44 protein-coding genes and 1 pseudogene (1 of these 45 only partly in view) are annotated in these 57,549 nt (G+C 67.4%); 30 read left to right on the forward strand and 15 right to left on the reverse strand.

What is annotated here, in order from left to right; genetic code table 11:
- Positions 1-52: 52 nt before the first annotated feature.
- Positions 53-1,099 carry an FUSC family protein gene (locus ACP2WS_RS09810; RefSeq protein WP_426460644.1) on the reverse strand — a complete coding sequence of 349 codons (1,047 nt, stop codon included), beginning with the start codon at positions 1,097-1,099 and terminating at the stop codon, positions 53-55.
- A gap of 678 nt (positions 1,100-1,777) precedes the next feature.
- Here ACP2WS_RS09810 and ACP2WS_RS09815 point away from each other — a divergent pair.
- The 5 genes from ACP2WS_RS09815 to ACP2WS_RS09835 all read left to right on the forward strand — a co-directional run bounded on the left by ACP2WS_RS09815 (position 1,778) and on the right by ACP2WS_RS09835 (position 6,818).
- Positions 1,778-3,325: a chloride channel protein gene (locus ACP2WS_RS09815; protein ID WP_426460645.1), complete on the forward strand. Its 1,548-nt coding sequence runs from the start codon at positions 1,778-1,780 to the stop codon at positions 3,323-3,325.
- Positions 3,326-3,376: 51 nt separating this feature from the next.
- Complete coding sequence (locus ACP2WS_RS09820) at positions 3,377-4,054, forward strand: O-methyltransferase (protein ID WP_426460646.1); 678 nt, start codon at positions 3,377-3,379, stop codon at positions 4,052-4,054.
- Positions 4,051-5,193, forward strand: a complete 1,143-nt coding sequence (gene ribD, locus ACP2WS_RS09825) for a bifunctional diaminohydroxyphosphoribosylaminopyrimidine deaminase/5-amino-6-(5-phosphoribosylamino)uracil reductase RibD (protein ID WP_426460647.1) — start codon at positions 4,051-4,053, stop codon at positions 5,191-5,193. The genes ACP2WS_RS09820 and ribD overlap by 4 nt, the downstream gene beginning before the upstream one ends.
- A gap of 258 nt (positions 5,194-5,451) precedes the next feature.
- Complete coding sequence (locus ACP2WS_RS09830) at positions 5,452-6,018, forward strand: hypothetical protein (protein WP_426460648.1); 567 nt, start codon at positions 5,452-5,454, stop codon at positions 6,016-6,018.
- 143 nt (positions 6,019-6,161) lie between these two features.
- Positions 6,162-6,818 carry a potassium channel family protein gene (locus tag ACP2WS_RS09835; RefSeq protein WP_426460650.1) on the forward strand — a complete coding sequence of 219 codons (657 nt, stop codon included), beginning with the start codon at positions 6,162-6,164 and terminating at the stop codon, positions 6,816-6,818.
- A gap of 128 nt (positions 6,819-6,946) precedes the next feature.
- Here the strand turns inward: ACP2WS_RS09835 and ACP2WS_RS09840 are convergent, their stop codons facing one another.
- Positions 6,947-7,804 carry a 3-hydroxybutyryl-CoA dehydrogenase gene (locus ACP2WS_RS09840; RefSeq protein ID WP_374493486.1) on the reverse strand — a complete coding sequence of 286 codons (858 nt, stop codon included), beginning with the start codon at positions 7,802-7,804 and terminating at the stop codon, positions 6,947-6,949.
- Between the two features lie 160 nt (positions 7,805-7,964).
- Between ACP2WS_RS09840 and recG the strand changes: the two genes are divergently transcribed.
- On the forward strand, positions 7,965-10,145 hold the full coding sequence (gene recG, locus ACP2WS_RS09845) for an ATP-dependent DNA helicase RecG (RefSeq protein WP_426460651.1): 2,181 nt from the start codon (positions 7,965-7,967) through the stop codon (positions 10,143-10,145).
- Between the two features lie 64 nt (positions 10,146-10,209).
- Here the strand turns inward: recG and ACP2WS_RS09850 are convergent, their stop codons facing one another.
- From ACP2WS_RS09850 to ACP2WS_RS09870, 5 genes and pseudogenes are all read right to left on the reverse strand, one after another.
- The gene (locus tag ACP2WS_RS09850) at positions 10,210-11,664 is read right to left on the reverse strand and encodes a surface lipoprotein assembly modifier (RefSeq protein ID WP_426460652.1); all 1,455 of its coding nucleotides are present in this window, start codon (positions 11,662-11,664) and stop codon (positions 10,210-10,212) included.
- Between the two features lie 90 nt (positions 11,665-11,754).
- Complete coding sequence (locus ACP2WS_RS09855; protein WP_426460653.1) at positions 11,755-12,663, reverse strand: transferrin-binding protein-like solute binding protein; 909 nt, start codon at positions 12,661-12,663, stop codon at positions 11,755-11,757.
- 331 nt (positions 12,664-12,994) lie between these two features.
- Positions 12,995-13,588 carry a cold shock domain-containing protein gene (locus tag ACP2WS_RS09860; RefSeq protein ID WP_426460654.1) on the reverse strand — a complete coding sequence of 198 codons (594 nt, stop codon included), beginning with the start codon at positions 13,586-13,588 and terminating at the stop codon, positions 12,995-12,997.
- Positions 13,589-13,737: 149 nt separating this feature from the next.
- Positions 13,738-14,388: a LysE family translocator gene (locus ACP2WS_RS09865; protein ID WP_374493384.1), complete on the reverse strand. Its 651-nt coding sequence runs from the start codon at positions 14,386-14,388 to the stop codon at positions 13,738-13,740.
- 206 nt (positions 14,389-14,594) lie between these two features.
- A pseudogene (locus ACP2WS_RS09870) lies at positions 14,595-15,239 on the reverse strand (GntR family transcriptional regulator); the annotation flags it as partial.
- A 349-nt stretch (positions 15,240-15,588) separates the two neighbouring features.
- On the opposite strand from ACP2WS_RS09870, the gene ACP2WS_RS09875 reads away from it, so the two are divergent.
- The 6 genes from ACP2WS_RS09875 (at position 15,589) to ACP2WS_RS09900 (ending at position 22,711) form a co-directional block, all read left to right on the forward strand.
- On the forward strand, positions 15,589-16,836 hold the full coding sequence (locus ACP2WS_RS09875) for an NRAMP family divalent metal transporter (RefSeq protein ID WP_426460655.1): 1,248 nt from the start codon (positions 15,589-15,591) through the stop codon (positions 16,834-16,836).
- Positions 16,837-16,850: 14 nt separating this feature from the next.
- Complete coding sequence (locus ACP2WS_RS09880; RefSeq protein ID WP_426460657.1) at positions 16,851-17,687, forward strand: LamB/YcsF family protein; 837 nt, start codon at positions 16,851-16,853, stop codon at positions 17,685-17,687.
- 11 nt (positions 17,688-17,698) lie between these two features.
- Positions 17,699-18,520, forward strand: a complete 822-nt coding sequence (locus ACP2WS_RS09885; RefSeq protein ID WP_426460658.1) for a putative hydro-lyase — start codon at positions 17,699-17,701, stop codon at positions 18,518-18,520.
- 61 nt (positions 18,521-18,581) lie between these two features.
- On the forward strand, positions 18,582-20,252 hold the full coding sequence (locus ACP2WS_RS09890) for a 5-oxoprolinase subunit B/C family protein (protein ID WP_426460659.1): 1,671 nt from the start codon (positions 18,582-18,584) through the stop codon (positions 20,250-20,252).
- A 70-nt stretch (positions 20,253-20,322) separates the two neighbouring features.
- Positions 20,323-22,083 carry an acetyl/propionyl/methylcrotonyl-CoA carboxylase subunit alpha gene (locus ACP2WS_RS09895; RefSeq protein WP_426460661.1) on the forward strand — a complete coding sequence of 587 codons (1,761 nt, stop codon included), beginning with the start codon at positions 20,323-20,325 and terminating at the stop codon, positions 22,081-22,083.
- A 118-nt stretch (positions 22,084-22,201) separates the two neighbouring features.
- Positions 22,202-22,711, forward strand: a complete 510-nt coding sequence (locus tag ACP2WS_RS09900; RefSeq protein WP_374493394.1) for an NUDIX hydrolase — start codon at positions 22,202-22,204, stop codon at positions 22,709-22,711.
- Between the two features lie 45 nt (positions 22,712-22,756).
- Here ACP2WS_RS09900 and ACP2WS_RS09905 read toward each other — a convergent pair whose 3' ends face one another.
- From ACP2WS_RS09905 to hemL, 4 genes are all read right to left on the reverse strand, one after another.
- Entirely contained in the window at positions 22,757-24,115 is a 1,359-nt protein-coding gene (locus ACP2WS_RS09905; RefSeq protein WP_426460663.1) for an NnrS family protein, read from the reverse strand.
- Between the two features lie 84 nt (positions 24,116-24,199).
- On the reverse strand, positions 24,200-25,441 hold the full coding sequence (locus ACP2WS_RS09910; RefSeq protein WP_374493398.1) for an MFS transporter: 1,242 nt from the start codon (positions 25,439-25,441) through the stop codon (positions 24,200-24,202).
- A gap of 243 nt (positions 25,442-25,684) precedes the next feature.
- The gene (locus tag ACP2WS_RS09915; RefSeq protein ID WP_426460665.1) at positions 25,685-26,554 is read right to left on the reverse strand and encodes an acyltransferase; all 870 of its coding nucleotides are present in this window, start codon (positions 26,552-26,554) and stop codon (positions 25,685-25,687) included.
- A gap of 181 nt (positions 26,555-26,735) precedes the next feature.
- The gene (gene hemL / locus ACP2WS_RS09920) at positions 26,736-28,043 is read right to left on the reverse strand and encodes a glutamate-1-semialdehyde 2,1-aminomutase (RefSeq protein WP_374493400.1); all 1,308 of its coding nucleotides are present in this window, start codon (positions 28,041-28,043) and stop codon (positions 26,736-26,738) included.
- A gap of 391 nt (positions 28,044-28,434) precedes the next feature.
- Between hemL and ACP2WS_RS09925 the strand changes: the two genes are divergently transcribed.
- The 6 genes from ACP2WS_RS09925 (at position 28,435) to ACP2WS_RS09950 (ending at position 39,508) form a co-directional block, all read left to right on the forward strand.
- Positions 28,435-28,587 carry a rubredoxin gene (locus ACP2WS_RS09925; protein WP_374493489.1) on the forward strand — a complete coding sequence of 51 codons (153 nt, stop codon included), beginning with the start codon at positions 28,435-28,437 and terminating at the stop codon, positions 28,585-28,587.
- 64 nt (positions 28,588-28,651) lie between these two features.
- Positions 28,652-29,008 carry a response regulator gene (locus ACP2WS_RS09930; RefSeq protein ID WP_374493402.1) on the forward strand — a complete coding sequence of 119 codons (357 nt, stop codon included), beginning with the start codon at positions 28,652-28,654 and terminating at the stop codon, positions 29,006-29,008.
- Positions 29,009-29,033: 25 nt separating this feature from the next.
- Entirely contained in the window at positions 29,034-29,399 is a 366-nt protein-coding gene (locus tag ACP2WS_RS09935; protein ID WP_426460666.1) for a response regulator, read from the forward strand.
- Between the two features lie 67 nt (positions 29,400-29,466).
- Positions 29,467-30,039, forward strand: coding sequence for a chemotaxis protein CheW (locus ACP2WS_RS09940; RefSeq protein WP_426460667.1), 573 nt, complete (start codon positions 29,467-29,469; stop codon positions 30,037-30,039).
- A 30-nt stretch (positions 30,040-30,069) separates the two neighbouring features.
- A complete protein-coding gene (locus ACP2WS_RS09945; RefSeq protein WP_426460668.1) occupies positions 30,070-32,262 on the forward strand; it encodes a methyl-accepting chemotaxis protein in 2,193 nt (730 codons plus the stop codon).
- A gap of 43 nt (positions 32,263-32,305) precedes the next feature.
- On the forward strand, positions 32,306-39,508 hold the full coding sequence (locus ACP2WS_RS09950; protein ID WP_426460669.1) for a hybrid sensor histidine kinase/response regulator: 7,203 nt from the start codon (positions 32,306-32,308) through the stop codon (positions 39,506-39,508).
- Positions 39,509-39,629: 121 nt separating this feature from the next.
- Here the strand turns inward: ACP2WS_RS09950 and ACP2WS_RS09955 are convergent, their stop codons facing one another.
- Complete coding sequence (locus ACP2WS_RS09955; protein WP_426460670.1) at positions 39,630-41,192, reverse strand: cryptochrome/photolyase family protein; 1,563 nt, start codon at positions 41,190-41,192, stop codon at positions 39,630-39,632.
- A 106-nt stretch (positions 41,193-41,298) separates the two neighbouring features.
- Between ACP2WS_RS09955 and ACP2WS_RS09960 the strand changes: the two genes are divergently transcribed.
- The 7 genes from ACP2WS_RS09960 to ACP2WS_RS09990 all read left to right on the forward strand — a co-directional run bounded on the left by ACP2WS_RS09960 (position 41,299) and on the right by ACP2WS_RS09990 (position 46,599).
- On the forward strand, positions 41,299-41,895 hold the full coding sequence (locus ACP2WS_RS09960) for a YqgE/AlgH family protein (protein ID WP_426460671.1): 597 nt from the start codon (positions 41,299-41,301) through the stop codon (positions 41,893-41,895).
- A 5-nt stretch (positions 41,896-41,900) separates the two neighbouring features.
- Positions 41,901-42,407: a Holliday junction resolvase RuvX gene (gene ruvX, locus ACP2WS_RS09965; protein WP_426460673.1), complete on the forward strand. Its 507-nt coding sequence runs from the start codon at positions 41,901-41,903 to the stop codon at positions 42,405-42,407.
- Positions 42,404-42,928, forward strand: coding sequence for a bifunctional pyr operon transcriptional regulator/uracil phosphoribosyltransferase PyrR (gene pyrR / locus ACP2WS_RS09970; RefSeq protein WP_374493416.1), 525 nt, complete (start codon positions 42,404-42,406; stop codon positions 42,926-42,928). The genes ruvX and pyrR overlap by 4 nt, the downstream gene beginning before the upstream one ends.
- A 51-nt stretch (positions 42,929-42,979) precedes the next feature.
- A complete protein-coding gene (locus tag ACP2WS_RS09975; RefSeq protein ID WP_374493418.1) occupies positions 42,980-43,942 on the forward strand; it encodes an aspartate carbamoyltransferase catalytic subunit in 963 nt (320 codons plus the stop codon).
- Positions 43,943-44,009: 67 nt separating this feature from the next.
- A complete protein-coding gene (locus ACP2WS_RS09980; protein WP_426460675.1) occupies positions 44,010-44,450 on the forward strand; it encodes a hypothetical protein in 441 nt (146 codons plus the stop codon).
- A gap of 44 nt (positions 44,451-44,494) precedes the next feature.
- Positions 44,495-45,841: a dihydroorotase gene (locus tag ACP2WS_RS09985; protein ID WP_426460676.1), complete on the forward strand. Its 1,347-nt coding sequence runs from the start codon at positions 44,495-44,497 to the stop codon at positions 45,839-45,841.
- A complete protein-coding gene (locus ACP2WS_RS09990) occupies positions 45,838-46,599 on the forward strand; it encodes a lysophospholipid acyltransferase family protein (RefSeq protein WP_374493424.1) in 762 nt (253 codons plus the stop codon). The genes ACP2WS_RS09985 and ACP2WS_RS09990 overlap by 4 nt, the downstream gene beginning before the upstream one ends.
- Positions 46,600-46,641: 42 nt before the next feature.
- On the opposite strand, the gene ACP2WS_RS09995 is transcribed toward ACP2WS_RS09990, so the two are convergent.
- The gene (locus ACP2WS_RS09995; protein WP_426460678.1) at positions 46,642-47,307 is read right to left on the reverse strand and encodes a flavin reductase family protein; all 666 of its coding nucleotides are present in this window, start codon (positions 47,305-47,307) and stop codon (positions 46,642-46,644) included.
- 278 nt (positions 47,308-47,585) lie between these two features.
- Here ACP2WS_RS09995 and ACP2WS_RS10000 point away from each other — a divergent pair, with 278 nt between their 5' ends.
- The 3 genes from ACP2WS_RS10000 (at position 47,586) to ACP2WS_RS10010 (ending at position 55,053) form a co-directional block, all read left to right on the forward strand.
- On the forward strand, positions 47,586-48,293 hold the full coding sequence (locus ACP2WS_RS10000) for a transposase (RefSeq protein ID WP_426460679.1): 708 nt from the start codon (positions 47,586-47,588) through the stop codon (positions 48,291-48,293).
- 371 nt (positions 48,294-48,664) lie between these two features.
- Positions 48,665-53,536, forward strand: coding sequence for a glutamate synthase-related protein (locus tag ACP2WS_RS10005; protein ID WP_426460681.1), 4,872 nt, complete (start codon positions 48,665-48,667; stop codon positions 53,534-53,536).
- A gap of 29 nt (positions 53,537-53,565) precedes the next feature.
- On the forward strand, positions 53,566-55,053 hold the full coding sequence (locus ACP2WS_RS10010) for a glutamate synthase subunit beta (protein ID WP_374493432.1): 1,488 nt from the start codon (positions 53,566-53,568) through the stop codon (positions 55,051-55,053).
- A gap of 84 nt (positions 55,054-55,137) precedes the next feature.
- On the opposite strand, the gene ACP2WS_RS10015 is transcribed toward ACP2WS_RS10010, so the two are convergent.
- Positions 55,138-55,296: a hypothetical protein gene (locus tag ACP2WS_RS10015; RefSeq protein WP_426460682.1), complete on the reverse strand. Its 159-nt coding sequence runs from the start codon at positions 55,294-55,296 to the stop codon at positions 55,138-55,140.
- A 266-nt stretch (positions 55,297-55,562) separates the two neighbouring features.
- On the opposite strand from ACP2WS_RS10015, the gene ACP2WS_RS10020 reads away from it, so the two are divergent.
- Positions 55,563-56,075: a hypothetical protein gene (locus ACP2WS_RS10020; RefSeq protein ID WP_374493434.1), complete on the forward strand. Its 513-nt coding sequence runs from the start codon at positions 55,563-55,565 to the stop codon at positions 56,073-56,075.
- 206 nt (positions 56,076-56,281) lie between these two features.
- On the opposite strand, the gene ACP2WS_RS10025 is transcribed toward ACP2WS_RS10020, so the two are convergent.
- On the reverse strand, positions 56,282-56,791 hold the full coding sequence (locus ACP2WS_RS10025; RefSeq protein ID WP_426460684.1) for an acyl-CoA thioesterase: 510 nt from the start codon (positions 56,789-56,791) through the stop codon (positions 56,282-56,284).
- Between the two features lie 369 nt (positions 56,792-57,160).
- Here ACP2WS_RS10025 and ACP2WS_RS10030 point away from each other — a divergent pair, with 369 nt between their 5' ends.
- Positions 57,161-57,549, forward strand: partial view of an ABCB family ABC transporter ATP-binding protein/permease gene (locus ACP2WS_RS10030; protein ID WP_426460685.1) — the 5' portion only. The gene runs 1,426 nt beyond the window's last position; the window shows 389 of its 1,815 coding nt (coding positions 1-389); it begins with the start codon at positions 57,161-57,163; the stop codon falls past the right edge of the window.

Here is a 57,549-nt window from a genome sequence, read left to right on the forward strand (position 1 = left end):
GAAGACAGGAGTCAGTCACATGGCGCAGTTCGTGCTGCTCATGCCTTTCCCCTCACCCCCGCATCACATGCAGCCGGTGCGAGAGCCAGTGGCGCAGGCCCAGCTGGTGCAGGCAGTAGCCGCCGAGCAGGCCCATGGCGCTGCCGAGCAGGGTGTCCCACAGGCGGGCGGCGATGACTTCGTTGACCATGCCGGGGTTGCCGGCTTCGGCGAGGAAGATGGTGAGCGGGGTGATGAAGACCACGGCAAAGGCGTAGTGCCGGACCACGACGAATTCGATGAGGGTGCTCAGGGTCATCATGGTCAGGCACATGTACCAGACGTTCATGTGCAGCGACAGCAGCCCCCAGGCCAGCACCACGCCCAGGGCGGTGCCGGTGATGCGGTGCAGCTGCTTGCTCCACACGGCGCGGAAGTTGATGCCCTGCAGCACGGCGATGCAGCTCACCGGCACCCAGTAGGGGCGGGGCATGTCGAGGATCTGCGCAAGCAGCAGGGAGGCGCCCACGAACAGGGCGACGATGACGGAGTCGCTGACGACGAGTTCCATGTCCTGCTCGACGGGCATGATGGGCTGCTCCGGCACGCCGCGTGCCATGAGGTACAGGGTGTAGAACAGGCCCAGGATGCAGGCCATGAGGGCGCCCATGAACAGCAGGCCCACCTGATAGGGAATGTGGTCGACGGGCAGGGGCATGTAGGCCGCGATCATGGCCGCCATGAGAAAGAACAGGTTGCCGGGTGGGGCGATGCGGAAGTAGCGGCTCATGAGGGTGAGCGCAAAGGTCAGGACCGTGATGAGCGGCACCATGAGGTGCGGAAAATGGTGTGCGACGAGCCCGAACAGGAAGCTGGTGGTCATGCACGAGGCGGCGCACAGCATGAACACGATGCGGTGCGCGAGCTTGGTGTGCGGCATGTACAGAAACGTCATGCCGCCGAGGCTCGACACCAGACCGTATTCCACGTGCTGGAAGTACGCGCCGATGAACAGGGGCACGCCCGAGGCCATGGCGGCCACGAAGGGCATTTCCCAGCGCCGCTTGGCAGGGTTGAGTTTCCAGAAGTCGTCCCATTGCTGCATCAGCAAGGATTTCATGCGGGCTCCCTTGAGGTGAGAGGAATACAAAAACAAAGAAAGGTCAGGCAGGTCAAGGCGACACATCCCGGAGCTGGGCGATCGGCAGTGCCGGGGCCGAGGCAGACCGCCCTGTCATGAGACGCGCGGCGTGCTCCGGCCTCTGTCCGCCGGCCACGCGGGGGCGGCTGCATGGGTGTCCCTCTTCACGGCGCGCTGTGGATCGGCCGCCACTGGCTGGCAGACTGCCGCTGTGACGGTGACTGCGGCAGCGTTCCGGCCGGAGCCGGAAATGGTGCCGCGAGAAGGAGTGGCGCGGCGTCCTCCTGCCGGAGAGAATGCTTGCTGCCGACTGGCAGTCGTGGGCGCCGGATGGTGAGCAGAGAGGTGCGCTGAAGGTACAGCGCACGACTCCGCCGGGGGTAACCGCACCCGACTCCGTGCGCATGCCTGAGCCACTTCCGCGAGGAGGGGCATGGGCATGGGCATGATTCTGCCCCAAAGCCAGAACCCGAGAAGGGCGCCGCGCTGTGCGCCACGGACGGTGTGCTTCGGTGCGGGGCAATGGTAAGCTGCCCGCTGCCCGCTGCCCGCTGCCCGCTGCCCGCTGCCCGCTGCCCGCTGCCCGCTGCCCGCTGCCCGCTGCGGCGGGTCGGGGTTTCTTCTGTCGTTCTTCTGCATTCTGGTCTGGTCGTGTCCGTGTTTTCGTCTTCTTCCCTGCCTTCCGATGTGGCAGGCCGCCGTCGGTTCGATCCGATGGTGGCCATGCTGCCGCTGGCGGCGTTGCTGGGTGTGCTGGGGGCGTGCACGGTGCAGGGGTTCCGCTGGGCGCTCGATGCGCTCATGGGGCTGTATTCCAGCCAGCACCATCTGGTGGCGGCCGCTGCGGCACTGGCGCCCTGGCAGCGGGTGCTGGTGCCCTGCGTGGCGGCCACGGCGGCCGGGCTGGTGGTGTGGGCGGGGCAGCGGCTGCTGCGCGGTGCTCCGGGGCCCGCCTACATGGAGGCCGTGCGCGTGGGCGACGGCCGTCTGCCGGTGGCGCCCAATGTGGTGCGCGCAGGGGCGTCGCTGCTGGCGGTGAGCGGCGGCATCACGATCGGGCGGGAGGGGTCGATGATCCAGCTTGCGGCGGTGATGGCCTCGCTCGTGGGGCGGCTCTCGCGCATGGACGAGGCGCACCGGCGGCTGATCGTGGCATGTGGTGCGGCAGCGGGCTTTGCCGCGGCCTACCATGCGCCGATCGCGGGGACGCTGTTCGTGGCAGAGATCATTCTGGGCGGGCTGCACCTGCGCGTGATGGCGGCCTTGCTGGTGGCTGCCATGATGGGGGAGCTGACGACGCAGACGCTGTTTGCCGCCGGGCCGCTGTACCTGACCCGGGCGGTGCCGCCGATCAACTTTGCCGATCTGGTCGATGCCTGCCTGCTGGGGGTGCTGGCGGGGCTGGTGGGGCCTGCCTTTCTGTGGCTGCTGGAGCGCACGCGGCAGGGGTTCGAGCGCCGGGTGCCGTGGGTGCCGCTGCGCTTCGGGCTGGCGGGGCTGGTGATCGGGGGGCTGTCGGTGATCCGGCCCGAGGTGTGGGGCAACGGCTTCAGCACGGTGCAGGCTTTTCTGACCGATCCGTGGACGCTGTCGGCGCTGGTGCTTGTGACGGCGCTGCGGCTGATGGCCGTGACGGTGGCGAGTGCGGCCGGGGTGCCGGGCGGGGTGCTCACGCCCACGCTGGCGCTCGGTGGGGCGCTGGGGCTCATGGTGGCGCAGGGCGTGCAGGTGCCCGGTGGCCATGCCGATCAGGCGCTGTGGGCACTGGCGGGCATGAGCAGTCTGCTGGCGGCCATTACCCATGCGCCGGCCATGTCGGCGCTGATGGTGTTCGAGAGCACGCGCAGCTACAACGTGGTGCTGGCCGCCATGCCCGCGTGCGTGCTGGCGTCGGTGCTGTCGAGCATGCTGCGCCCGCGGTCGGTGTACAGCAAGGCGCTGGGGGCGCCGGTGGCTCCCGCAGGCTGGGCCGCCCTGCCGCCTCCTGAGACACGGGGAGACAGGGAGGAAGACGGGAAATCGGGCGACGAGGCGGCAGCCGCTACCGCCGCCGCCGCCGCCGCCGCACCACAGGGCGACGAGGATCTGCCCCCGGTTGTCGCGGAGTCTGCTGCACCCGAAGACGCCGGCGTATCCCCAGATGCTGGGGCTGGTGCTGGGGTAGCCGTCCGCACGGCAGGGCGCGGGCCGCAGGGGGGACAATGACGGGTGCTGCCGTGTGTGCGTGTGCTGCTGTCGTTGCCGTTGTGTTCTGCCATGTCGTCGTCTTCTTCGTCCTTGTTCCCGGGGCTGACTGAGCCCCCGTCCCCGTCTTCTGCCACTGCCGTGCTGCCTGCGGAGCTGCGGGCGATCCAGTCGGCCACGCGCCGGCATCAGGCGGCACACGGGTGCAGCGCCCATACCTTCGAGGACGGGGAGGGGCTCTGGCGGCTGGTGGCAGCGCTCGCGCCCCGGCGCGTGCTGGAGTTCGGGACCGGGCTGGGTTACACGGCCTGCCTGATGGCCTGGGCCAGTCCGCAGGCACAGGTCGACACGCTCGAAGGCGATGCCGCCCATGCGGCGCTGGCGCGGCAGCACATTGCGCAGTGCGGTCTGGCCGGGCGGGTGCGGCTGCACGAGGGCTCGTTTTCCGTCACTTTCCCGGCGCTGGACTGTGCGCCGGGCAGTGTGGACATGGTGTTCTTCGATGGCCATGTGCCGCCCCATGCCCTGCTTGACGCATGGCACCGGCTGCTGCGGCCCGGGGGCTGGCTGGTGTGCGCCAACCTGGAGCTCAACGGCCCGCAGGGCTGTCGCAGGGCCAAGGCCGATCTGCGCGACGGGGCACGCTGGCAGCTGCAGCCTCCCCTGGAGGGCGGCCAGACCTGGGTGGCCTGCCGGGTGGAGGGGCCACGGCAGCAGGCCCTGGTGCACCCGCCGATAATGCGGGGATGAATGTCTTTCAGCGCGCACTCGATCTGGCCGCCCAGGCCCTGACCCTCAGCAATCCCAATCCCCGCGTGGGCTGTGTCATCGTGGATGACGTCGGCCGCGTGCTGGGCGAGGGCCACACCCAGCGCCGGGGCGGCCCGCATGCCGAGGTCATGGCCCTGCGCGACGCCGCACGGCGCGGGCACGACGTGGCCGGCGCCACTGTGTACGTCACGCTGGAGCCCTGTGCCCACCATGGCCGCACGCCTCCCTGCTGCGATGCGCTCATCACGGCCCGGGTGGGCACGGTGTGGGTGGCCCTGCGCGACCCCAATCCGCTGGTGGCAGGGCAGGGCATTGCGCGCCTGCAGGCGGCGGGCATTGCGGTGCACATGGCACCCGACGCCGTGGCCCATGCCGCGCGCGAGCTCAATCTGGGTTTTCTGCGCCGCATGGAGCAGGGGCTGCCGTGGGTGCGGCTCAAGACGGCTTCGTCGCTCGATGGCATCACGGCGCTGGCCGACGGGGATTCGCGCTGGATCACCGACGAGCCGGCGCGCGCCGACGTGCAGCACTGGCGCGCGCGGGCCTGTGCCGTGCTCACCGGCGTGGGCACCGTGCTGGCCGATGATCCGCTGCTCAACGTCCGCCTGCCGGATACCTCCCGCCAGCCGCATCTGGTGGTGGTGGATGGCGCGCTGCGCACCCCGCCGCAGGCCCGGCTGCTGGCCGTGCCGGAGCGGCAGGTGTGGATCTACGGCGTGCCGCCTGCGGAGCCGGCCGCGCGCGCAGCGTGGGAGGCGCGGCGCGAGGCCCTGTGTGCGGCCGGGGCACAGGTCGAGGCCTGGGGCGCCGATGCGGCCGGGCGCGTCGATCTGGTCAGCCTCATGCCCGAGCTGGCGCGGCGCGAGGTCAATGAACTGCACGTCGAGGCCGGGGCCACGCTGGTGGGGGCGCTGCTCGATGCCGGGTTGGCCGACGAATGGCTGGCCTATGTGGCGCCGCTGGCCCTGGGGCCGGGCAGACCGCTGGCTGCGCTGCCGCCGCTGGCCCGCGTGGTCGATGCGGTGCGCTGGCACTGGCACGAGGTGACAAGCGTGGGGGACGACCTGCGCCTGCGCCTGCGGCGGCAGTCCCCGCAAGATGCCGCGCCCTGCGCATAAGGCGGCGCAGCGCCTCCTGCTCCTGTCGGCACGCGTCTGCCGTGCATCCGTCACACTTTGCGCACATGTGTGCGGAACTCCGGGCAGCGCAGGGGAGTCCGAACGGCAGAGGCCCGCTATGGTGCATGGTCGCGGATGGGATGCAGCCCAGCCTGAGAAGGTCGAGTGGCTGCTTGTCCTGATTGCCGTGTGTGGGTGTTCCGTTCCGTTTTCATCCCTTCCATCGGGGCCTCGGGGGCCCTGCCGAGGAGTTCTGTCATGTCCTTTGCTGTTTCCACTGCCGCGCGTACCGTGCGTTTGCTGCCTTGCCTGTTGCGTTGCGCCTGTGGGATGGGCGTGCTGATGGGGGCCTCTGGGCTCGCGGGATGCTCCGTGGGAGTGGGGGTGGGTGTGCCGATCTTTCCGGGCGTGTCGGTGGGGGTGGGGCTGGGGACGGGGGGTGCCGGGGCGGGAGTGTCCGTGCATTCCGGGCCCTTTGGCGTGGGGCTGGGTGTCGGGTCGCATGGCCAGGTCACTGCCGGCGCAGGCGCAGGGGTAGGGCTGGGCGGCCCGGTCGGTGTGGGCGTGGGAGCCGGCACGGTGGTGGGCACCTTGGGGAGTCCGACCCCGCAGCCGAATCCCACGGCTCCGGCCGGCGCGGCTGCACCGGCCACGGCGTTTCCGGCACCGGCATCGCGGGCTGGAGGCATGCCACCTGCCACCTCAGCGCCGGCGACGCCGGCTGCCCACGGAGGTGGGCAGGGGCTGGCGGCCTTCCGTGACTGGCCGTGGGGCGTGGAGGCGGTGCGGGCACCGAATCCCGCTGCGGCCGCCCCCGCGCCGTGACGTGACGTCCCCTCACGTGCCCTGCGCTCCGTGGCAGCCATCCGGGCAAGGGCCGTGTCTCTGCGGGAATGTCCTGTCATGCAGGCGTCACAAAGCCGCGACACCCGGGGCGGGAAGCCGGGACGCGCGCAGATAATGAGGGCATGAGCAACACCCCCTCGGCAACCCCTCCGTGGAAACGGCGCAAGGAGCGCATGCGGCTGCGGCACCACCGGCTGGTGCGGCGCGGGCTCATGTATTCGCTGGCGCTGGCCGCGGTCATCCTGCTGCTGGGCGGGGTGGGGTTCTGGCTGCTCGACCCCACCGTCTACACCTTCTCGGACGGGCTGTGGCTGGCGTTCACCACGGCAGCCACCGTGGGCTATGGCGACGTGGTGCCTTCGACCCATGCCTCGCGCATGTTCGCGGTGGTGGTGGTGCTGCTGGGGCTGGCCGTGCTGTCGATGGTCACGGCCTCGCTGGCCGCGATCTTCGTCGAGCAGGAGGTGGAGGTCGAGGACAAGCACAGCGAGCTGGAAATGCTGGCCGAGCTGCGGATTCTGAGGCACGAGCTGCATGTGGTGCGCCTCACGCTGGAGCAGCTCCAGGCACAGCGTGGCATCACGCAGGAGTCGTGCTACCAGAATGCGGCGTCCCCCTCCCTGTCACTGGCCTCGGTGGCCGATGCCCCAACTCCGTCGGCGGCAGAAGGCAGCGCCCCGATCGCTGCCGCAGCCCAGACAGCCCCCGAAGGCAACGGAGCCGCCGCTGCTGCGGCCCACCGCGAACCGGAACAGGCCGTCGCCCGCGAAGCGGCCTGATGCGCGGCAGCCCGGTGTTTCCGGCACGAGTCCACAGGCGAGCGTGAACCGCCATGGAGCAGACATGAAAAAGGGACGCACACGGCGTCCCTTGTCGTTGCGCAGGGGCCCGTAGAGGGCCCGCAGGCTTACTTGGCGGTGTAGTCGTACACGCCACGGCCGGTCTTGCGGCCCAGGCGGCCAGCGGCCACGTATTCGCGCAGCAGGTAGCAGGGACGGTACTTGCTGTCGTTGAACTGCTCGACGTACACCTCCATCACGGCCAGGCACACGTCCAGACCGATCATGTCGGCCAGCGCCAGCGGGCCAATGGGGTGGTTGCAGCCGAGCTTCATGCCGGCGTCGATGTCCTCGGGCGTGGCCACGCCTTCGGACAGCACGAAGAAGGCTTCGTTGATCATGGGCACCAGGATGCGGTTGACCACGAACCCGGGGCTGTTCTTGACGGTGATGGGGGTCTTGCCCAGCTTTTCGGCCAGTTCCTTGACGGTGTCATGGGTGGCGTCGCTGGTCTGCAGGCCGCGGATGAGCTCGACGAGCGCCATCATGGGCACGGGGTTGAAGAAGTGCATGCCGATGAACTTGTCGGCACGCTGGGTCTGGGCAGCCAGCTCGGTGATGGAGATGGAGGAGGTGTTGCTGGCGATGATGGCATCGGCCGGCAGCATGCTGTCGAGCTGCTGCAGGATCTTGTTCTTGATCGTGGGGTTCTCGGTGGCGGCCTCGATCACCAGGTGGCAGTCCTTGAGGTCGTCGTAGCTGGTGCTGCCCTTGATGCGGGACAGGGCAGCAGCCTTGTCGGCTTCGGTGATCTTTTCCTTCTTGATCAGGCGGTCCAGGCTGGCCGTGACGGTGGCGATGCCCTTCTGGACGGCGGGTTCGGCGATGTCCACCATCACCACGTCGATGCCGCTGGTGGCGCAGGCCTGTGCAATGCCGTTGCCCATGGTTCCGGCGCCGATGATGCCGACCTTCTGAATGCTGATGCTCATAGAATGCTCCGCAGTTGGTTGATGATTCAATGGATTATCTTAACCCGTGTCGGTGGCATTATGCTGCACTGCACAGCGGCAAGCCCTGTCCAATCCGGCCCTTTGTGAAAGATGGCACTTCCCGTGCCGGCTTTCGGGAGAGCGCCTCCGTTCCATGTCCGATTCCCCTGCCGATTCCGCCTCTTCCCCTGCGCAGCCCGCTGCGCGCACGCCGTCTGCCCGGGCCGGGCGCCCGCTCTCGCCCCAGCAGAAGGCCCTGCGCAAGCTCGGGCTCGTGCGGCCCATGGACTTTGCTCTCCATGTGCCCCTGCGCTACGAGGACGAGACCCGCATCACCCGCCTGAGCGATGCGGCGCCCGGCGCGACGGTGCAGATCGAGGGCGTGGTCACTTCCTGCGAGGTGAGCTGGGGCGGGCGCCGCCAGCTCGTGGTGACGGTCGATGACGGCACCGACGTGGTCACGGCGCGCTTCTTTCACTTCTACCCCGGTCAGCAGAAGGCGCTGGCCGAGGGGCAACGTGTGGTGCTGCGCGGCGAGGTCAAGATCGGCTTCATGGGCTGCACCATGCTGCATCCGGCCTTTCGGGCCGCCGGTGGCGAGCTGCCCGATGCGCTCACGCCGGTGTACCCCTCCTCCGGCAGCCTGCCGCAGGCCTATCTGCGCCGGGCCGTGGTGCAGGGGCTGCAGCGGGCGCAGACCACCGGCCTGCTCGCCGAAACCGTGCCCCCCGAGGCGCTGCGCGATCTGGCGGCGCGTCTGCACCAGCCGCCCTGGCCCCTGGCGCAGGCACTGGCCTATCTGCACCATCCTGCGCCCGATGTGTCCATGGCCGCGCTGGAAGACCGCACCCATCCGGCCTGGCTGCGGCTCAAGGCCGAGGAACTCCTCGCCCAGCAGCTCTCGCAGGCCCAGTCGCGGGCCGAGCGCGACCGGCTGCATGCGCCGCGTCTGCCCGTGCGTGCAGGCGGCCTGCACGAGCGGCTGCTGGCGGTGCTGCCCTTTTCGCTCACCGAGGCCCAGCGCCGCGTGGCCGAGGAAATCGCCCGTGACCTGCAGACCGGCCGCCCCATGCACCGCCTCCTGCAGGGCGATGTGGGATCGGGCAAGACCGTGGTGGCCGCCCTGGCGGCAGCCATCTGCATCGATGCCGGCTGGCAGTGCGTGCTCATGGCGCCGACGGAAATCCTCGCGGCCCAGCACTTCCGCAAGCTGCTCGACTGGCTCACCCCGCTGGAGGTGGGAGTCGCCTGGCTCACCGGGAGCCAGAAGCCGCGCGAGCGCCGCGAGATGCTCGCCCGCATCGCCAGCGGCGAGGCCGCCCTGGTGGTCGGTACCCATGCGGTGATCCAGGAGCGTGTGACCTTTCATCGTCTGGCGCTGGCCATCATCGACGAGCAGCACCGCTTTGGCGTGGCGCAGCGGCTTGCGCTGCGCGACAAGATGGCCCCGCCCGAAGTCCCCGGTGGGCCCGTGGCCGAACCCCATCTGCTCATGATGACGGCCACGCCCATTCCGCGCACCCTCGCCATGAGCTACTACGCCGACCTGCAGGTCAGCACCATCGACGAGCTGCCGCCGGGCCGTACCCCCGTGCTCACCAAGATCATCAGCCAGCACCGGCGCGATGAAATCGTCGAGCGCATCGGCCGCCAGCTTGCCGAGGGCCGGCAGGTCTACTGGGTCTGCCCCCTCATCGAGGAAAGCGAGACGCTCGACCTGCAGAACGCCACCCGCACCTGGGAGGAACTGCAGGAGGCCCTGCAGACCGCCCACACCCCCGATGGCCGGCCCGTGGCCGTGGCGCTGCTGCACTCCCGGCTGCCCGTGGCTGAGAAAAAGGCCGTGATGGAAGCCTTTGTGCAGGGGCATACGCAGGTGCTGGTGAGCACCACCGTGATCGAGGTGGGCGTGGACGTGCCCAATGCCAGCCTCATGGTCATCGAGCATGCCGAACGCTTCGGCCTGTCGCAGCTGCACCAGCTGCGGGGGCGGGTGGGACGCGGTGCGGCCGCCAGCGTGTGTGTGCTTCTCTACGCCACCAACGAGGCCGGCCGCGTGAGCGACACCGCCAAGGCGCGGCTGCAGGCCATGGTGGAAACCGGGGATGGCTTCGAGATTGCGCGACGCGACCTCGCCATCCGGGGCCCCGGCGAGCTGCTGGGTGCCCGTCAGAGCGGTACCCCTTTGCTGCGCTTTGCCGATCTCGATACCGATACCGAACTCATCGAGTGGGCCCGCCACTGGGCCCCTCACATGCTCGCCCACCATCCCCGCGAGGCCACCCGCCACCTCGACCGCTGGATCGGGGGGCGGGAGGACTACCTCAAGGCCTGAGAGCCGAGGCCCCAGGCGAATCGAACCGAATCGGCCGGAACCGGAACCCGTGTGCGGCCTGTTCTCAGAACGAGCGCGACAGCTCGATGAACGCCTGATTCTTGCGGGTGCGGTAGTAGAAGTGGTTGCTGTCGAGGCGATCCCCCTGCAGCGTCAGGCGCGGCGTGAGCCCCAGCCACTGCCAGTCCCGCCGCCACACCGACAGCCGTGCCACATACTCGGAATCCCGGCGCAGGATGTCGAAGAAATCCGGCCCCTGATACCAGCGCCGGATCGCGCTCACCTGCATCGACGTGGACAGCCCGTGCTCCCACTCCTGATCCCAGCCCAGCCGCACATCGGCCAGATGGTAGGCATTGCTCGCATCGCGGGCATGCTGGCCCCCTCCATCCACCCCGATCGTCCACATCTGCCGGGCCGACGGGCGATAGGCCAGCGTCACCGACGCCATGGACGTGTGTCCGTCCAGGAAGGAGCGGCTGCCGTAGACCAGCCGGCCATACTCCAGCGCCCCGAACACCTGCCATTGCGGACTCAGCGCATAGGTCTCCTGCACCCGTAGGCCCGGGCCATGGGAATACGGCGCCGTACCGAACCAGCGGTAGGCAAAGAAAGGCAGCACCCCCACCTCATGCCGGCCATTGCGGTACAGCATGCCCCCATAGAGCCGCGTCTGCACATCGTCATAGGCATGGTTGTCCCAGTAGGTCTTGCCCTCCACCGTTCCCAGAAGCCGCGCATACAGATGCGCATCGAGCTCCCAGTCCTTCACGGCCGATGCACTGTAGCCCAGCCCATGCCCGGCCTGCGGCCCCGGAAAGGTCCATACCCCGCTGGACGTGGCCAGCGAACGCTGCTGCGGGGCATTGTTGACATTGTCGTCCTGCAGATAGCGCACCCCCAGCGACACATTCCACTGCGTCTGGCGGTCGAGCGCCTGGATGTACTGCTCCACCAGACCCTGCACCGGAGCCGGCAGGGCGGCATCGCCCTGCGCCTTGCGGAACTGATCGCGCGCCGCCTCGGACTGCCGGTCCAGAAACAGCGTCATGGCCAGCTGCACACGCACCGGAGTCAGCTCGGGCCGGACCGCCAGAATGTGCCGGTATTCGTCGATCGCCGTGGCATACCGGCCCTCGGCACGCGCCACGAACGCACGGGCGAACCGCACCAGAATCTCATCGCGGTGGGGCAGCGAGGCATACAGCGGGAGCAGAAACCGCACCCCCTTGACATCCTGCCGCTGCACGGCAGAGTCCAGCGCCTTCTGCAGCAGCGCGGGACGCTGGACCAGCTCCTTGGCAGACAGCGTCAGCGTGGAGTTCGAAGAAGCGGGAGCTGCCTGCAGAGGCACCGGCGTGCGCGCCTCCTCGGCATGCATCCAGCCGGAGGTGATGTCGAAATTCGAGGACGGCAGGGTGTCTGGCACGCCGGGCGAGGCGGCGTGGGCCACAGACAGGGTTCCCATGACCGAGCAGAGGCTGCCGCACAGCCAGCGCAGGAGATCGGGAGTTTTCATGAAGGAAGGACAGGCGTGAACGGACGATAAAAAACCCCCGCCGGGGCGGGGGCCTGCGCCATGACCGCCCGCAGGCGGTGCAGGGGTGCGTCATTGCTTCCTGGCGCCGAAGGCTCCAATGAAGGGCTGACCCAGCGGGCTGGCGCCCGTGGTATTGCCGTTGTAGAACTGCCCGGCCAGCTCCGCCGCCTGCGGACCAAAGAACTTGCCGGTGGTCACGGTGCCGGTAGCCGTGTTGGTGCCCGAGAATGCGTTGCCGTTGAGGGCCGCCGTCAGATAGATGCTGGAGGCAGGCAGCTGGGCGCTCGAATCCAGATTTTGGGTGGCAGTCAGGGTCCCATTCAGGGTGTGGTTGAGGAAATCCACGCTGAAGTTTGAAGTGCCGGTAGCATTGATATAAGAATTCTGATTGCCGCCTTGTATGTAGAAGGTGCCCGCGTAGGTGGCTGTGCCCGTCACGGGCATGTCGCTTGGGGAAGTGACTTGGCCCTGATAGAACACATATCCGGATCTGTCTGTTTGTATGTCCGTATCCACAATACCATAGCTCGCATAGCTCGTGACATCGTAGTTGGCACCCCAGTGGACCGTGCCGGAGCCATCGCTCCTGGAAGCCGTGCCGGAATTGTTGGTGAAGGTGAAGGTATATCCATCCACCTTGAGCGTAGTCAGGGCTTCGGTCAGCGAGGAGGGAGCGATGTAGCTGGGGGCATCGCTCACGCTGGCCGTAGTGCCCGTCGAATCCGTGGGCGACCCAATGATGGCATACCCTTCGAGCGTGGTGGTGCCAGTGGTGGTGCCAGTGGTGGTGCCAGTGGTGGTGCCAGTGGTGGTGCCAGTGGTGGTGCCAGTGGTGGTGCCAGTGGTGGTGCCAGTGGTGGTGCCGATCGTGGTTCCAGTGGTGAGACCGGTACCGCTGCCACCGCTGGATGAACAGCCTCCCAGTGCCAGAACCACAGCGCCTGCCAGGCAAGTCAAATGCCAAGAATGCATTTTCATGTCTACTCCCTTTGTTTTGGTACAACTTTCTCTCTGCTTATGTTTCCTGCATCAAGAGGCAATTACAGAGAGTGTCAAAACTGTAGCATGAACGCACGATATATATAACGAGAAACATTAAATTAATTTAATATGGAACATGGCTTGTGAAGTGCATTATCGATGCACTGTTAAATAATAATGGAAATGATTGTCAATGCGGATTCCGTGCAGGAGTGCATGGTGCGATCTCAGAGAGGATGTGCCACACGGTGTGGGCCTGGCCGACAGATCCGTCCATCTGCTGGCCAGGCCTTGAGGCACGAGAAGACAGGCCTGCGGTGACAGCAGATCAGAACTTGCTTCGGCAGAGCTGTTCCTCGCAGGGGATGCCGTCTCCGTCGCCATCCATTTTCACGTTCGGGCAGTGCTGGAGAAAATAACGGGCTTCCTCGCAGGACTGCATCTGCGAGCAGTGCTGTCGGCCGTCGCAATGAAAGGGGGAGGGGGAGTCGAGCTGTGCGGACTCACTGGGTTGCGCCGTGACCGGAGCCACTTCCGCCACTTCGGCAGGGCGGGAGGCGTGCCGAGAGACATGGGAGCCGTAGAGGGCGGCCATGATGCTGAAGGCGATGGCACCCGAGGCAAGCGCGCTTCGTCGACGCCGTGGAGATCGAGGGGAATGAGGGCGCTGGGCAGGTGCCGAAGTGGAGGCCGTGTGCAGTTGGGAGGGCTGGGGGCGTTGCACCTTGATGGCGCGCTTCTTGCCATCCTTGCGCTGGGTCACTTCGAAGAGGAGGGTTTCCCCCTTGCGCGGTGGTCCCCCTGCCTGTGGAAAATCGGAGATATGCACAAAGATGTCCTGCCCACCCAGATGGGGAGTGATGAAGCCGAATCCCTTGGCTTCATGCCAGATGGAGAGGGTGCCAACGAGTTGCAGTGCCATGGTCGCGGAAAACACTGCGGAGCAATGCGCAGGTCAGGGGTGAATGATGCGATCGATGGTACTACACGGTAGTTCTTAATGGCATATATGCCGGGTCATCCTGCACCCACGCAGAAGGCGGCGGGAGGCAGGGGGTGGGAGCGGCACGCTCACGCCGCCTGGGGGCGACGCACCAGGGCGAGGAGGATGCCGAAGGCGATCATCATGGTGCCGCTGGCGCGGTTGAGCCACTGCATCATGCGGCCGCGGTTGGCCATGTGGGCCATGTAGCGTCCCACGCCACCGTAGATGCCGACGGTGACGATTTCCAGCAGCAGGAAGGTGGCGCCGACTTCGGTGTAGCTCACGGCGTAGTGCTCGGGCACCACGAACTGGGGCAGGAAGGCGGTGAAGATGAGGATGGCCTTGGGGTTGCTGATGGCGGTGGTGAATTCCTGTCGGGCGAGCACGCCGAGGTGGGGGCCGTGGTCCTGTCCGGCTGTGTCGGCGGCGAGGTCGGCGATGCCGTCGGCCGGCACATGGGCGCGCAGGATGCGGATGCCCATCCAGATCAGGTAGGCAGCCCCGCAGAACTTGACGATGGCAAAGCCCACCTCGGAGGCCAGCAGCAGCGCGCCCATGCCCACGCCGGAGATGGCGATCATGATGGCGAAGGCCACGATGCGGCCCAGTCCGGCGGTGACGGCCACGCGCACGCCGTGGCGGGTGCCGTTGAGCACCGACAGCAGGTTGTTGGGCCCGAAGGCCAAGTTGAGGGCAAAGCAGGCCGGGAGAAAGAGCAGGTATTCGTGCAGGGACATGGCGGAACGATGCGGTGAAAAGGCAGGGACAGGGAAATGAAAATGGAGGAAGCCACGGACGGGGCCGTGCGTGCAGAGCGGAACGGCCGGGCCCCCTAGACCAGCGGCTTGCGGGCACTGGGGGCAGCAGTCCGGGGTGCGGTGGGGGGGCTGAGGGAGGTGTCGGGCGCGTCGGCGGCCGTGCCGGCTGCAGCCGGCTGGGGCATGCGGGCGTATTCGGCGAGTACGCCGCGCTCGGAATGGACGAGATAGGCTTCCATGGCCTGGGCGGCTTCGTCGTGCTGGCCGGCGATGAACAGGCTCAGGATGTGCCGGTTCATGTCGATGTAGGGGGCGTGCAGGAATTCGGGGTTCTGCAGCATGCCAAACACCAGCCGCAGCTCGGTGAGCACGTGCGAGAAGAGGGTCTGGAGGCGTTCGCTGTCGGTCAGCGAGACGATGGCGCGGTGGAAGGCCATGTTGGCCGTGCCGACGCCACGCCAGTCGCCCGCATCGCGGCAGCGCAGCGCGTCGGCAATGGCGGCTTCCAGCTGCTGGCGGGCCGGATGCCAGGGGTGGGCCTGTGCCAGCGCCTGGCATTCGAGCATGCGGCGCACGCGGTAGATGTCGATGATGGCGGCGAGCGTGGGCACCGTGACCGACACACCGCGGTTGGGCTCGTGGCACAGCAGGCCTTCCTGCGTGAGGATGCGGAAAGCCTCGCGCAGGGTGTTGCGCGAGATGCCGAGGAGCTCGGCCATGGCGGCTTCCGACAGGCGCTGGCCCGGCGCGCAGGCTCCGGCCAACAGCTTCTGCCGGATGTCTTCGGCCGTGCGATGGGCCAGGTTCTGGATGTCGGCGGTACGTGTCATGGCGGTCGGGGTGGCGTGGTGCACACCACCGCGAGCGGGACGCAGTGGGTGGGCCAGGGCTCCCAGTGTAGCGGCATCGGGCTGCAGGCGCAGTGGTGCCAGGGGCCCGGCCGGTGCGGCGGAGGCCGCTTTGCGGTGCATGAAACGCCACCTGCATGCCCCGGCATGAGGCGCAAAGAACCACCGAGGATCCGAATGTGCCCCACATTGGTGAATCTCCTGATGAAAATTCAACGTCATTTTGTTGAACAATATGTGTCTTATGAGTGATGTGACGATATGCATTGCTCAACGCTGGCACGGCTTTTGCATGGAGATGCGGGCCATTCCATCTTTACGGGAGAGTTTCATGAGTGAAGCACAGCACATGCCGGCACCGTCCGGCGACTTTGTGAAGGCGCGGCGTTCGTCGCTTGTGGCCGCCATCTTTCTGATGGCCACATCGGCCATCGGGCCGGGGTTCATCACCCAGACGGCGACGTTCACGGCCACCATGGGGGCGGCCTTCGCCTTCGGCATTCTGGCGTCGGTGCTGATCGACTTCGTCGTGCAGCTCAATGTGTGGCGCATGGTGTCGCTCACGGGCATGCGGGCCTCGGATCTGGCCAATGCGGCCATTCCCGGCAGCGGCTATGTGCTGGCCGTGCTGGTGATCTTCGGGGGGCTGGTGTTCAACGTGGGCAACATTGCGGGGGCGGCCCTGGGGCTCAACGCCATGATGGGGCTCGACATCAAGTGGGGCGGGCTGCTGAGTGCGGTGATCGCCATCGGGCTGTTTCTGTCCAAGCGGGCCGGCCGTGCGGTGGACCGGCTGATCGTGGTGCTGGGCATCGTGATGATCGGGCTGACGGTGTTCGTGGCGTTTGCGTCCCATCCGCCGCTCGGGGAGGCGCTGCGCCAGACCATGTGGCCCGACCGGATCAATTTCGCCACCATCACCACCATCGTCGGTGGCACGGTGGGGGGCTACATCACCTACGCGGGGGCGCACCGGCTGCTCGATACGGGGGTGACTGGGGTGGACAACCTGCCTGCCGTGACGCGCGGGGCGCTCAACGGCGTGATCGTGACGGGCGTGATGCGCTATGTGCTCTTTCTGGCCGTGCTGGGTGTGGTGGCCAGCGGCGTGGTGATCGACATCTCGGGCAAGAGTGCCAATCCGGCGGCCCAGGCGTTCCAGGCGGCCGCCGGGCAGATGGGGTTGCGGGTGTTCGGCGTCATTCTGTGGGCGGCGGCGCTCACGAGCGTGATCGGGGCGGCCTATACGTCGATTTCCTTCGTGACGGTGTTCCGTCCGGGGCTGACCGAGCCGGCGCGCAACCGGGCCACGGTGGTGTTCATCGTGGTGTCGCTTGCGGTGTTCCTGCTGCTCGGCACGGCACCGGCTGCGCTGCTGGTGTTCGCAGGCGGCTTCAACGGGCTGATTCTGCCGCTCGGGCTGACCCTGTTCATGTATGTGGGGTGGATGCGGCGTGACCTGATGGGGGGCTATCCGTATTCGCGTGCGCTGCTGGCGCTGGGCACGCTGGCCTGCGTGCTGACCTGGTGGATGGCACTGCAGTCCATCGGCCCGATTTTCCGGTTCCTGTCGATGTGAGCGAGGAGAGCGAGATGACCGTGATCGATCTGAACAGCGACCTGGGCGAGAGCCTGGGCGCCTGGAAGATGGGAGATGATGCCGCGATGCTCGACATCGTCACCAGTGCCAATGTGGCCTGTGGCTTCCATGCCGGCGATGCGGCGGGCATTCTGGCCACGCTGCGTGCGGCGGCGGCACGCGGGGTGGCGGTGGGGGCGCATGTCGGCTACCGCGATCTGGCGGGGTTCGGGCGGCGCAATATGGACGTGGCCAGTGCCGATCTGGTGGCCGACGTGATCTACCAGATCGGGGCGTTGCAGGGGCTCGCCCGTGCCGCAGGCACGACGGTGCGCTACGTCAAGCCGCACGGGGCGCTCTACAACACCATTGCACACGACGAGCGGCAGGCACGGGACGTGATCGCGGCGATTCGGGCAGCCGATCCGTCGCTGGTGCTCGTGGCACTGGCGGGATCTGCGCTGGTGGGCTGGGCACGCGCCGAGGGGCTGACCGTGGTGGCCGAGGCGTTTGCCGACCGGGCCTATACGGCGCAGGGTACCCTGGTATCGCGCCGGGAGCCGGGGGCGGTGCTGCACGATGCGCAGGCCGTGGCGCGCCGCATGGTGCGTCTGGTGCGCGAGGGGGTGGTGGAGGCCATCGACGGCCGCGTCACCCGCGTCGAGGCCGATTCGATCTGCGTGCATGGCGACAGTCCCGGTGCGGTCCAGATGGCGCGTGCCGTGCGTGAGGCGCTGACCCGCGACGGGGTGACGCTGCGCGCCTTCACGGCCCGCAGCGAGTTGCAGGGTCAGCGTGCCGGTTCGGGCGCGGCCTGCGGATGTGCGTGCACCTGTTCCACCACCGACTGAGGAGGATTCCCATGACACAGGCTTCCACCGGGGAGTTCTACCCCGCCTCTCCTGCCGCCCTGGCTGCAGGCCGTGCCGCGCGTGCGGCTTACCGGGCTGGCAAGGTCGCTCCCACGGCTGGGGTGGCACCCGGCATGACCCAGGCCAACATGATCGCCTTGCCGCGAGACTGGGCGTGGGACTTTCTGCTCTACGCCCAGCGCAATCCCAAGCCCTGTCCGGTGCTGGACGTGATCGAGGCCGGAGCCCACCACACGGTGCTGGCCGAGGGCGCCGATCTGCGCACCGACATTCCGCTGTACCGGGTGTGGCGCCACGGCCGCCTCGAAGCCGAGGTGGGCGATGCGACCGCACTGTGGGCCGAGCATCCCGATCTGGTGACTTTTCTCATCGGCTGCAGCTTCACCTTCGAGACGCCGTTGCAGGAGGCGGGCATCGAGGTGCGGCACATCACCGACGGGGTCAACGTGCCCATGTACCGCACCTCGCGTGCCTGTCGTCCCGCCGGGCGGCTGCATGGGGAGATGGTGGTGTCGATGCGGCCGATTCCTGCCGCGCGCGTGGCCGAGGCCGTGATGATCTCGGGGCGCTTTCCCTCGGTGCACGGAGCCCCCGTGCATGTGGGCGATCCGGCGGCGCTGGGCATCCGCGATCTGTCGCGGCCCGATTTCGGCGATGCGGTGCGCATCGAGCCGGGCGAGGTGCCGGTCTTCTGGGCCTGCGGGGTCACGCCCCAGGCGGCGGTGATGGCATCGGGCGTGCCCTTTGCCGTGACCCATGCGCCGGGCTACATGTTCATCACCGATGTGCCCGATGGGGCCTATCACGTCTGAGCCCGTCCAGGTCCAGCCGGGGCCCTGCGCCCGTATCCGTGTTTCCATCAGGAGTGTTGCGTTGCGTTTTCTGCCTGTACAACCCCATGTCGTGCTTGTCGAGCTCGATGACCTGCCGCACGTGCTGGCGCTTCTGGATGCGCTGCGCAGTGACCCTGTCGACGGGATCGAGGAGCTGGTGCCTGCCGCGCGCACGCTGCTCGTGCGCTTCCGGCCCGAGGTGTGTTCCCGTGCCCGGCTGATCGAGCTCCTGCGTGCCCGGCAGGGCGGGGCGGTGGCGCGCGCGGCAGAGGGAGAGCTCGTCGAGATTCCGGTGCATTACGACGGCGAGGATCTGGCCGAGGTGGCCGACTACCTGCACCTCACGCCCGCCGACGTGGTGCGCCGCCATGCGGGCAGCATCTACACGGTGGCGTTCACGGGCTTCGCGCCCGGGTTCGCCTATCTGGCCGGGGGCGATCCGCTGCTCGACGTGCCCCGCCGCAAGACCCCGCGCACCCGCATTCCGGCCGGTGCCGTGGGGCTGGCGGGCGTGTTCAGCGGGGTGTATCCGCAGGCCAGTCCGGGAGGCTGGCAGATCATCGGCACCACGCCGCTGGCCATGTGGGATCTGTCGCGCCAGCCGCCCGCGCTGTTGCAGCCGGGCCAGCGGGTGCGCTTTGTCGACATGGACGCAGCCGGCACCGGCAGCGCCCGCAGCATCCCCAGGGCGGCGGCTGTCCAGGTCACGCAGGCTGCGTCACCGCTGTCGGCCGTGCCCACCCTGCCTCAGGCCAGGTCCGTGGCCGAAGCCCGCGCTCCGGCTGCAGCCCCAGCCTCCGCGACGGCTGCTGCCGGCTTCGAGGTGTGCCAGGCGGGCCTGCAGACCCTGTTCCAGGACGGGGGCCGTCCCGGACTGGCCGGCATGGGGGTATCCGCTTCGGGCGCGCTCGACCAGGGCGCCTTCCGGCAGGCCAACCGGCTCGTGGGCAACCCGGTGCATCTGCCCGTGCTCGAAACCCTGGCCTGCGGGCTGCAGCTGCGCAGCCGGGGCGACAGCGTGGTGGCCGTGACCGGCGCGCGCGTGCCCCTCGCCCTCACGGCTGCAGACGGCACCCGCTGGCATGCCCAGCCGGATGCCCCTGTGGCGCTGGCAGCCGGAGACACCCTGACGCTGGGCCTGCCCACGGCCGGCGTGCGCTGCTATGTGGCCGTGCGCGGGGGCTTTGCCGTGGCACCCGTGCTGGGGAGCTGTGCCACCGATACGCTCGCCCGGCTGGGCCCTGCGCCGGTGGCTGCCGGCGACCTGCTGGCCGTGATGCCGCCACGGCCCGGTCAGGTGGTGGGCGACCCCGATTCCGCGCCCCCTGTGCTGCCCACCGCGCAGGACTGTGTCGTGCTCGACGTGCTGCTCGGCCCGCGTACCGACTGGTTCACCCCCGAGGCCGTGGCCCGACTGGCATCGAGCGAGTGGACCGTCACGCCCCAATCCAACCGCGTAGGCCTGCGCCTCGCGGGAGAGGAGCCGCTCGTGCGTGCCTGCACGGGCGAGCTGCCCAGCGAGGGCACCCCCACTGGCGCCATCCAGGTTCCGCCCAGTGGGCAGCCCGTGCTGTTCCTCGCGGATCACCCGCTCACCGGCGGCTACCCGGTCATCGCCTGCGTGGCGCCCCACCACCTCGATCTGGCGGGACAGATTCCCGTCGGTGCGCGCATCCGCTTCTGTCCCCTGTCGGCCTTGGTGGTCGAGTAGGGCGGGCCTGCCACCCGTATCTGTCCCATCGCGCCTTTCCGTCTTCCCCCTTTCCGTTCACTGCACCGCCATGAAAAAAGTCCTGATTGCCAACCGCGGAGAAATTGCCGTCCGCATCATCCGGGCCTGCGCCGACTACGGCGTGCGCTCCGTTGCCGTCTATGCCGACCCCGACCACGATGCCCTGCACGTGCGCATGGCCGACGAGGCCTGGGCCCTGCAGGGCACCCGCCCGGCCGATACCTACCTCGACATGGCCAGGCTGATCGAGGTGGCGCGCGCCAGCGGGGCGGACGCCGTGCATCCGGGCTATGGCTTTCTGTCCGAGAACGCCGCCTTCGCCCAGGCCGTGTGCGATGCCGGTCTGACCTGGATCGGCCCGTCGCCGCAGGCCATCGCCCGTCTGGGAGACAAGGTACAGGCCCGCGCGCTCGCGCAGGAGGTGGGCGCTCCCCTGGTGGCTGGCACGCCAGGCCCTGTCGGTGGCGCGGAAGAAGTGCTCGCCTTTGCGGCCACGCACGGACTGCCCATCGCCATCAAGGCGGCCTTCGGAGGGGGCGGGCGCGGCATGAAGGTGGCCTGGCAGATGGACGAGGTGGCCGACCTGTACGCCTCGGCCGTGCGCGAGGCGACCGTGGCCTTCGGGCGCGGGGAATGCTATGTCGAGCAGTTCCTCGACCACCCGAGGCACGTCGAAGCCCAGATCCTGGCCGACACCCACGGCCATGTGGTGGTCGTGGGCACGCGCGACTGCTCGCTCCAGCGCCGCAACCAGAAGCTCGTCGAGGAGGCTCCGGCCCCCTTCCTCACTGACGCACAGCGCCATCGTATCCACGAGGCTGCGCAGGCCATCTGCGCGGCGGCGGGCTATGTGGGTGCCGGCACGGTCGAATTCCTGCTGGCCACCAGCGGGGCCCTGTCGTTCCTGGAGGTGAACACCCGTCTCCAGGTCGAGCATCCCGTCACCGAGGAAACCTCCGGCATCGACCTCGTCATCGAGCAGCTGCGCATTGCCGACGGCCTGCCGCTGTCCATCACCGCCACCCCCGAGCCGCGCGGCCATGCCATCGAGTTCCGCATCAACGCCGAAGACCCAGGACGCGGCTTCCTGCCCACGCCCGGCCCCATCACGTGCTTTGCCCCGCCCTCCGGGCCGGGTGTGCGGCTCGATACGGGAGTGGAGAGCGGATCTTCCATCCCGCCCGTGTTCGACTCCATGATGGCCAAGCTGGTCGTCACCGGTGCCACCCGCGCGCAGGCGCTGGCGCGTGCCCGTCGGGCCCTGGCCGAATTCCGGATCGAGGGCATCCCCACCGTGCTGCCCTTCCACCGTGCCGTGCTGGAGGCTCCCGACTTCACCGCCGAGCACGGCCATGCCTTTGGCGTGCACACCCGCTGGATCGAGACCGACTTCGCCACCCCGCTCGCTGCTGCCCAGCGCATCGTCCTGGCAGGCGATGCCGCGCCGCTGTGGCGCACTGCCATCGAGCTCGACGGCCGGCGTGTCACCCTGGGGCTGCCAGCCGCGCTCCTGCAGGCCTGGCAGGCTGCTGGAGCGGCAGGTGCCCCGGCGTCCGCAGGCGCCATGCCCTCGTCTGTGGCGTCTGAACCAGCCTTGAGCGACCTGACCGCTCCCATGACCGGCCTGCTCCAGGTCTGGAAGGTGGAGGACGGCGCTCCGGTGGCCGCCGGCGACAGCGTGGCCGTCATGGAGGCCATGAAAATGGAGGTTGCGCTCACAGCCCCCTGCGCCGGCCGGCTACGGCATGTGGCGGCTCCCGGCCAGACCTGCCAGGCCGGAGAGTGCCTCGCACACATCGAGCCCGTCTGAAAGCCCTGCCCTCGCAGGGAGCGGAGGGGCCGAGTGCGGCGAATGCGCCACAGCCCGGCCCGGTGGGCGCATGCAGCACCGGCTGCAGGTATGGGTTTACGGGCTATGATGAAAAGTTATGGAAACCCGCTGGACCCCCCGCGTCACCGTTGCCGGCATTCTGGAACGCGATGGACGCTATCTGCTCGTCGAGGAACGCCAATCGCGCGGCCTGGTGCTCAACACCCCGGCCGGCCATCTGGATCAGGGCGAATCGCTCACCCAGGCCGTCGTGCGCGAAGTGCTCGAAGAAACCGCCTACGACTTCACTCCCACGGCGCTGGTGGGGGTGTACCTCTCGCGCTATCAGGGGCATGACCCTCGCAAGGGTGTCGACCGCGACCTGACCTTCCTACGGTTCACCTTCTGCGGCACGCTCGGCGCCTTCCATCCCGAACGCGCCCTCGACGAACCCATCGAGCGCACCCTCTGGCTCACGCCCGACGAGATCCGCGCCAGTGTCGCCCGCCACCGCAGCCCCATGGTCCTGCGCTCGCTCGACGACTACCTCGCCGGCCACCGCTTCCCGCTCGACACCATCTACGCCGACGCCAGCATCTTCTCCCCGGCCGCCCTCAGCGAGCGCTGAGGCACGCAGCATCGCCGGCATGGGCCGGCGGCTGCACAGGCCCCATTACCCTTCCTTGCCGTCGGCTCGCGGCTTGCCATACCAGCGGGCATAGCGCCAGCTCCAGGCCGTCAGCAGCCCGAACCACAGCAGGGCTGCAGCCGTGATCCACCACGCCGACGCTCCCGGAAGTGCGCCGATCAGGCGCAGCACCACGGCAGCCTGCAGCAGCCAGAACAGGGTCCACACCACCTCATCGGCCACCAGAGCACGTCCACTGTGCCCGCAGGAAACGCGGGTCACCATCGCCAGGATCAGCGATCCGATGCAGCCCATGGTCAGCGCATGCAGCCCCCCCCAGCCAAACACCGGGCTCCCCAGATAGACGGCCACAAACTGCGCCACCGCGCTCAGGGCATAGGCCACACCCAGCCACACGAACCCGATGTGCAGCATCGCCAGCAGACGCACGCGCAGGCTCTGCACCAGTCCCCATACCACGGCCAGCCACAGCAGCATGCCGGCCACCCCCAGCTCGACCAGCCCCCGCAGCAGCAGCCAGCCCGTTCCCGGAGCAGCAAGCCCCTCGATCCACACTGCCAGCACCTCGAACACGCTGGCACCCAGCATCAGGCCCAGCACCCAGAACGGACGCCACACCTGTACCAGCGGCACCGCGTTGGAAGTGAAGAACGGAATCATGCGATGCGCCACGGCCACGAAGACCGGCACGATGAATCCCCATAGCGCCGTCAGTACCCACAGCCGTGCCAGGTCATAGCGCTCCAGCGCCACGCACACCAGCACGCCGGCGAGGCTGATGCAGCCCACCACGCCAGCCACGCCCACCGTCCTGGCATGCAGACGGTCAGGCAGCGTGCTGGCTCGCACCAGCTTCCAGAAGTGATCCACCATGCCCAGCAGTCCACCCAGCGCCAGCGCGCCGCCTCCCAGCGCGAGCCCGCGGCCCTGCGCAGTCACCCCGGCTGTCAGCCACAGGGCCCAGCCCACGGCCTGCAGCAGGAGTGGAGTGCGGATGTCCGTGGCCGTCGGCGCGTCCACATGCAGCCACTTGGGACCTGCCGTGAACAGAAACCCCGCAAAATACAGCGGCATGAATCCCAGCACCATCACCGTGCCGTGGACGATGATCTGCGGCAGCCCCCCCGCGAGGTGCAGGGCTCCCGTCGCGCGGTCCACCTGCACCAGCGCCCACCACAGGCTCGCGAGCACCAGGACGCAGGACGCCAGGAAGAACCCCAGCCGATGCGGCGCATGCAGAAGCCAGCTTGCGCGCCAGGGAGCCGCATCGGCAACAGCGGCCAGCTCCGCCTTGCGGCGTGCGGCAGCCTCCTTGTCGGCAGGTGCGCGGGCACCAAGCTGAACGGAAATGGTCGGACGGAGAGGAGGGACAGGACTGCTCATGACCGCATTGTGGGCGACAGCCTCCACAGCGGCGTTTGACAGGAGGCAAGGAAAGGAAACTCCGGGGCGATCCCCGGCGTCCCGTTACACCTTGGTCGGCATCCAGCGGCGCACGATCAGCAGGGCCGTGCACACCACCGCGCACAGCAGCGCCACGGTGCCATGCCAGCGGCCATGGGTGTAGGCGATGCCGCACAGCCAGGCTCCGGTGAATCCGCCGCAGTAGTAGGCCATGTAGTACAGCCCCGAAGCCAGCGAGCGTCCTTCGCTCACCCGATGGGCGATGAAGCTGATGGTCGACGACTGCGTGATGAAGATGCCGGTGGACATGATCGCGAGCGCCACGATGATGCCGGGCGTGAAGGGCAGCAGCGTCAGGCACAGCCCCGCGAGCGACATGCCCATGGCCAGCAGAATGGTGGTGCGGAAGCCGAATCGCGGCAGCAGCCGGCTCGTCACCGGAGTGACCACCACCCCCAGCAGGTACACCGCGAAGATGTTGGCCAGCTGCCCGGAGCTCAGCATGTACGGGGCATCGGCCAGATGCAGGTTGATGTAGGTGAAGCCGCCCACCAGCGTGAAGAGCACGCAGAACCCCAGCGCGCACGCCGTGAGCACGGCCGGGTTGGCCACGTGCATGCGCAGCGTGTGGAGCCCATCGGCAAACCGGGGGTTGGCCACGAAATGGCGTGACGGCGGCAGAATGCGCCACACCAGCACGGCGCCGGCCAGGTTCACCAGCCCCATGAACAGGAACGCCGTCTGCCAGTGCATGTGTTCCGACAGGTGCCCGATGAGAAACCGGCCCAGAAATCCGCCCAGCACCGTGCCGGACACATACATCGACACCATGCGCGCCATGTTGCGGCCACGGAACTCCTCGCCGATGTAGGCCAGGATCACCACCGTGATCCCCGGCACTGCCAGCCCCTGCAGAAACCGCAGCACCAGCATGGTGTGAATGTCGCGCACCCAGAAGATCGCCATGGTGGGCAGAGCCAGGAAAAGCACCGACCCCACGATCAGCGGCTTGCGCCCCCACGCGTCCGAGATCATGCCCATGAGCGGGGCCGTGAGCGCCACCGCCAGCACCGTCACCCCCACCGTATTGCCGACCTGCACCACCGTGGCATGGAAGTCCTGCAGCAGGATGGCCAGAATGGCCTGCACCGAATACACATGCAGGAAGGCAAAGGCCCCGATCAGCGCGCTTGTGACCAGCAGCATCGGACTCGGGATGCGTTCGGGTTCGAGCGTGGGGATGGGGGCCGGGGCGGCGGCGGGCGTGGCAGCGGCCGGCAGCGCGGCAGCGGAAGAGGTGTTCATGGCAAAGGGCGTGGTTCCCGGGTGCTGCGGCATGCAGCCACCGGGGAGGAGGGCAGGACCAGCCTGGCAGACGGGCCCTGTTCCGGCAACAATTTCCTCTCCCCTCTCGGGGAGGGGAAAGTGTGCGTCTGGCAGATGTTTTCGGGAAAACCCCGAAAACCGAGCTGTCAGCGCAGCGTCAATATCGCCTATTGTGCGCCATTTGCCTAAATCGTGTGCAGACGGGCGCCATGCCCCAGCGCATCAGGAGGCCGCAGGCGGCTCGGCCTGCAGCAGGGCATCGAGCTCGGCGTCCTTTTCCTTCCATAGCCGCTGCACCCAGCGCTGCAGCCCGATGCGCTGCACCGGTTCGCCCGGAGCGGCCTGCACCTCGGGCGGCACCAGCCGCTCATGCACCCGCACAGACACGGAGCGGAAGCGCCCCGCCATCACGTCGCCGAAGGTCGGCACGCCATCCGGGTAGGCGATGGTCACGTCCAGCACGGCCGTGAACTTGTCGCCCATGGTCTCGAGCGCAATGCCCACGCCGCCGCTCTTGGGCTTGAGCAGGTGGCGGTAGGGCGACTGCTGTTCATTCTGCTTGGCGGGGGTGAAGCGCGTGCCCTCGGCATAGCTGATGAGCGAAGTCGGATTCAGCCGGAACTTGGCGCAGGCCTTGCGGGCCGCCTCCAGATCCTGCTGGGCCGTGGCGCCGCCCTTGCGCTTCATGAACGGGAAGTCGAGTGCCCACCAGGCCAGGCCGATCACCGGCACGTAGATCAGCTCGTGCTTGATGAAGAACTTCAGAAACGGAATGCGGTGGTTGAACACCTGCTGCAGCACCAGAATGTCCACCCAGCTCTGGTGGTTGCTCAGCACCAGGTACCAGCCGTCGCGACGCAGACCGGCAGGGACATCCACCTGCCAGCGGGTGCCGTTGATGGCCTCGAACCAGCCCCCGTTGATGCCGACCCACAGCCCTGCGATGTGCATCAGGGCCCGGTCGCACGGAATGCGCACCGCCCGCACGGGCAGCAGCAGCTTGAGCAGGGCAAAGGGCACCATGCAGCAGGACACCACCAGGGTGTTGAGGGCCAGTACTAGGGCCGACAGGATTTTTTTGAGGGAAGACATGAAGCGCAAGCAGTGGAAAGGAAGAGCCGAAGGGCCGGGGCTGCGGGCGGGCAGGAGCATCCGCGTGGCGCGACGGAAGAGCGGCGAACCGGTGTGGGCGCGATGGGCGACCGCCAGCCGGCACCGCTCCGCCATCTCGGTGCGGCGCCGGATCTGCCCCGCACGCCTCGGGCGGGCAGTGTCAGCCCTGGGCGACGCGCCGGAAGGCCTCGGCAGCCACCTCCACGGAGGCGTCGATGTCGGCATCGGTGTGCGCAGCACTCACAAAGCCAGCCTCGTACAGGGCAGGCGCCACATACACGCCTCCGTCGAGCAGGCCGTGAAAGAAGCGGTTGAAGGCGGCTGAGTCGCTCTTCATCACCTCGCTGTAGTTGTGCGGCAGCGTCGGCAGCAGGAAGAAGCCGAACAGCCCGCCCTCGCAGTCCGTACTGAAGGGCACGCCAGCCGCATCGGCCGCGCGCTGCAGCCCCTGCATGAGGCGACGCGTCTTGGCGCCCAGTGCCTCGTGGAAGCCGGGTTTCTGGATCTCGCGCAGCGTGGCCAGCCCTGCGGCCGTGGCCACCGGGTTGCCCGAGAGCGTGCCGGCCTGGTACACCGGGCCCAGCGGGGAAATCTGCTCCATCACCTCGCGCTTGCCGCCAAAGGCCGCCAGCGGCATGCCGCCGCCGATCACCTTGCCCATGACCGTGATGTCGGGCTCGATGCCCAGCACCGACTGCGCCCCATGCAGCGCCACGCGGAATCCCGTCATCACCTCGTCGATGATGAGCAGCGCGCCATGCCGGCGCGTCAGCTCGCGACAGGCATTGGCAAAGGCCTGCGTGGGCCGCACGAAGTTCATGTTGCCGGCGATCGGCTCCATGATGATGCAGGCCACCTCATGGCCGTACAGGGCAAAGGCCTCTTCGAGCTGGGCCACATTGTTGTACTCCAGCACCACGGTGTCCTGCACCACTGCCTCGGGCACGCCCGCGCTCGTGGCCGCCCCAAAGGTGGCCAGCCCGGAGCCGGCTTTCACCAGGAGCGCATCGGCATGGCCGTGGTAGCAGCCTTCGAACTTGATGAGCTTGTTGCGTCCCGTGGCTCCCCGGGCCAGGCGAATGGCACTCATGCCGGCTTCGGTGCCGGAGGACACCAGGCGCACCATCTCGATGCCCGGCATGATCCGGATGATTTCCTCGGCCAGCTCGATCTCGCGCTCGGTCGGTGCCCCGAACGAAAAGCCGTCGCAGGCTGCCTTCTGCACCGCCTCCAGCACGGCCGGATGGCCATGGCCGAGGATCATGGGCCCCCAGGAGCCGATGTAGTCGTAGTAGCGGCGACCGTCGGCATCCCAGATGTAGGGGCCCTGGGCCCGGGTGATGAAGCGCGGCGTGCCTCCCACGGCCCGGAAGGCGCGCACGGGCGAGTTGACCCCGCCAGGGATCACGCGGCGAGCGCGCTCGAACAGCACATCATTGAGATCGGTAGAGGCGGAATGGGTGGACATGGGCGTCGAATGGGGCAGAACGGAGCCATTGCGACGTCTTGCGCGCATCAGGACGGCGGGACGGATGCAGCTGGGTGCTTTCCGACGGGCCGGGTGGCTCCAAAAAACAAAAAAAGTGAATGAATCCTGAAAGTTAGGCTCCCGTAGAATGTGGCATGCTGGGAACGGAAGCCTCAGGGAGGAAGTGTACCGCGCGGCACCTGCGCCTGGATGCGGTTCCTTCTGAAGTAAAGTCCCTTCCCGGGGCTGCCGGCCGGGAACCATGGTTCGCCATGCCGCCCGTGCGGGCCAGGCTGGCGTTTCCGTTCCTGCACAGGGCGGGGGCATCGGCCCTCGATCCCGACCCCGACAAGACGATGGAGCAAGCGTGGCGACTGAATACAGAACCTGGATGTGTCTGCTGTGTGGGTGGATTTACGACGAAGCCGAGGGATGGCCGGCCGACGGCATTCCTCCCGGCACGCGCTGGGAAGACGTGCCCGACACCTGGCTGTGTCCCGAGTGCGGCGCCAGCAAGGCCGATTTCGAGATGGCTCTGATCTGAGCGCGGAGCTCCGTTCGGCGATCGCCCATCCCCACGCACCACAGGATTCCAGGGAGGAACAACCATGAAAGTGCTGGTAGTAGACGACAGCAACACCATCCGCCGCAGTGCAGAGATCTTTCTCAAGCAGGCAGGCCACGACGTGCTTCTCGCCGAGGACGGCTTCGACGCGCTCGCCAAGATCAACGACTGGCATCCCGAAGTCGTCTTCTGCGACATCATGATGCCGCGCCTCGATGGCTACCAGACCTGCGCCATCATCAAGCGCAACCCCAAGTTTTCTTCCGTGCCGGTCATCATGCTGTCGTCCAAGGACGGCGTGTTCGACCGTGCACGTGGACGCATCGTGGGCTCGGACCAGTACCTGACCAAGCCCTTCACCAAGGCCGAGCTGCTCGCCGCAGTGCAGGCATTCCAGTAATTTTCACGTAGTCCGGAGATCAACCGTGTCCATTTCCAATGTCCTCGTCGTGGACGATTCGCGCACCGAGCAGATGTTCATCGTGAGCCTGCTCCAGAAGAACGGCATGCATGTCGCCACAGCCGACAACGCCGATGCAGCCATGGCACAGCTCCAGGTGCAGAAGCCCGACCTCATCCTCATGGATGTGGTCATGCCCGGCAAGAACGGATTCCAGCTCACGCGCCAGCTGAGCAAGGACCCGGCCTTTGCCGACGTGCCCATCATCATCTGCACCAGCAAGAACCAGGAAACCGACATGGTCTGGGGCATGCGCCAGGGCGCGCGCGCCTATGTGACCAAGCCGATCAACCCGGCCGAGCTGCTCACCAAGATCAAGGAACTGGGCTGACGGCCCGTGCCGCTGGCGTGCGTGTCACTGCGCCGGCGGTCGGGAAACCACAAGGGAGCACAAGAACATGGCAAGACGGGAAGCCCTGCAGGAACTGCAGAACCGCATTGCCGGCATGCTGCAGAAGGCCGGCTCAGACAAGGGCGTCACTGCGTCCTGGCTCGGCGTGCGCATCGGCGCACGGCGCGTGCTGCTGCCCCTGCAGCAGTCCGGCGAGATCCAGTCCGCCTCGGACATCCAGTCCATCGCCTATGCCAAGCCCTGGTTTCTGGGCGTGGTGGCCCTGCGGGGCAACATTGTGGGTGTGGTGAACATTGCCCCCTTCCTTGATGCGGCGCCGGTCGACCCGGTTCTGCGCGCACAGCCCGAGCAGCCCCAGGCACGCCGGCTCGTGGTGCTCAACGAGGCCCTGGGGCTCAACGTGGCCCTGCGCGTCGAGGCGCTGGAGGGGCTGCGGGGGCGGGACGCCTTTCTGCGTTCCGGGCCGCCGGCCTCCTCGGCACCTGCCTACTTCGGCAGCGTGTTCACCGATCCGCAGGGATGCATCTGGCACGAGGTCAATCTCCAGGCGCTGGCTCAGACCCCCGAATTCCTCGACATCGCCGTCCACCCCGACGCAGGCGCGCTGGCAGCAGCGTGATTTTTTCTTTCCGTTCACAGAGCAAGCACCATGTCACTGATCGACGAACTCAACCGGCAGCAAAATGACATCCAGCCCGGCGCTGCCCCCATCCTCCCGCCGGAGGAGGCCGAGGCATCGGCCTTTGCCGACTCCAGCCTGTATGCGCCTTCGAGCACGGTAGAGGCAGCCTATACCCAGCACCATGCCGAAAAGGCCAGTGGGGACCTGGTGGAGCTGCCCGTGCTGGGCGCCCGCCCTGCGGCCGAGCACATGCGCAAGCTGCTGGTGATGCTCGGGGCGGCGCTGGTGGTGCTGGTCGTGCTGTCGATCTACGCCTTCAACCGCGCCCATGCTTCCAAGCAGCAGGTGACGGCGGCCGGCGAGGTGCTGCTGCAGTCCGAGCAGGTGACGCGCGATGCCGGCCGTGCCCTTCAGGGGGACGAAGCGGCGTTCAGCTCCCTGCAGGGCAACTACAAGGCGCTGGTGGACAACGCCAAGGGTCTGTCCGAGGGCAACGATACTTCCGCTGCGGTGCGTGACAGCTCCCTGCGTCCCATGGTCGAAGCCATCGAAAAGGGCGAGGACAGCGTCGAGAAGGACGTGGCCACCATCGGCAAGCAGAAACCCGCTCTGGTGAGCCTGGGCAAGACGCTGACCCCGATCCATACCGACGTGGCCGAGATCGCCGAGCTCTCCGACAAGCTGCGCGCCAATCTGGTCCAGCAGCAGGCGCCTGCCGCCAATGCCGCCGCCGTGGGCGACATGGCCATGCGCGTGCAGCGCATCGAGAAATCGCTGCGCGAGTTCATGACGCCCTCCGGCATCTCGCCTGACAGCGTGTTCGCCATGGGGCAGGATCTGAACGCCTTCGACGATTATCTGGCCGGCTTTGCGGGCAACAACGCTGCAGCCGGGCTCCAGCCGCTGCAGGGCGAGAACCAGCAGATTCTCCAGCAGCTGCAGAAGACCTATCAGTCGCTGCGCGGCAAGCTCGACGAAGTGATCAAGAACATGCCCGGCGTGATCACGGCCCGTCAGGCACAGACGCATATTGCCACCACCCTCAATACGGTCCAGGGGCCTGCACGCCAGCTCTCCGACGGGCTGCGCAATTCCGCTGGCGTGAGCTGGCTGGTGTATGTGGTCATGGCGCTGGCCGCCCTGCTGGCCATGGCATTCGCTGCCGGTCTGGCCTATGTGCAGCTGGCCGAAAGCCGCCGCCGCCAGCAACAGGCCGAAGAAGAAAACGCCGCCAACCAGAGCGCCATTCTCCGGCTGATGAACGAACTGCAGAACGTGGCCGAAGGGGACTTGACCCAGGAAGCCACCGTAACCGAGGACATCACGGGATCGATCGCCGACTCGGTGAACGTGACGGTGGAAGAACTGCGGGCCCTGGTAGGGAACGTGCAGGTGTCGGCCGACCAGGTGGCGCAGACCACCGACGACGTGGAAGGCACGTCCAACAAGCTGCTCGAAGCCTCCACCGAACAGCTCGTCGAGATCCGCAACACCGGACAGGCCGTGCTCGACATGGCCGGCCGCATCACCCGCGTATCGTCGCAGGCGCAGGAAACCGCCAGCGTGGCCGTCAAGTCCCGCGAGGCCGCCGAACAGGGCCTGCATGCGGTGCAGAACACCATCGGCAGCATGAACATGCTCCGTGACCAGATCCAGGAAACCTCCAAGCGCATCAAGCGGCTGGGCGAATCGTCCCAGGAGATCGGAGAAATCACCGAGCTGATTTCGGACATTACCGAGCAGACCAACGTGCTGGCCCTGAACGCCGCCATTCAGGCAGCGTCTGCCGGTGAAGCCGGTCGCGGCTTCTCGGTGGTGGCAGAAGAAGTGCAGCGTCTGGCCGAACGTTCTGCAGAAGCCACGCGCCAGATTGCGGCGCTCGTGAAGGCGATTCAGACCGACACGCACGATGCCGTGGCGGCCATGGAGCGCTCCACGCAGGGTGTGGTGCAGGGGGCCCAGCTGTCCGACAACGCCGGTCAGGCCCTGACCGAGATCGACCGGGTGTCGCGCGAGCTCACCGAGCTGATTGCCCAGATTTCCTCCACCACCAACCAGGAGGCGCAGTCCGCCAACGGTCTGGCCGACAACATCCAGCAGATTTTTGCCGTGACCGAACAGGCCGGCGAAGGCACCCGCACCACCGTGCAGCAAGTACGCGAACTCTCCAAGGTGGCGCAGGCCCTGCGCACCTCGGTGGCACGTTTCAAGATCAGCTGACGGGCGCTTGCGTCCTGAGCAAGGCATTGTTGAGTACCAGTAGATGGACAACCAGAACGACTATGGCCCGGGCGCGGCCACGGGGGGCGCCATTGCCGATCTAGGGCCGTTGGCCTGGGTCGTGGACACGCTGCAGGAAACGCTGAATCTGGCCAACGGCCAGATTCAGCGGTTCAGCGAGGAGGTGGCGGCTGCCAAGGGCAGCCACGTCACCACCATCGACACCGCTGCGCTGCGACTCGCGGCTCAGGGGCTGCACGATGCCGTGGGGGTGCTCGACATGGTCGACCGGCCTACGGCCGCCCTCGTGGTGGGGGCCATGGAGGCACTCACCCGGCGGCTGATCGACAAGCCCGAGCTGTGCACGCCCGAGGCCACGGCGCTGGTCGATCAGGCCAGCCGGTCCCTGGTGGACTATCTGCAGAACGTGCTGCGGGGTCAGCCCGATCTGGCGCCGGGTCTTTTCCCGGCCTATCGGCCGGTGGCCGAGCTCGCGGCCCTGAGCCGGGTGCATCCGGCCGATCTGTGGCCGCATCCCGATCATTGGGAGTGGCAGACCCTGGCTTCGCCTCCGGATGTCGGTGCGGGCGGCGAGGTGGGCCAGTCCGCGTTCTTCGACGTGCTGCTCCGGACCCTGCGGTCGCAGGGGCAGGACGGGGCGTCCGACCTCTCCACTCTGGGACTGCGGCTCGCAGCGGCGTCCACGCAGCCTGCAGCCCGGGCCTTCTGGGAGCTCTTTGCGGGCTGTACCGAAGTCCTGGCCATGGGCGGCGTGCAGCTCGACGACTACCTCAAGCGTGCCCTGTCGGGGGCGGCTACCCAGCTGGCAGCGCTGCAGCACGGCACCACCCAGGTGCCCGCGCGGCAGGGGCAGGATCTGCTGTATTTCACGGCGCTGGGCGTGCACCGCCTGCCGGCCGAGGTTCCCGTGGCAGTGGCACGGGCCGTGGTCACGGGCTATGGCGTGCAGCAGGTGCCCGTGGCCGGCTACGGCAAGCTGCTGTATGGCGCCGTGCGGCCCGAATCCCTCAAGCAGGTGCGCCAGCAGCTGCTCACCTTCCAGGACCTGTGGTCCGAAGTGGCTGCAGGCGACATGCGCAAGCTCGACCGCCTGGGCGACACCCTGTCGCAGGCCGTGCAGCAGTGGCACCAGTTCTGGCCCGAGGAAAGCGCCCTGTCCACTGTCCTGCAGGAGGTCACGGGCAAGGTCCAGGCATCCGGCACTGCGCCGCTGCCGGCCGTCGGGCTGGAGGTTGCGACGGCCATGCTGTATCTGGAGTCGCTGCTCGACGATGCCCATTGGGATGACGCCGTCCTGAGCCAGCGCACCACCCAGCTCGCCCGGCGCATCACCCATGCCGCAGCGGGCGAGGATCCCGGTGCTCCTGACGCCTGGATGCAGGCGCTCTACATGCGTCAGAGCGACCGCGACACCATGCAGCACGTCATGAAGGAGTCGCGTGCCCTGCTCGGCGAGATCGAACAGGCGCTCGACACCTTCTTCCGCGATCCGGCCCACCCCGACACCGCGCAGGCCGTGCCGGCCCGGCTGTCCACCATGTCCAGTCTGCTGGCCATGCTGGGCTTCGACGAAGCCAGCACCGCAGCCCAGGCCATGGGCGGGCAGGCGACACGGCTGCTGCAGGCCGCTGCGCAGCCAGGAGCCTGGGCGCAGGCAGACACGCAGCACACCCTGACACTGCTCGGAACGAATCTGGGCAATCTGTCCTTCCTGCTCGACATGATGGGCTACCAGCCCGAGCAGGTGCGCCAGCAGTTCCGGTTCCATGCGGACAGCGAAGAATTCCTGCAGCTGCAGTCCGCCGAGGGCGCAGCAGTGGCAGAGGCAGCGCAGGCTCCCGCAGTCGAGGTGCCCCAGCCGGCAGCCGAGGTTTCTGCGGCTCCTGTCCCGGTGGCACAGGTGGCGGTTCCTGCAGCGGCTCCCGTTGACGATGGCATCGTCGACGATTTCATCGATGACGCCGAGCTGCGCGACATCTTCATGGAAGAGGCTGCCGAGGTGGTCGGCAACGGACAGGCCGCCCTGGCCGCCCTGCAGGCCGATCCGTCCAATGCGGCCCAGCTCACGACCCTGCGCCGGGCGTTCCACACCCTCAAGGGCAGTGGCCGCATGGTGGGACTGGCCTCGTTCGGCGAGGCGGCCTGGGCCATGGAGCGCGTGCTCAATGCCTGGCTGGCCGAGAACCAGCCCGCCAGTGCCGATCTGCTGGCCCTGTCGCGCGACGGTCTCCAGGCACTGTCCGAGTGGCGTGACGCCATTGCCGCCGGCCATGCCCCTGCCTGGACGCATCAGGATGTAGCCCGCAGTGCAGCCGCCTTCCAGGACGGCAAGGGCTATGTGCAGCTCCAGCCCTCGCGTGCCGCAGGAGCGGGCACGGTGTCCGTGGAGCCGGCCAAGGCCACTCCGGCTGCGCTGGCCGCTCCGGCTCCGGCTCCGGCTCCGGCTCCGGCTCCGGCTCCGGCTCCGGCTCCACAGCCCGAGGTCCATGCCTTCCCTCTGCTGGTCGAAGGGCGTGCTCCATCGACCACTCCGGACCGCTATGCCGGCCCGTCCACCGAATTCCTGACCGAAGACAAGCCCAAGCCGGCCGAAGTCCAGCCGGACTTTCTGCTCACCGACCTGTTTGCAGCCCCAACTGCCGCACCGACGGCAGCGGCACCCGTTCCGGCCGCATCTGTGCCGCCGGTGGTATCGACACCCGTTGTGGCTCCGGTGGTTCCTCCATCCCAGAGGGCGGACGACGATCTCGCAGCCCTGACGCCCGCAGAGCGGGGCGCGCGGCGCAACCTGCTGACACCGGCCACCGAGCCTGCAGCCACTGGCGAAGTGCTCTTCCCTGCGCGGCAGGCGCAAGACGAAGGTCTGCACATCGACATTTCTCTCGAAGGCATGCAGGGCGATGCCCGTGCGGACGAGAGCGGGCTGTCGTCCGTCATGACGCCGGAAGAAGCGGCCGTTGCCCATCGCGAGGCACTGCATGCGCCTCTGACCGAAGGGCACGAGCTGCCTGAAGCCCTGTTCCCCGAGCGGATCACCGCAGTCGATCTGGCCATCGACGGCAGCGAGGCGACTCCGGCTGCGGTGCCTGCTGCGCTCGATGTGCCTTCCACCCAGGGAATGGAGCTGCAAGCCCCGCCAACGCCGCCCATCGACTGGGTGCTGGAAGAGGAGAGTGCGTCGCCCGCCGCAGGCGTGGCGCCCCTGACCCCGCCCGAGCCCCTGTCCGCGCCTGCCGTGGACCTGGAGCTGCACCTCGAAGGCCTCCAGGGCGATGCCCATGCCGAAGACAGCGGCCTGCCGGCCGACGTGTCTTCCTCCTCTGCCTCGGTGCTCGATCGCGAAGCGCTTGAAGTACCGCCGACCGAAGGACGCGCACTGGAAGTGCCTGCACCCCTGGCCGATGTGGATTTGTGCCTCGAAGGCCTTCAGGGCGATGCCCATGCCGAGGACAGCGGCCTGCCGGCCGACGTGTCTTCCTCCACTGCCTCGGTGCTCGATCGCGAGGCGCTCGAAGTGCCGCCGACCGAGGGCCATATCCTCGATGCATCCCTGACGGGCGATGCCATCGTGGACATCGATCTGCCGTTGGAGGGAGACGAATCCGTCCCCGCGCCCAGCGTGGAGGTGCCCGCTGCCGTCGAGATGCCTGTGGCCGAAGTGGAGGCACCCGTCGAACCGGAGGCGGCCGCTGCTCCGGCGCCTGCACCAGTTCCTGTGGTTCCGGTCGCGGCTGCTACCGTGCCGTTCGCTCCGTCGGAGGCTGTGGTGGAGGCGCTGACCGGGCTGAGCGCTCAGGCCAAGCTCCTGCCGGTGCCGCCCGTCTCCGCAGAACCCGCAGAAGCTGCTTCCACCGCAGATCACGAGGAGGCCGCCACGGCGTCGTCTCCGGCTGCGGTGCCGCAGGCCGCGCCCACCCCGCTGCCGGATGCCGGCATCGATGCGCTGCGCACGGCGCACCCCGAGCTGGCGGGCGTACTCATCGATACCCGGCCCCAGCAGACCGTGCTGGCCGAAATGGTCGATGGCCTGCCCGACGACGAGATCCGGCAGGTGGGCGCACTGCGCCTGCCGCTGGCGCTCTGCAATGCCTTCATCGAGGAAGCGGAGAGCTGGTCCAGCGAGCTGGACCGCGAGGTGCAGGTCTGGGCACAGTTGCCGCAGGGCAGCGCTCCCGAATCTGCCGCCCATCTGGCCCATTCGCTCGCAGGCAGTGCCGGAGCCGTGGGGCTGTCGGCACTGGCTTCGGTGGCGCGTGCGACCGAACACGCCCTTGACCACCTGCACCTGCGCCGGGCAGTGCCGGGCGAGGCCGAGGTCATCCTCGGGGCGGCCGATACCCTGCGCCAGATGCTGCACCAGTTTGCGGCAGGCTGTGCCTCGTCGATGCCGGTGGAGCTGCTGCAGGCGCTGGTGGCCATAGTCGACCAGCCTCTGATCGACGAATCCCAGGCGCCCATCGAGTCCGTTGTCGCGCAGCCGGAAGCGCCGGAATGGGCTGTGACCGAGGAAGCTACGGCCTCCGGGGAACCCGATGTGGTGCCTGCCGAATCCGGCTCCGTGGACAACGTCCCGGTGGTGTCGACCGAGGCGGTCGAAGCGGTCGAAGCAGGTGCACAGGACGCGGCTTCCGCCGCCGCCCCGCAGCCCGAGCTCCAGCCGGAGAGCAAGATCCAGCCCGAGGTGTCGGCGGTTTCGGCCGAGACGGCTGCGCCGGTGGAGGTGCCTCCGCCTGCAGCTGCCGCACCGGTCGATCGCCAGCCCGTGCTGGCCCAGCCCTCTGCGGCGGACGAGGTGGTCGATGCCATCGACCCCGAGCTGTTCGCCATCTTCCAGGACGAAGCCGACGAAATGCTGCCCCGCCTGGGCGACACGTTGCGGCAATGGTCGGCCCATCCGGAGCAGGAAGCGACCCGCGCCGGACTCATGCGGCTCTTGCACACCCTCAAGGGTAGTGCACGTCTGGCCGGGGCCATGCGCCTCGGAGCGCTGGCGCATGAAATGGAAACCGCGGTCGGTGACATTGCCGGAGGCGTGCCCGACGCTGCCCAGATCGACATGCTCGCCGGCATGGTCGACCGCATGGACGATGTGTACCACGCGCTGCGTGACGGCGCTCCGGCCGAGGAGGCGGCAGAGGCCATCGCTGCGGTCGAGGCTGCTCCGATCCCCGCAGAAGCGCCTGTGCCGGCGGAGGAACCCGCAGGCGTCGCTGCCGAGCCGGCCAGCCCAAACGAGAACGAGGCCACGGCACCCGAACAGGGGGGGACTGCAGCGCAGCCACAGGTGCCGGCGGTGGTGGATCCTGCTGTGCTCCAGCACATCGCACAGCCGGTGGCCACCAACCTGGCGGCCCACCAGACCGCGCAGCAGCAACAGGTGCGCGTGCGCGCCCGCCTGCTCGACCGCATGCTGGGTCAGGCCGGCGAAGTCATGACCAGCCGGGCCCGGCTGGAGGGTGAGGTCGACCAGCTGCGCACCGCGCTCGGCGACATGGATGCCAGCCTGGAGCGCCTGCGCAAGCAGCTGCGCGACATGGAGCTGCAGGCCGAGTCGCAGATGCAGTCGCGCATGGCCCAGAGCAAGGACACGCATCTGGACTTCGACCCGCTCGAATTCGACCGCTTCACCCGGGTGCAGGAGCTCACGCGCATGATGGCCGAGTCGGTCAACGACGTGGCCAGCGTGCAGCGCAACCTCCAGCGCACCGTGCAGGCGACCGAGGACGATCTCTCGGCACAGGCACGCCAGACCAAGGAGCTGCAGCGCGACCTGCTGCGCACGCGGATGGTCGAGTTCGACAGCCTGTCGGACCGTCTCTATCGCGTGGTGCGGCAGTCGGCCCTCGAAAGCGACAAGCGCGTGCGGCTCGACATTTCCGGTGCCGGCATCGAAATGGACCGCAGCGTCATCGAGCGGATCGCTCCGGTGTTCGAGCATCTGCTGCGCAACGCGGTGGTGCATGGCATCGAAGCGGCAGGCCAGCGCGAGCAGTCCGGCAAGGAGGCCGTGGGCCAGATCGCGATTGCCCTCCAGCAGGAAGGCAACGATGTGATCATCCACCTGCGCGACGACGGTGCCGGCCTCAACGTGGCCCGCATCCGCGAGAAGGCGATTGAAAAGGGCCTGCTCACCCAGGACGCTCCGTTCGACGACAACGAAGCCGCCCAGCTCATCTTCCAGAGCGGGCTGAGCACGGCCGTCAAGACCACCTCGCTCGCAGGGCGTGGCGTGGGCATGGACGTGGTGCGGACCGAGGTCAATGCCCTCGGCGGGCACGTCGACGTGGCCAGCCACGCAGGGCAGGGCACCGAGTTCCGGCTGGTGCTGCCGCTCACGACGGCGGTGACCCAGGTGGTGCAGATGCGCATGGGCGATGGCCGCTTCGGTGTGCCGTCGAGCCTGATCGAATCGGTGCGCCGGGCCACGCCGCGCGAGGTGGAGCAGGCCTACAACAGCCGCCATTTTGCGGTCGACGGGACCGATCTGCCCTTCTACTGGGGCGGCGCCATGGTGCAGGCATCGCCGCGCAGCCAGGAGCTCGCCAGCGGACGCCAGATCGTGATGGTGCTGCGCAGTGCGGCACAGCGCATCGTGATGCACGTCGACGAAGTGCTGGGCACTCACGAAGTGGTGGTGAAGAACATCGGCGCCCAGCTCGCCCGCATGCCCGGTCTGACCGGCATCACGCTGCTGGCCGATGGCCGCATCCTCTACATCTACAACCCGGTGGCTCTGTCCTTCGTCTATGGCGAGCAGATCCGCGCCTTCTCCAGCGACCTGGCCGATCCGGGCGTGCTCGGAGGCGAGCGCAGCGGGGCGGCGCCCCTGCGTCCCGAGGTGCAGGTGGCTCCGCTGGTGCTGGTGGTCGATGACTCGATCACGGTGCGGCGCGTCACCGAGCGCCTGCTGCGGCGTGAAGGCTATCGGGTGTCCATGGCATCCGACGGTCTCGCGGCCCTCCGGGTGCTGGCCGAGGAGCGCCCCGCACTGGTGCTCTCGGACATCGAGATGCCGCAGATGGACGGTTTCGACCTGCTGCGCAACATCCGCGGAGATGAACGGCTGCACGACCTGCCGGTGGTCATGATCACCTCGCGCACGGCCGACAAGCACCGCGAGCGCGCCGAGGCGCTGGGCGCATCGGGCTTCCTGGGCAAGCCGTACTCCGAAGAGCGGCTGCTCGAACTGATCCGTACCTACGCAGGGGCAGGCGTGCATACCTGAGCCCCGCTGGGCATGTGCACAGCTCCACCGGCGCCTTTCCCTTGCGGAAGGCGCCGGTGGTTTTTTTGGGGGGTGCACCGGCACCGGGCGAGGCTGGCTGTGGCGGAGACGGGCTGGGGAATCAGCGCCGGGCGCGTCTGCTGCGCTGCTGCGGGTGGTGCTGCACCAGCCGCTGCTGCACCAGACGGCGGCCCTCTGCCAGATCGACCAGGGGGGCGGGGTAGCAGGAGGGAGTCAGTCCGGCTGCCCGCCAGTCGGCCGCGGTGGCGCGGGCCGGAAACTGCAGCAGCCCATCGGGCAGTGCGGCGATTTCAGGCAGATAGCGCCGCAGGAACCGGCCCTGCGGGTCGTAACGCTGCCCCTGTCGCACAGGGTTCAGCGTGCGGTACCAGGGCAGGGCCTCGCAGCCCGTGCCTGCAGCCCATTGCCAGCCGGCGTTGTTGCTCGCGCGCTCCAGGTCATTGAGGTGCTGCGCAAAAAAGCGTTCGCCCCAGCGCCAGTCCACGCCGAGGTAGCGGGTGAGAAAGCACGCACTCACCATGCGCAGCCGATGGTGCATGTACCCCGACTGCACCAGCTGCCGCATGGCGGCATCCACCAGCGGGTAGCCGGTGCGTCCTTCGCACCACGCCGCGTAGAGCTTGCGGCCATGGGCCGACCGGTCCCAGCGCACGGGATCGCGCCCTCCGCGGAAGGGGCGGTCGATGGCGTGGGGGTGATGGGCCAGCGCCTGGGCAAAGAAATCGCGCCACGCCAGCCGTTCGAGCCACAGGCTCGCCCCTTCATGTCCCTGGCGGTGCAGGGCCCAGGCCGATGCGGCCACGTCCCGGATGCCGAGAGTGCCAAAGCGCAGATGCACCCCCAGATAACTGGGGCCGCGCACACCGGGATAGTCGTGCGCGAGGTGATAGTGCGGCATGCGCGGCAGGAATTCATCCCACTGGCGCCGTGCTCCATCCATGCCCGGAAACAGCGGCAGCGCGGCGAGATTGGACGGTGCATGTCCGATCGCCTCCAGGCTGGGCAGGGGACGTCGCAGCGCGTCTGGAACATGTGCCAGGGCGCGGGCATGGGGCGCGACGGGGCGGGGGCGCAGGGTCTCGGCGTCGATGCGGCCGAGCCACTGGCGGTAGTAGGCGGCAAAGCCGGCTGGCAGGGTACCGCCCGGCATGTGCAAATCGTCGGGGCCGAACAGCAGGTGGTCCTGCGCCAGATGCAGCGAAACCCCGGCATCGGCCAGGGCACCGCGCACCCGGGCATCGCGGGCACTGCCTTCGGGGTCGGCGTCGGCATTGGCAAAGACGGCCTCGGCTCCCAGCCGGCGCGCCAGGGCCGTGACGGCCCGTTCGGCGCTGCCTTGTGCCCACAGCAGGTGTACCCCGTCGGCATCCATCGCGCCCGCCTGCCGCGAGAGGGCGCCCAGCGCCCCATCCAGCGACTCCAGACTGCGCAGCAGAAATTCCGCGCTGCGGTCGGACAGCGGGCGGGTCGTGGGGCCCTCAGCGGGGGGCTCGAACACATACACCGCATGCACGCGCCGGCAGTGCGTCAGGGCGTGGTGCAAGGCGGTGTTGTCCGTGGTGCGCAGGTCGTTGCGGAACCACATGAGGCCGGTGTCGAGGGCGGGAATCGTCATCAGCGGAAAGGGCGGGCTGCAGGGCGGATCGAGTGGACATTGTGGCATGGGCGCTGCCTCCGGCAGGGGAGGTGCCGGCCGCGCTGGCGTGACGCACACGTGACACCCGCATGACGCCCTGCGCAGGGGGCCCAACAGGTTCTAAAATCGCTCCATGCCGTCCGATCCTGCTCCAGACTTCAATCTCTCGCAGCATTTCCTGATTGCCATGCCGGGCATGGAGGACGAGCTGTTTGCCCGCAGCGTGATCTACATCTGCGAGCACACCCCACGGGGCGTGCTGGGGCTGTGCATCAACAAGCTGGCCGATCTCTCCATGCACGACCTGTTCCGCCAGGCCAAGCTGCCCATGAACCGTTCCGACCTGGAGGACGAGCCCATCTTCTGGGGCGGCCCCGTGCAGTCCGAACGCGGCTTCATCCTGCATCCCCAGGCCGAGGACGCCACCGCCGGCCTGCCGGTCTATGCGTCCTCTCTGGTCACCGGAGACGGCCTGCAGATGACCACCTCGCGCGATATTCTTCAGGCCCTGGCCGAGGGCCACGGTCCCGAGAAGCTTCTGGTGGCGCTCGGCTACGCCGCCTGGGAATCCGGCCAGCTCGAAGACGAGCTGCGTCGCAACAGCTGGCTCACGGTGCGGGCCGACCACCACCTCATCTTCGAGGTGCCGGTGGCCGAACGCTACGATGCAGCCATGGCCCTGCTGGGCGTCGAGGCCTGGCGTCTGGCCGGCACCGCAGGGAGCGCCTGATGCCCATGTCCGACACCTCCACACCCTCTGCAGTTCCGTCCGGGGTGCAGAGCCCTTCCGCTGCTCCGGCCGATCCGGCCGCCGCGCTCCTGCAGCAGCCGGGCTGCACGCCTCCCGTCGATCCGGCACCGTTCCAGAGCTTTCTGGCTTTCGACTATGGGCGCAAGCGCACCGGGGTGGCCACCGGCAACCGGATGCTGGGACGAGCCAGCCCGGGCAAAAGCATCGTGGCGGCAGGCGACGAGCGGTTCGCCCACATCGCAGTCCTGATCCGCGAGTGGCAGCCGCAGGCACTGGTGATCGGCGTGCCGTTTCATCCCGATGGAGCCCCGCACGAGAACACCCGCCGGGCCCTGTCCTTCGGGCGCCAGCTCGCGCTGCGCTTCCGTCTGCCGGTCTATACCGTGGACGAGCGCTATTCCACCACCGAGGCCCTGGCCCACGGCGCACGCGACGCCGATGCCGCCTCGGCCTGTATCATTCTCGAACAATTCCTCCACGGCCTCTCATGACCCCCGATACCCTGCCTGCCCATGGCGCCCTGATGCTGGACGCCGAAGCCCTCTACCAGACCCTGCGCCGCCAGCTCGAATTCCTGCGGACTCCCGAGCTGCGCGTGGCCGGAGTCGCCTCCGGCGGTGCCTGGATGGCGCAGCGCCTGCAGCAGGACTGGGGGCTCGACGCCATCGCGACGGTGTCTTCCGCCATGCACCGCGATGACTTCGCGCGCAGGGGCCTTGCCTCGGCGGCCCAGACCCATATCCCCTTCGAGGTCGAGGGGGCCCACATCCTGCTGCTCGACGACGTGCTCTACACCGGGCGCACCATCCGCGCCGTGCTCAACGAGATCTTCGACTACGGCCGCCCGGCCAGCGTGCGCCTGGCCGTCCTCGTGGACCGGGGCGGACGTCAGCTGCCCATCGAGGCCGAATACGCAGCTGCCCGGCTGCTGCTGCCGGCCGGACAGTCGCTCGCGCTGGCCCGTGCCGACGACGGCAGCTTCAGCTTCCGCCTCAAGCCCAGCAAGTCCTGATTGCCGGGGCCGGCTTTCCTTTCCGGGGCATTGCCCCCTCCTGCTACCGCCATGTTCCTCTCCAAGAATCCCCAGCTCAACAAGCACGGCGAGCTCATCCACCTGCTGTCCACCGAAGGCCTGTCGCGTGACATCCTCACGCACATCCTCGATACGGCCTCCCAGTTCGTGAGCGTCAATGACCGCGAGGTCAAGAAGGTTCCGCTCCTGCGCGGCAAGAGCGTGTTCAACCTGTTCTTCGAGAACAGTACCCGCACCCGCACCACCTTCGAGATCGCGGCCAAGCGCCTGTCGGCCGATGTCTTCAACCTCGACATCGCCCGCTCCTCCACCGCCAAGGGCGAGAGCCTGCTCGACACCATCGCCAACCTCAGCGCCATGGCGGCCGACATCTTCGTGGTGCGCCACAGCGAGAGCGGGGCTCCCTACCTCATCGCGCAGAACGTGGCACCGCATGTCCACGTGGTCAATGCCGGGGACGGACGCCATGCCCACCCCACGCAGGGGCTGCTCGACATGTACACCATCCGCCACTACAAGGGCGACTTCACGCAGCTGCGGGTGGCCATCGTGGGGGATGTGCTGCACTCGCGCGTGGCCCGCAGCGACATCCATGCGCTCACCACGCTCGGCTGCCCCGAGGTGCGGGTGGTCGGCCCCAAGACCCTCGCGCCCGAAAGCTTTGCGCCCATGGGGGTGCGGGTGTTCCACACCCTGGAGGAGGGCATCCGTGACTGCGACGTCATCATCATGCTGCGGCTGCAGAACGAGCGCATGAGCGGTGCCCTGCTGCCCAGCAGCCAGGAATACTTCAAGAGCTTCGGCCTCACCCCAGAGAAGCTGCAGCTGGCCCGGCCCGATGCCATCGTCATGCACCCGGGGCCCATCAACCGCGGCGTCGAAATCGACAGCGCCGTGGCCGATGGCGCACAGAGCGTGATCCTGCCGCAGGTCACCTTCGGCATTGCCGTGCGCATGGCCGCCATGAGCATCGTGGCCAGCCATGAGGCCTGAGCGCCGCCTGCTGCATCCACGCCGCTCCATGCCCGTTCCGTCCCTGTCCTCCTCCCGAAGGTTCGCCATGCTCTCTGCTCCGCGCTCCCTGCTGATGGCTTCCCTGGTCGCGCTCTGCGGCCTGTCGGCCGCGCTGCCTGCCACGGCGGCCGGTTCGCACCGCGACCGCACGGCGGTGTCCTTCAACCTCGACGGACTGGGCGTCACGCCGCTGGGGGTCTATCTCAGCCGTCACTGGGAAGATCCCGAGCCCGTGCTGGCCTATGCCATCCGCCAGAAGTTCTTCGACGGCATCACCGCCCGAAGCCTCGCTGCGGAAGCCCCCCGCTTCGACATGGTGTGCACCGGAGAGCGCTGCGAATACGTGGGGCTGGTGCGGGCGCACGTGCATTCGGCACGCATCAATCCCCATTACCTCGGGCCCACCAACACCCTGCGCGTCGTCGTGCGCGCGGAAGCGTCCCAGGACGGACAGGTCACCATCACCGTGCACAAGACCCGCATGTGACCTGCCGCCTTGCGACGGCCCATGACTATCCAGGAATCCATTCCATGAAGATCTTGATCCAAGGCGGCCGCATCCTGCATCCGGCCGACGGTACCGAACAGCCCGCCGATGTGGCCATTGCCGATGGGCGCATCGTCGCCCTGGGCGCCGCGCCCGCCGACTTCGTTCCCGAACGCACCCTCGATGCCCGGGGCTGCCTGGTGCTGCCCGGTCTGGTGGACCTCTCTGCGCGCATGCGGGAGCCCGGACAGGAGCATGCCCGCATGCTCGAAACCGAAATGGCTGCCGCCGTGGCTGGCGGCGTCACCAGCCTCGTCTGTCCGCCCGACACCGATCCGATTCTCGACGAGCAGGGGCTCGTGGAGATGCTCAAGTTCCGCTCGGGGCGCCTGCATCAGGCCCGTCTTTATCCGCTGGGGGCACTTACGCACGGGCTCAAGGGCGAGGTGCTGACCGAGATGGTCGAACTCTCCGAGTCCGGCTGCGTCGGGTTCTCGCAGGCCGAGGTGCCCATCGTCGACACCCAGGTGCTGCTGCGTGCGCTGCAGTATGCGGCCACCTTCGGCTACACGGTCTGGCTGCGTCCGCAGGACGCATGGCTCGGCGGCGGCGTGGCCGCGAGCGGGGCCCTGTCCATGCGCATGGGGCTGTCCGGGGTGCCGGTGGTGGCCGAAACCATCGCCCTCATGACCCTGTTCGAGCTCATGCGCGCCACCGGAGCCCGCGTGCACCTGTGTCGCCTGAGCAGTGCCGCCGGCGTGGAGCTGGTCCGCGCGGCCAAGGCGTCGGGCCTGCCCGTCACCTGTGACGTGAGCATCAATTCCCTGCACCTCACCGACGTGGACATGGGCTATTTCGACAGCCGCACCCGTCTGCAGCCGCCGCTGCGCCAGCAGGCCGATCGGGCTGCCCTGCGCGCAGCCCTGGCCGACGGCACCATCGACGCGCTGGTCAGCAACCACACCCCCGTCACCGAAGACGAGAAGGCGCTGCCCTTCGCAGAAGCCGAGCCCGGCGCCACCGGCATCGAGCTGCTGCTGCCGCTCGCGCTGCAATGGGCACGCGAAGAAGGCGTGCCGCTCGCCACCGCTCTTGCCACCGTCACCACCCGCCCGGCCGCCGTGCTGGGCCGTGCGCTGGGCGCCGAGGCCGACAGCGCCGGGCGGCTCGCCGTGGGAGGCACCGCCGATCTGTGCCTGTGGGACCCGCAGGACCACTGGCAGGTGTCGGGCGCGACCCTGCGCAGCCAGAGCAGCTACACCCCGTTCGGCGGACATGAAATGCTGGGCCGTGTACGCGCCACGCTGGTGGGCGGACAGGTGGTCCACGAGCTGCCTTCCGCAGCGGACGCGCCGGCCTGTGGCTGCGCGTGCCAGTGCGGCGCCGCGTGAGCCGCACCCTGGCGCGGTTGCGCGGCATCCGCCGCGTGCTGGGACTGCTCCTGCACCTGCTCGCAGGCCTGTGGACTGTCTATGTCGTGTTTCCGTTTCTGAACCCTGCACGGCGTCAGCAGCGGGTGCAGGCATGGGCGGCCACCCTGCTGCGCCGCTGCGGTCTGGCAATGGAGCGGCGCGGGGCCCCCGCAGCCCCCGAACCCGGCCACGGTCTGCTGCTCGTGTCCAACCACATTTCCTGGCTCGACATCCCGGCACTGCATGCGCTGGTGTTCTGCCGCTTCGTGTCCAAGTCCGAAGTGCGGCGCTGGCCTGTCGTGGGGCGTCTGGCCTCTGCTGCCCACACCCTGTACCTGCAGCGTGCCTCGCGGCGGGATGCCCACCGCGTGCTGCACGACATGGCCGACCGGCTGCGTGCCGGCGACGTGCTCGCGGTGTTTCCCGAGGGCACCACGAGCAATGGCCTGCAGCTGCTCCCGTTCCACGGCAATCTGCTGCAGGCTGCCATCAGTGCGGATGCATGCGTGCAGCCCGTGGCCATCCAGTTCTTCGACCGTGCCGGAGAGCCCAGCCTCATTCCCTGCTATGTCGGCAGCGACACCCTGATCGCTTCCCTGTGGCGCATCGTCTGTGCCCAGGGGCTGGTGGTGCGCGTGAGCTTCGGCATCCCCCAGAAGGCCGGCGACCGCACGCGGCAGGAATGGGCCGACGCCGTGCGCGCTGCCGTGAGCGTCATGCGGCACACCCCCGCCTGATGCAGAGCTGCATCCCCGCCAGGGAACTCTCCATGCCGGCTGTCAGGCTACATCGGTGGCAGGGGCGGGCGAGGGGACCGGCGCGGCTGTCGCGGCCCCTGTGGTGTAGAACTGGCCACCCGCCACATAGTGCAGGGTGCGCAGGTGCTGGAGCTCCGGCGGCAATTCGTCGAAGCGCCAGCGACCTTCTTGAAAGACGCGGCTGTCGGCCCAGGCGCCTGTCACCTCGGCCACGAACAGGTCGTGCGTGGCGCGCATGCGTTCGGCCAGCTCGCCTTGCAGCACCCGGCACTGCAGCCATGCGGCACAGCCCTGCACCATAGGCACGGCAGCGCCTGCTGGCTGCCACAGGGACACGCCACACTGCGCCAGCTTGTCCGGTACTTCCCGCGCACTTTGGCTGCCCACGGCCAGTGCGAGCCCCGACTGTCCCGCCGTGGGCAGGCTCAGGGCGAGCATGCCGCCGGCTGCATCGATCAGCTCCCGGGTCCGCGAGGACTTGTCGAGCACCACGCACAGCGTCGGGGGACGAAAGTCCAGTGGCATGTTCCAGGCTGCTGCCATCACATCCACCTCGCCACCATGGCTGCCCGACACCAGCACCACCGGACCATGGTTGACGAGCCGCAGCGCCCGATCGAGTGGCACGGGCTGCACAGGGGCATCGGTGGGCAAGACGGGCAGGCTGAGAGAACCGGAAAACTGCATGGAACGGACACGGACAGAGCAGGGGAAGCAGCCATTTTCGCGCAGAGCCTGCACTCCCCGGCGCCATTGCCCGGAATGGCCCTGCCTTTCATGGGTGTGAGAGGCTGCCCTGGAGCGCTCCCTTTCCCCCTTGCGTGATGCCCCTGCGCGGTCGTGCGTGCTGCTGCCTCTGGCTCGGGTACCATGCCGGAGGAGTGGAAGGTGCATGTGGTGCAGTCCCCATGGCGCTTGTCCATTCGATCCCCTTGTCGACTCTTTCCTTTTCAGGAGCCCTGTCCATGGCGCGCTTGCCGCGGCTGAACCTTCCCGGCTATCCCCACCTGGTCCTTCAGAGCGGCCACAACAGCCAGCCCATCGCGCTCGGGGCGCCCGACTACCAGCAGCTGCTCCAGCTGATCGAGGCGGGAGCTGCACGGCACCGGGTCGCCCTGCATGCCTGGTGTCTGTTGCCGACGCGCTTCATGCTGCTCCTGACGCCGTCCACGGAAGAGGGACTGCCGCTCCTGATGCAGGACACAGGCCGCGCCTATGTCCGCTACTTCAATGGTCTTCATGCACGCACCGGCACCCTGTGGGACGGCCGCTACCGCTGCACGGTGCTCGATCCTGCGCGCTGGACACTTCCTGCCATGGTCTGCATGGACACCGAGCCCGTGCGCCGCGGCCTCGTGCTGCAGCCCGATGCCTATCCCTGGTCGAGCTGCGCGCGCTACACCGGGCTGCGCCCTCAGGCCGGGCTCACCGCGCCGGCTGCGCTCTGGGAGCTGGGCAACACCCCCTTTGCCCGTGAAAACGCCTACCGGCGCTTGCTGGACGAGGGCGATGCGCTCGCACTGTGGCCGCGGCTGCTGGACGCCGCCCTGCATGGCTGGGTGCTCGGCGATGCAGCTTTCATCGACACCCTGCAGCAGCAGACTGACAGACGCCTGCATAAAAAGCGTGCAGGCAGGCCGCCCAGAATGGTGCACTCTGCACGGACATCCTGAATTCATGAATCCATTCAACAAGATGTATGTGTCACCAATAAAATAATTGGAATTCATCCCGTCAATTTAATTGGAATCTGACCCCTATTATTTTTGCTGCAAAACAGGGGGGTTTGCTTTATGCTTGTTGCGTTGCAAAACCGTGGCGTTCAAGCAGTCGGCAAGGGACGTGGACGGAATGTGCATGCACACGGACAATCAGGCAGGGCGCCGCACCGCGCAGGGGGTGCCGCCCAGCGGGACAGGGGGTGTCCCGCGCCTGCTCCCCACCGTGGCGGCACGTCCGGCACATGCCCCGGAACATCTCGCGCCCCACGCCGCACGACCTTCGCGCGTGGCGCCCCAGCACTCTTTCAGGAACGGGAACTTTCATGACCATCTCCGCAGAAAAACTTCATCTGGAACAGCAAGGCCTGTATGCCGCAGACCTCGAACACGATGCCTGTGGCGTCGGTTTCGTGGCCCACATGCGCGGTGCCAAGAGCCATGACATCGTGACCCAGGCGCTCAAGATCCTGGAAAACCTCGATCACCGTGGCGCCGTGGGTGCCGACAAGCTCATGGGCGACGGCGCCGGCATCCTGATCCAGCTGCCCGACACCCTCTACCGCGAGGAAATGGCCAAGCAGGGCATCGAGCTGCCCCCGTTCGGCGAATACGGCGTGGGCATGGTCTTCCTGCCCAAGGAGCACGCCAGCCGACTGGCCTGCGAGCAGGAAATGGAACGTGCCGTCAAGGCCGAGGGCCAGGTGGTGCTGGGCTGGCGCGATGTGCCGGTCAACCGTGACATGCCCATGTCGCCTGCCGTGCGCGAGAAAGAGCCCGTCATCCGCCAGATCTTCATCGGCCGTGGCCCCGACGTCATCGTGCAGGACGCGCTGGAGCGCCGCCTGTACATCATCCGCAAGACCACCAGCGCCGCCATCCGCAGCCTGGGCCTGCGCTACAGCAAGGAATACTATGTTCCCAGCATGAGCACCCGTACCGTGGTGTACAAGGGTCTTCTGCTGGCTGACCAGGTCGGCACCTACTACCTCGATCTGCAGGACGCGCGCTGCGTGTCCGCCCTGGGTCTGGTGCACCAGCGCTTCTCGACCAATACCTTCCCCGAGTGGCAGCTGGCCCACCCCTACCGCTACGTGGCCCACAACGGCGAAATCAACACCGTCAAGGGCAACTACAACTGGATGCGTGCCCGCGAAGGCGTCATGACCTCGCCGGTGCTGGGCGATGACCTGCGCAAGCTCTACCCCATCAGCTTTGCCGGCCAGTCCGACACCGCCACCTTCGACAACTGCCTCGAACTGCTCACCATGGCCGGCTACCCCATCAGCCAGGCCGTGATGATGATGATTCCCGAACCCTGGGAACAGCACGCCTCCATGGAGTCGCGTCGCCGTGCGTTCTACGAATACCACGCCGCCATGCTCGAACCCTGGGACGGCCCGGCCTCCATCGTGTTCACCGACGGCCGCCAGATCGGCGCCACCCTGGACCGCAACGGCCTGCGTCCCTCGCGCTACTGCGTGACCGACGACGACTTCGTCATCATGGGCTCCGAGTCCGGCGTCCTGCCCGTGCCCGAGCACAAGATCGTCAAGAAGTGGCGCCTGCAGCCCGGCAAGATGTTCCTGATCGACTTCGAGCAGGGCCGCATGATCGACGACGAGGAACTCAAGTCCCAGATCACCAACAGCAAGCCCTACAAACAGTGGATCGAGAACCTGCGCATCCGCCTGTCCGATCTGCCCGTGCAGAACGTCGTGCGCGGCCAGACCAACGTGGGCGTGTCGCTGCTCGACGCACAGCAGGCCTTCGGCTACAGCCAGGAAGACATCAAGTTCCTAATGGCGCCCATGGCCGCCAAGGGCGAGGAAGGCATCGGCTCCATGGGCAACGACAGCCCGCTCGCCGTGCTCTCCGACCGCAGCAAGCCGCTCTACAACTACTTCAAGCAGCTCTTTGCGCAGGTGACCAACCCGCCGATCGACCCGATCCGCGAGGCCATCGTCATGAGCCTGGTGAGCTTCATCGGCCCCAAGCCCAATCTGCTCGACATCAACCAGGTCAACCCGCCGCTGCGCCTCGAGGTGCACCAGCCGGTGCTGGACTTCACCGACATGGCCCGCCTGCGCAACATCGCAGCCGAGACCCAGGGCAAGTTCCGCAGCTACACCCTCGACATCACCTACCCCGTGTCCTGGGGCGCAGAAGGCGTGGAAGCCAAGCTGGCCTCGCTGTGTGCCGAAGCGGTCGATGCCATCAAGGCCGGCAACAACACGGTCGAGGGTCAGCACAACATCCTCATCATCAGCGACCGCGCCATCAGCGCCGACAAGGTGGCCGTACCCGCGCTGCTCGCCCTGTCCGCCGTGCACCAGCACCTCGTGCGCGAAGGTCTGCGCACCACCACCGGTCTGGTCGTCGAGACCGGCTCGGCCCGCGAGATTCACCACTTCGCCGTGCTGGCCGGCTACGGCGCAGAGGCCGTGCACCCCTACCTGGCGCTCGAAACCCTGCAGGAAATCCACAAGGAACTGCCCGGCGACCTGAGCGCCGAGAAGGCCATCTACAACTACATCAAGGCGATCGGCAAGGGCCTGTCCAAGATCATGTCCAAGATGGGCGTGTCGACCTACATGAGCTACTGCGGCGCCCAGCTGTTCGAAGCCATCGGCCTGAGCACCGCCACGGTCGATAAGTACTTCACCGGCACCCCCAGCCGCGTCGAGGGCATCAGCGTGTTCGAGATCGCCGAGGAAGCCCTGCGCATGCACCGTGCCGCCTTCGGCAGCGACCCCGTGCTCGCCAACCAGCTCCAGGCCGGCGGCGAATACGCATGGCGTGCCCGTGGCGAGGAACACATGTGGACGCCCGACGCGATTGCCAAGCTGCAGCACAGCACCCGCGCCAACAACTTCAACACCTACAAGGAATACGCACAGATCATCAACGACCAGAGCCGTCGCCACATGACCCTGCGCGGCCTGTTCGAGTTCCGCTGCGATCCCTCTCGCGCCATTCCGGTCGACGAGGTCGAATCCGCCAAGGACATCGTCAAGCGCTTCGCCACCGGCGCCATGTCGCTCGGCTCCATCTCCACCGAGGCGCACGCCACGCTGGCGCTGGCCATGAACCGCATCGGCGGCAAGAGCAACACCGGTGAAGGCGGAGAGGATCCGGCCCGCTACCGCAACGAGCTCAAGGGCATCCCGATCAACAAGGACACCACCCTTGGCGCCATCATCGGCGAGGACAAGGTCGAGTCGGAAATCACCGTCCGTGCGGGCGACAGCCTGCGCAGCCGCATCAAGCAGGTCGCCTCGGGCCGCTTCGGTGTCACGGCCGAGTACCTCAGCAGTGCCGACCAGATCCAGATCAAGATGGCCCAGGGCGCCAAGCCGGGCGAGGGCGGCCAGCTCCCGGGCGGCAAGGTGAGCGACTACATCGGCTTCCTGCGCCACAGCGTGCCGGGCGTGACCCTCGTGTCTCCGCCTCCGCACCACGACATCTACTCTATTGAGGATCTGGCGCAGCTCATCCATGACCTCAAGAACGTCGCGCCCCATGCCGACGTGAGCGTCAAGCTGGTGAGCGAGATCGGTGTCGGCACCATCGCTGCCGGCGTGGCCAAGTGCAAGGCCGACCATATCGTGATCGCCGGCCATGACGGCGGCACGGGTGCCTCGCCCTGGTCGTCCATCAAGCATGCAGGCAGCCCCTGGGAAATCGGCCTGGCCGAAACCCAGCAGACGCTGGTGCTCAACCGCCTGCGTGGCCGCGTGCGCGTGCAGGTCGATGGCCAGATAAAGACCGGTCGCGACGTCGTCATCGGCGCCCTGCTGGGGGCCGACGAATTCGGCTTCGCCACCGCACCGCTGGTCGTCGAGGGCTGCATCATGATGCGCAAGTGCCACCTCAACACCTGCCCGGTGGGGGTGGCCACCCAGGACCCCGTGCTGCGTGCCAAGTTCTCCGGCAAGCCCGACCATGTGGTCAACTACTTCTTCTTCGTCGCCGAGGAAGTCCGCAGCATCATGGCTCAGCTCGGCATCCGCAAGTTCGACGACCTCATCGGTCGCAGCGACCTGCTCGACAAGCAGAAGGGCGTTGCCCACTGGAAGGCTGCCGGCCTCGACTTCGGTCGCCTGTTCGCCCAGCCTGTCGTTCCGGCCGACGTGCCGCGCCTGCACCGCGAGTTCCAGGACCACGGTCTGGACAAGGCGCTCGACCAGGAGCTGATCCGCAAGTGCCGTCCCGCCATCGAAAAGGGCGAGAAGGTCAAGTTCATCGAACACGTGCGCAACGTCAACCGCACCGTCGGGGCCATGCTGTCCGGCGCGGTGACCCAGGTGCATCCCGAAGGGCTGCCCGACGACACCATCCACATCCAGCTCGAAGGGACCGGCGGCCAGTCGTTCGGCGCCTTCCTGTGCAACGGCATCACGCTCTACCTGATCGGGGATGCCAACGACTACACCGGCAAGGGCCTCTCCGGCGGCCGCGTGGTGGTGCGTCCGAGCCTGGAATTCCCCGGCGAGGCTGCAGAGAACATCGTGGTCGGCAACACCGTGCTGTACGGTGCCACCACTGGCGAGGCCTTCTTCGCCGGCGTTGCGGGCGAGCGCTTTGCCGTGCGTCTGTCCGGAGCCACTGCGGTGGTCGAGGGCACCGGCGACCATGGCTGCGAATACATGACCGGCGGCACCGTGGCCGTGCTCGGCAAGACCGGCCGCAACTTCGCTGCCGGCATGAGTGGCGGCATTGCCTACGTCTATGACGAGGACGGCCAGTTCGCCAGCCGCTGCAACACCTCCATGGTGTCGCTCGAACCCGTGCTGCCCGCTGCTGCGCAGATCGCCGAGAACGATCGGGCGCACTGGCACCGTGGCATGACCGACGAGGAGCAGCTCCGCAGCCTGCTGCAGGATCACAGCCGCTGGACCGGCAGCCGCCGTGCCCGCGAGATCCTGGAGAACTGGGAACAGAGCATTACCCGCTTCGTCAAGGTCTTCCCGCACGAGTACAAGCGCGCTCTCGGCGAGATGCATGCCCGTCGGCACAAGGTCGAAGGGGCCGGAGCCCTGGCCGACCTGCCCCAGCAGGCCACCGCTGCGGCCATCAAGCCGATCCTGGAAGAGGCCGCGCCCAAGGCGCGCCGTGCTTCGCGGGCCAAGTCCGTGGACGGCACCGCCAAGCCGGCCAAGGCACCGGCACGCAAGCCCGCCGCATCCAAGAAATAAGCCACAGCCATCTTTGAGGAATACACATCATGGGAAAAATCACCGGCTTCATGGAGTACCAGCGCCTTGAAGAGGGCTACAAGCCCGTCAAGGAACGCCTGAAGAACTACAAGGAGTTCGTCATCGGTCTCGATGACAAGCAGGAGCAGATCCAGGCCGCTCGCTGCATGGACTGCGGCACGCCGTTCTGCAACAACGGCTGTCCGGTCAACAATATCATTCCGGACTTCAACAATCTGGTCTACCAGCAGGACTGGGAAGCGGCGATCGAGGTACTCCACAGCACCAACAACTTCCCCGACTTCACCGGCCGCATCTGCCCCGCGCCCTGCGAGGCGGCCTGCACGCTGAACATCCAGAAGTCGCCTGTCGGCATTAAGAGCATCGAGCACGGCATCATCGACCGCGCCTGGGAAAACGGCTGGGTCAAGCCCCAGGTGCCGGCCGTCAAGACCGGCAAGAAGGTGGCTGTCGTCGGTTCCGGTCCTGCCGGGCTGGCTGCGGCACAGCAGCTCGCCCGTGCGGGCCACACCGTCACCGTGTTCGAGAAGAACGACCGCATCGGCGGCCTGCTGCGCTACGGCATTCCCGACTTCAAGCTCGACAAGTCCCACATCGACCGCCGCATCGAGCAGATGCAGGCCGAGGGCGTGGAATTCCGCCGGGGCGTGCTGGTCGGCGACTGGCCCAAGTCGGGTGCCGCCAGCAAGATCACCAACTGGCATCAGGAAACCATCAGCGCCAAGCAGCTGCAGAAGGATTTCGATGCCGTGCTGATCGCAGCCGGCTCCGAGCAGAGTCGCGACCTGCCCGTGCCGGGACGTGACCTCGACGGCGTGCACTTCGCCATGGAGTTCCTGCCCCAGCAGAACAAGATCAACGCCGGCGACAAGCTCGCCAAGCAGCTCCTCGCCACCGGCAAGCACGTCATCGTGATCGGCGGCGGCGACACCGGCAGCGACTGCGTGGGCACCAGCAACCGCCAGGGCGCCGAAAGCGTGGTGCAGTTCGAGCTCATGCCGCAGCCTCCGGTCGAGGAAAACCGTCCCATGACCTGGCCCTACTGGCCGATCAAGCTGCGCACCAGCTCCAGCCACGACGAAGGCTGCGAACGCGCCTTCGCCATCGCCACCAAGGAATTCGTGCCCGGTACCGGCAAGGACAAGGGCCGCGTGGTGGGCGTCAAGACTGTCCACGTCGAATGGAAGGACGGCAAGATGGTCGAAGTCCCCGGCAGCGAGCAGGTCTACAAGGCCGACCTCGTGCTGCTGGCCATGGGCTTCGTGCATCCTGTGGCAGAGATGCTCAAGTCCTTCGGAATGGAGCTCGACGGCCGCGGCAATGCCAAGGCCGGCACCGACGAGGAAGGCGGATACGCCACCAGCGTCAAGGGCACCTTCGTTGCAGGCGATGTGCGCCGCGGCCAGTCCCTCGTGGTGTGGGCCATCCGTGAAGGCCGTCAGGCCGCCCGCGCGGTGGATCAGTACCTGATGGGATCGAGCGTGCTCCCGCGCTGATGCCATCTGCGCACTGTCCCCGCCATATGCGCGGGCGCGGCGGGGCGCATGCCTTTGCCGGCTGTGCCGGTCTGAGCGGCTCCTTCAGGGAGCCGCTTTTTTGTTGCGGCTGACGATGGATCGGCCTGAGGAAAATCCCGAAATGCGCGGGGAAACGGGAGTGGAAGCGTCTTCTTCAAACTGTCCTTGAAAATAATCAAGGATTTGTTGGAGATATTTACCCCCAATATTGGGGATTTTCAAAGAGGTTCTCAGAGGAAGAGCAGAAGATGCGTCATCCTTGCGTCAGAATGAAAACATAGACTGAAATGCGTAGAAACAGCTTGTCCCTCTGGCATCGCAAGATAGTTCATCTGGGGAAGGCGGGGAGTTTCTGCACGCAGAGTGGTCTGCATTTATTTTCATTCGAGATCTGTCGAAATGTCCTCTGGGCATATTCGCGGGTCCGCTACTTCGCAGGACTGCGTTTCCTGCAGAAGATACCGTGCAAGTGCATCAGGGAGAATCACATGCTTGGCCGTATTACCGAACGGTCCGCGACGCCAGCCGAGAAACTGGCCGCGACCCAAATGTTCAACCAGCCCCAGTTCCGTTTCCATACGCGCGATTGCATGCGCAGCGAGGCGTATGCCATGTATGGCATCAATGCCGAGATTGAATTCACATGCATCCAGCCCGATTTCTACGAGATCTCGGTGCGCCATGAGCCCAACAGCGGGCGCTTCAGCTGGAACAGTCCCCACACGTTCATGTACATGCTGCAGATGCTGTCTGCACGCATGGTGAGCCTCAAGGGCTATCCCTATTTCGCCTTTGGGCACTATCGCCGGCCGGTGGGCGGGCTGCAGATCCGTGTCGAGGGCAGCAGCCGCTACACGCAGTACTGTCTGAGGATGCTGCACACCCCGGAAATTCCTGCCGATGCACTGAGCCGCAAGGTGCTGTGGACCAAGATCCGCCCTGCCGAGCCGCAGAAGTTCGATTTCTCGCGCGATCTCATCCGCTCCGAGTTCTGCTGGTGAGTCTGTCTCTGGCGCAGACTGGCTCGGCTTGACTGGGCTCGGAAGACATAGGACGCCCGCCGCTGCATGGCAGCAGCCGGAGGGGCGGCTCCGAGGCATGATGCAAGCCACCTCGGCGCCAAGCACACACGGGCCCTTGCGGGCCCGTGGATGAGGACAGCTTCTGCACATGGCTGGCTCCTTGGCCTGCCATGCGCTCTACAAAGTCAGGCCTGCGGGGGGATCGTTTCGTCTGCTGCAGATTGCGGACGCACCGGACGGGGCCGACCATTCTGGTCGATGGCCACATAGGTGACGGTGGCATCCGTGACCTTGAGGTAGCTGCCCTGGGCATCGAAACGTTCGGCGTAGACCTCGACCTTGAGCGTCATCGAGGTGTTGCCGATGTGCAGGATGGAGCTGTAGAACGACAGAATGTCGCCCACGCGCACGGGCTGCTTGAAGATGAACTCCTTGACGGCCACGGTGGCCGTGCGTCCGCGCGACAGCTTGAAGGCCGTGATGGCACCGGCCATGTCCACGTGCGACATGACCCAGCCGCCGAAGATGTCGCCATTGGCATTGCAGTCGGCCGGCATGGGCACGACCTTGAGCACCAGCTCATGGGTCTTGCCGATTTCATCGGGCAGGCGGTCCAGAAAGTTGCGGTCGTTGGCCGTGTTGTGTGAACCGGGGCCGTGGACGGTGGGAAGAGGGGTTTTTTCCGAAGGTGTCATGGTGATCTCTTGTGAAGACGGGAAATGCGGGAAAGGTGCGGGTCCTGCCCGTCATGGATGAACGGGCACGGCCATCGGCACTCGGCAGGGAGCCTGATGTGAGGCGTTTCCTGCCGGTGGTGTGCAGGCCTTTCTTGCGCGATACGTCTCTGATTGTGCCCAATTCGCAGGAAGTGCGGAGGAGACGGCCCTATTTCCCGCAGCGGTGTCCATGATCTGGCCGGGCTCCGGAGCCCGGAACGGGGGAGAGGGGGACCTGTGTTTGCGGGGACAATGGAGGGCTGTGCACTGTCCCGGAATGCTGTGACGGTGCTTTTGCCATAGGCACCACCGACACATCGATTCATGGGGAGATCAGGCATGCGAGGCATGGGACGCGCGATGCAGTATGAGGAATTGCCTGCACGGCCCGGTGCAACGCGCAGCGACTGGCAGACGCTGCGGCGCCTGCTGCCCTATCTGTGGCAGTACCGGTGGCGGGTGGCGGTGGCGCTGGGCTTCATGGTGGGGGCCAAGCTGGCCAATATCGGGGTGCCCATTCTGCTCAAGCAGCTCGTGGATGCGCTCAACGTGCATCCGGGCAGCGCCTCTGGCATGGTGGTGGTGCCCGTGGGCCTGCTCGTGGCCTATGGCCTGTTGCGGCTGGCCACGACGGTGTTCACCGAGGTGCGCGAATGGATGTTTGCACCGGCGACCGAGGGCGCCGCGCGCAGCATTGCGCTGCAGGTGTTCCGGCATCTCACCCGGCTCAGCCTGCG

This window comes from Brachymonas moutaii (nom. illeg.) (assembly GCF_049977365.1).
Taxonomy (GTDB): domain Bacteria; phylum Pseudomonadota; class Gammaproteobacteria; order Burkholderiales; family Burkholderiaceae_C; genus Brachymonas.

What these genes read in the sequence shown, in the direction of transcription:
- ACP2WS_RS10025 (WP_426460684.1), bottom strand. Translation starts at nt 56,791, where the DNA reads ATGACACCTTCGGAAAAAACCCCTCTTCCCACCGTCCACGGCCCCGGT.
- ACP2WS_RS09910 (WP_374493398.1), bottom strand. Translation starts at nt 25,441, where the DNA reads ATGAACACCTCTTCCGCTGCCGCGCTGCCGGCCGCTGCCACGCCCGCC.
- ACP2WS_RS09905 (WP_426460663.1), bottom strand. Translation starts at nt 24,115, where the DNA reads ATGAGCAGTCCTGTCCCTCCTCTCCGTCCGACCATTTCCGTTCAGCTT.
- ACP2WS_RS09945 (WP_426460668.1), top strand. Translation starts at nt 30,070, where the DNA reads ATGTCACTGATCGACGAACTCAACCGGCAGCAAAATGACATCCAGCCC.
- ACP2WS_RS09980 (WP_426460675.1), top strand. Translation starts at nt 44,010, where the DNA reads ATGCTCTCTGCTCCGCGCTCCCTGCTGATGGCTTCCCTGGTCGCGCTC.
- ACP2WS_RS09855 (WP_426460653.1), bottom strand. Translation starts at nt 12,663, where the DNA reads ATGAAAATGCATTCTTGGCATTTGACTTGCCTGGCAGGCGCTGTGGTT.
- ACP2WS_RS10010 (WP_374493432.1), top strand. Translation starts at nt 53,566, where the DNA reads ATGGGAAAAATCACCGGCTTCATGGAGTACCAGCGCCTTGAAGAGGGC.
- ACP2WS_RS09955 (WP_426460670.1), bottom strand. Translation starts at nt 41,192, where the DNA reads ATGCCACAATGTCCACTCGATCCGCCCTGCAGCCCGCCCTTTCCGCTG.
- ACP2WS_RS09820 (WP_426460646.1), top strand. Translation starts at nt 3,377, where the DNA reads ATGTCGTCGTCTTCTTCGTCCTTGTTCCCGGGGCTGACTGAGCCCCCG.
- pyrR (WP_374493416.1), top strand. Translation starts at nt 42,404, where the DNA reads ATGACCCCCGATACCCTGCCTGCCCATGGCGCCCTGATGCTGGACGCC.
- ACP2WS_RS09810 (WP_426460644.1), bottom strand. Translation starts at nt 1,099, where the DNA reads ATGAAATCCTTGCTGATGCAGCAATGGGACGACTTCTGGAAACTCAAC.
- ACP2WS_RS10000 (WP_426460679.1), top strand. Translation starts at nt 47,586, where the DNA reads ATGGCGCGCTTGCCGCGGCTGAACCTTCCCGGCTATCCCCACCTGGTC.
- ACP2WS_RS09895 (WP_426460661.1), top strand. Translation starts at nt 20,323, where the DNA reads ATGAAAAAAGTCCTGATTGCCAACCGCGGAGAAATTGCCGTCCGCATC.
- recG (WP_426460651.1), top strand. Translation starts at nt 7,965, where the DNA reads ATGTCCGATTCCCCTGCCGATTCCGCCTCTTCCCCTGCGCAGCCCGCT.
- ACP2WS_RS09860 (WP_426460654.1), bottom strand. Translation starts at nt 13,588, where the DNA reads ATGGCACTGCAACTCGTTGGCACCCTCTCCATCTGGCATGAAGCCAAG.
- ACP2WS_RS09915 (WP_426460665.1), bottom strand. Translation starts at nt 26,554, where the DNA reads ATGTCTTCCCTCAAAAAAATCCTGTCGGCCCTAGTACTGGCCCTCAAC.
- ACP2WS_RS09930 (WP_374493402.1), top strand. Translation starts at nt 28,652, where the DNA reads ATGAAAGTGCTGGTAGTAGACGACAGCAACACCATCCGCCGCAGTGCA.
- ACP2WS_RS09880 (WP_426460657.1), top strand. Translation starts at nt 16,851, where the DNA reads ATGACCGTGATCGATCTGAACAGCGACCTGGGCGAGAGCCTGGGCGCC.
- ACP2WS_RS09985 (WP_426460676.1), top strand. Translation starts at nt 44,495, where the DNA reads ATGAAGATCTTGATCCAAGGCGGCCGCATCCTGCATCCGGCCGACGGT.
- ACP2WS_RS09940 (WP_426460667.1), top strand. Translation starts at nt 29,467, where the DNA reads ATGGCAAGACGGGAAGCCCTGCAGGAACTGCAGAACCGCATTGCCGGC.
- ACP2WS_RS10005 (WP_426460681.1), top strand. Translation starts at nt 48,665, where the DNA reads ATGACCATCTCCGCAGAAAAACTTCATCTGGAACAGCAAGGCCTGTAT.
- ACP2WS_RS09995 (WP_426460678.1), bottom strand. Translation starts at nt 47,307, where the DNA reads ATGCAGTTTTCCGGTTCTCTCAGCCTGCCCGTCTTGCCCACCGATGCC.
- ribD (WP_426460647.1), top strand. Translation starts at nt 4,051, where the DNA reads ATGAATGTCTTTCAGCGCGCACTCGATCTGGCCGCCCAGGCCCTGACC.
- ACP2WS_RS09950 (WP_426460669.1), top strand. Translation starts at nt 32,306, where the DNA reads ATGGACAACCAGAACGACTATGGCCCGGGCGCGGCCACGGGGGGCGCC.
- ACP2WS_RS09885 (WP_426460658.1), top strand. Translation starts at nt 17,699, where the DNA reads ATGACACAGGCTTCCACCGGGGAGTTCTACCCCGCCTCTCCTGCCGCC.
- ACP2WS_RS09875 (WP_426460655.1), top strand. Translation starts at nt 15,589, where the DNA reads ATGAGTGAAGCACAGCACATGCCGGCACCGTCCGGCGACTTTGTGAAG.
- ACP2WS_RS09960 (WP_426460671.1), top strand. Translation starts at nt 41,299, where the DNA reads ATGCCGTCCGATCCTGCTCCAGACTTCAATCTCTCGCAGCATTTCCTG.
- ACP2WS_RS09975 (WP_374493418.1), top strand. Translation starts at nt 42,980, where the DNA reads ATGTTCCTCTCCAAGAATCCCCAGCTCAACAAGCACGGCGAGCTCATC.
- ACP2WS_RS10020 (WP_374493434.1), top strand. Translation starts at nt 55,563, where the DNA reads ATGCTTGGCCGTATTACCGAACGGTCCGCGACGCCAGCCGAGAAACTG.
- ACP2WS_RS09850 (WP_426460652.1), bottom strand. Translation starts at nt 11,664, where the DNA reads ATGAAAACTCCCGATCTCCTGCGCTGGCTGTGCGGCAGCCTCTGCTCG.
- hemL (WP_374493400.1), bottom strand. Translation starts at nt 28,043, where the DNA reads ATGTCCACCCATTCCGCCTCTACCGATCTCAATGATGTGCTGTTCGAG.
- ACP2WS_RS09900 (WP_374493394.1), top strand. Translation starts at nt 22,202, where the DNA reads ATGGAAACCCGCTGGACCCCCCGCGTCACCGTTGCCGGCATTCTGGAA.
- ruvX (WP_426460673.1), top strand. Translation starts at nt 41,901, where the DNA reads ATGTCCGACACCTCCACACCCTCTGCAGTTCCGTCCGGGGTGCAGAGC.
- ACP2WS_RS09925 (WP_374493489.1), top strand. Translation starts at nt 28,435, where the DNA reads ATGTGTCTGCTGTGTGGGTGGATTTACGACGAAGCCGAGGGATGGCCG.
- ACP2WS_RS09835 (WP_426460650.1), top strand. Translation starts at nt 6,162, where the DNA reads ATGAGCAACACCCCCTCGGCAACCCCTCCGTGGAAACGGCGCAAGGAG.
- ACP2WS_RS09830 (WP_426460648.1), top strand. Translation starts at nt 5,452, where the DNA reads ATGTCCTTTGCTGTTTCCACTGCCGCGCGTACCGTGCGTTTGCTGCCT.
- ACP2WS_RS09865 (WP_374493384.1), bottom strand. Translation starts at nt 14,388, where the DNA reads ATGTCCCTGCACGAATACCTGCTCTTTCTCCCGGCCTGCTTTGCCCTC.